General features: G+C 73.3%; 40 protein-coding genes and 1 pseudogene (1 of these 41 running past the window's edge). 21 read left to right on the top strand and 20 right to left on the bottom strand.

Going from position 1 to position 57,671, the window contains the following annotated elements; genetic code table 11:
- The 4 genes from LNK82_RS20275 to LNK82_RS20260 all read right to left on the bottom strand — a co-directional run.
- A protein-coding gene (locus LNK82_RS20275; protein WP_230568597.1) for a non-ribosomal peptide synthase/polyketide synthase crosses the window boundary here: on the bottom strand, positions 1–3,900 show its 5' portion. Its footprint begins 14,796 nt before the window's first position; the window shows 3,900 of its 18,696 coding nt (coding positions 1–3,900); the start codon lies at positions 3,898–3,900; its stop codon lies beyond the left edge, outside the window.
- Between the two features lie 6 nt (positions 3,901–3,906).
- Positions 3,907–11,589, bottom strand: coding sequence for a non-ribosomal peptide synthetase (locus LNK82_RS20270; protein WP_230568596.1), 7,683 nt, complete (start codon positions 11,587–11,589; stop codon positions 3,907–3,909).
- 93 nt (positions 11,590–11,682) lie between these two features.
- On the bottom strand, positions 11,683–12,954 hold the full coding sequence (locus LNK82_RS20265) for a serine hydrolase domain-containing protein (protein ID WP_230568595.1): 1,272 nt from the start codon (positions 12,952–12,954) through the stop codon (positions 11,683–11,685).
- 594 nt (positions 12,955–13,548) lie between these two features.
- A complete protein-coding gene (locus LNK82_RS20260; RefSeq protein ID WP_230568594.1) occupies positions 13,549–14,163 on the bottom strand; it encodes a GTP pyrophosphokinase in 615 nt (204 codons plus the stop codon).
- A gap of 204 nt (positions 14,164–14,367) precedes the next feature.
- On the opposite strand from LNK82_RS20260, the gene LNK82_RS20255 reads away from it, so the two are divergent.
- A complete protein-coding gene (locus tag LNK82_RS20255) occupies positions 14,368–15,213 on the top strand; it encodes an EamA family transporter (RefSeq protein WP_230568593.1) in 846 nt (281 codons plus the stop codon).
- A gap of 94 nt (positions 15,214–15,307) precedes the next feature.
- On the opposite strand, the gene LNK82_RS20250 is transcribed toward LNK82_RS20255, so the two are convergent.
- The 3 genes from LNK82_RS20250 to LNK82_RS20240 all read right to left on the bottom strand — a co-directional run bounded on the left by LNK82_RS20250 (position 15,308) and on the right by LNK82_RS20240 (position 17,392).
- Complete coding sequence (locus LNK82_RS20250; RefSeq protein WP_230568592.1) at positions 15,308–15,838, bottom strand: ricin-type beta-trefoil lectin domain protein; 531 nt, start codon at positions 15,836–15,838, stop codon at positions 15,308–15,310.
- Between the two features lie 110 nt (positions 15,839–15,948).
- Positions 15,949–16,449, bottom strand: coding sequence for an ATP-binding protein (locus tag LNK82_RS20245; protein ID WP_230568591.1), 501 nt, complete (start codon positions 16,447–16,449; stop codon positions 15,949–15,951).
- A 397-nt stretch (positions 16,450–16,846) separates the two neighbouring features.
- On the bottom strand, positions 16,847–17,392 hold the full coding sequence (locus LNK82_RS20240) for a YceI family protein (protein WP_230568590.1): 546 nt from the start codon (positions 17,390–17,392) through the stop codon (positions 16,847–16,849).
- A gap of 91 nt (positions 17,393–17,483) precedes the next feature.
- On the opposite strand from LNK82_RS20240, the gene LNK82_RS20235 reads away from it, so the two are divergent.
- The 6 genes from LNK82_RS20235 (at position 17,484) to LNK82_RS20210 (ending at position 25,082) form a co-directional block, all read left to right on the top strand.
- On the top strand, positions 17,484–17,978 hold the full coding sequence (locus LNK82_RS20235; protein WP_230568589.1) for a MarR family winged helix-turn-helix transcriptional regulator: 495 nt from the start codon (positions 17,484–17,486) through the stop codon (positions 17,976–17,978).
- A gap of 200 nt (positions 17,979–18,178) precedes the next feature.
- Positions 18,179–20,347: a fibronectin type III domain-containing protein gene (locus tag LNK82_RS20230; RefSeq protein WP_230568588.1), complete on the top strand. Its 2,169-nt coding sequence runs from the start codon at positions 18,179–18,181 to the stop codon at positions 20,345–20,347.
- A gap of 13 nt (positions 20,348–20,360) precedes the next feature.
- Entirely contained in the window at positions 20,361–21,347 is a 987-nt protein-coding gene (locus LNK82_RS20225) for an AAA family ATPase (protein ID WP_230568587.1), read from the top strand.
- Positions 21,344–22,492: a DUF58 domain-containing protein gene (locus LNK82_RS20220; protein ID WP_230568586.1), complete on the top strand. Its 1,149-nt coding sequence runs from the start codon at positions 21,344–21,346 to the stop codon at positions 22,490–22,492. Before LNK82_RS20225 ends, LNK82_RS20220 begins: the two co-directional genes overlap by 4 nt.
- A gap of 212 nt (positions 22,493–22,704) precedes the next feature.
- Positions 22,705–22,920, top strand: a complete 216-nt coding sequence (locus LNK82_RS20215) for a hypothetical protein (protein WP_230568585.1) — start codon at positions 22,705–22,707, stop codon at positions 22,918–22,920.
- Positions 22,917–25,082 carry a transglutaminase domain-containing protein gene (locus tag LNK82_RS20210; RefSeq protein ID WP_230568584.1) on the top strand — a complete coding sequence of 722 codons (2,166 nt, stop codon included), beginning with the start codon at positions 22,917–22,919 and terminating at the stop codon, positions 25,080–25,082. Before LNK82_RS20215 ends, LNK82_RS20210 begins: the two co-directional genes overlap by 4 nt.
- Here the strand turns inward: LNK82_RS20210 and LNK82_RS20205 are convergent.
- On the bottom strand, positions 25,079–26,689 hold the full coding sequence (locus LNK82_RS20205) for a serine/threonine-protein kinase (RefSeq protein WP_230568583.1): 1,611 nt from the start codon (positions 26,687–26,689) through the stop codon (positions 25,079–25,081). The two genes, LNK82_RS20210 and LNK82_RS20205, sit on opposite strands and share 4 nt — an antisense overlap.
- A 147-nt stretch (positions 26,690–26,836) precedes the next feature.
- Here LNK82_RS20205 and LNK82_RS20200 point away from each other — a divergent pair, with 147 nt between their 5' ends.
- Positions 26,837–27,694 carry a universal stress protein gene (locus tag LNK82_RS20200; RefSeq protein ID WP_230568582.1) on the top strand — a complete coding sequence of 286 codons (858 nt, stop codon included), beginning with the start codon at positions 26,837–26,839 and terminating at the stop codon, positions 27,692–27,694.
- Between the two features lie 94 nt (positions 27,695–27,788).
- Positions 27,789–29,021, top strand: coding sequence for an MFS transporter (locus LNK82_RS20195; RefSeq protein ID WP_230568581.1), 1,233 nt, complete (start codon positions 27,789–27,791; stop codon positions 29,019–29,021).
- Between the two features lie 1,084 nt (positions 29,022–30,105).
- Here the strand turns inward: LNK82_RS20195 and LNK82_RS48320 are convergent.
- Both LNK82_RS48320 and LNK82_RS20185 read right to left on the bottom strand, forming a co-directional pair.
- Positions 30,106–30,261, bottom strand: a pseudogene (locus LNK82_RS48320) (DapH/DapD/GlmU-related protein); the annotation flags it as partial.
- A gap of 419 nt (positions 30,262–30,680) precedes the next feature.
- Positions 30,681–31,709 (bottom strand): LacI family DNA-binding transcriptional regulator, encoded by a 1,029-nt coding sequence (locus LNK82_RS20185; RefSeq protein ID WP_230568579.1) that lies wholly within the window; start codon positions 31,707–31,709, stop codon positions 30,681–30,683.
- A 310-nt stretch (positions 31,710–32,019) separates the two neighbouring features.
- Between LNK82_RS20185 and LNK82_RS20180 the strand changes: the two genes are divergently transcribed.
- Positions 32,020–34,758, top strand: a complete 2,739-nt coding sequence (locus LNK82_RS20180) for an exo-rhamnogalacturonan lyase family protein (protein WP_230568578.1) — start codon at positions 32,020–32,022, stop codon at positions 34,756–34,758.
- A 75-nt stretch (positions 34,759–34,833) separates the two neighbouring features.
- Here the strand turns inward: LNK82_RS20180 and LNK82_RS20175 are convergent, their stop codons facing one another.
- From LNK82_RS20175 to LNK82_RS20165, 3 genes are read right to left on the bottom strand one after another with little or no spacing between them, the layout of a single operon-like run.
- A complete protein-coding gene (locus tag LNK82_RS20175; protein ID WP_230568577.1) occupies positions 34,834–36,477 on the bottom strand; it encodes an extracellular solute-binding protein in 1,644 nt (547 codons plus the stop codon).
- A gap of 55 nt (positions 36,478–36,532) precedes the next feature.
- Positions 36,533–37,420 carry a carbohydrate ABC transporter permease gene (locus LNK82_RS20170; protein ID WP_230568576.1) on the bottom strand — a complete coding sequence of 296 codons (888 nt, stop codon included), beginning with the start codon at positions 37,418–37,420 and terminating at the stop codon, positions 36,533–36,535.
- Complete coding sequence (locus LNK82_RS20165) at positions 37,417–38,457, bottom strand: ABC transporter permease (RefSeq protein WP_230568575.1); 1,041 nt, start codon at positions 38,455–38,457, stop codon at positions 37,417–37,419. Before LNK82_RS20165 ends, LNK82_RS20170 begins: the two co-directional genes overlap by 4 nt.
- 195 nt (positions 38,458–38,652) lie before the next feature.
- On the opposite strand from LNK82_RS20165, the gene LNK82_RS47790 reads away from it, so the two are divergent.
- Genes LNK82_RS47790 through LNK82_RS20150 form a run of 3 tightly spaced genes read left to right on the top strand, consistent with a single transcriptional unit; the run spans position 38,653 to position 42,361 of the window.
- Entirely contained in the window at positions 38,653–39,666 is a 1,014-nt protein-coding gene (locus tag LNK82_RS47790; protein ID WP_230568574.1) for a hydroxyacid dehydrogenase, read from the top strand.
- Between the two features lie 44 nt (positions 39,667–39,710).
- Entirely contained in the window at positions 39,711–41,570 is a 1,860-nt protein-coding gene (locus tag LNK82_RS20155; protein ID WP_230568573.1) for a DUF2264 domain-containing protein, read from the top strand.
- Positions 41,567–42,361, top strand: coding sequence for a sugar phosphate isomerase/epimerase family protein (locus LNK82_RS20150; RefSeq protein WP_230568572.1), 795 nt, complete (start codon positions 41,567–41,569; stop codon positions 42,359–42,361). Before LNK82_RS20155 ends, LNK82_RS20150 begins: the two co-directional genes overlap by 4 nt.
- Before the next feature lie 186 nt (positions 42,362–42,547).
- Here the strand turns inward: LNK82_RS20150 and LNK82_RS20145 are convergent, their stop codons facing one another.
- The gene (locus LNK82_RS20145; protein ID WP_230568571.1) at positions 42,548–43,702 is read right to left on the bottom strand and encodes a glycerate kinase; all 1,155 of its coding nucleotides are present in this window, start codon (positions 43,700–43,702) and stop codon (positions 42,548–42,550) included.
- A 113-nt stretch (positions 43,703–43,815) separates the two neighbouring features.
- Between LNK82_RS20145 and LNK82_RS20140 the strand changes: the two genes are divergently transcribed.
- From LNK82_RS20140 to LNK82_RS20125, 4 genes are read left to right on the top strand one after another with little or no spacing between them, the layout of a single operon-like run.
- Positions 43,816–43,977: a hypothetical protein gene (locus LNK82_RS20140; RefSeq protein ID WP_230568570.1), complete on the top strand. Its 162-nt coding sequence runs from the start codon at positions 43,816–43,818 to the stop codon at positions 43,975–43,977.
- Positions 43,974–44,885: a DUF6807 domain-containing protein gene (locus tag LNK82_RS20135; protein ID WP_230568569.1), complete on the top strand. Its 912-nt coding sequence runs from the start codon at positions 43,974–43,976 to the stop codon at positions 44,883–44,885. The genes LNK82_RS20140 and LNK82_RS20135 overlap by 4 nt, the downstream gene beginning before the upstream one ends.
- A complete protein-coding gene (locus tag LNK82_RS20130; RefSeq protein WP_230568568.1) occupies positions 44,882–45,601 on the top strand; it encodes a cupin domain-containing protein in 720 nt (239 codons plus the stop codon). Before LNK82_RS20135 ends, LNK82_RS20130 begins: the two co-directional genes overlap by 4 nt.
- Positions 45,602–45,623: 22 nt before the next feature.
- Positions 45,624–46,730: a Gfo/Idh/MocA family protein gene (locus LNK82_RS20125; RefSeq protein ID WP_230568567.1), complete on the top strand. Its 1,107-nt coding sequence runs from the start codon at positions 45,624–45,626 to the stop codon at positions 46,728–46,730.
- A 65-nt stretch (positions 46,731–46,795) separates the two neighbouring features.
- Here LNK82_RS20125 and LNK82_RS20120 read toward each other — a convergent pair whose 3' ends face one another.
- On the bottom strand, positions 46,796–48,853 hold the full coding sequence (locus tag LNK82_RS20120; protein ID WP_230568566.1) for a hypothetical protein: 2,058 nt from the start codon (positions 48,851–48,853) through the stop codon (positions 46,796–46,798).
- A gap of 76 nt (positions 48,854–48,929) precedes the next feature.
- On the bottom strand, positions 48,930–50,321 hold the full coding sequence (locus LNK82_RS20115) for a hypothetical protein (RefSeq protein WP_230568565.1): 1,392 nt from the start codon (positions 50,319–50,321) through the stop codon (positions 48,930–48,932).
- Between the two features lie 163 nt (positions 50,322–50,484).
- On the opposite strand from LNK82_RS20115, the gene LNK82_RS20110 reads away from it, so the two are divergent.
- Entirely contained in the window at positions 50,485–50,826 is a 342-nt protein-coding gene (locus LNK82_RS20110; protein ID WP_230568564.1) for a helix-turn-helix domain-containing protein, read from the top strand.
- Between the two features lie 10 nt (positions 50,827–50,836).
- Here LNK82_RS20110 and LNK82_RS20105 read toward each other — a convergent pair whose 3' ends face one another.
- Entirely contained in the window at positions 50,837–51,427 is a 591-nt protein-coding gene (locus tag LNK82_RS20105) for a ClpP family protease (protein WP_230568563.1), read from the bottom strand.
- Positions 51,424–52,047, bottom strand: coding sequence for a ClpP family protease (locus LNK82_RS20100; RefSeq protein WP_230568562.1), 624 nt, complete (start codon positions 52,045–52,047; stop codon positions 51,424–51,426). Before LNK82_RS20100 ends, LNK82_RS20105 begins: the two co-directional genes overlap by 4 nt.
- 145 nt (positions 52,048–52,192) lie before the next feature.
- Between LNK82_RS20100 and LNK82_RS20095 the strand changes: the two genes are divergently transcribed.
- The gene (locus tag LNK82_RS20095; RefSeq protein WP_230568561.1) at positions 52,193–55,324 is read left to right on the top strand and encodes a toll/interleukin-1 receptor domain-containing protein; all 3,132 of its coding nucleotides are present in this window, start codon (positions 52,193–52,195) and stop codon (positions 55,322–55,324) included.
- 133 nt (positions 55,325–55,457) lie between these two features.
- Positions 55,458–56,414, top strand: a complete 957-nt coding sequence (locus LNK82_RS20090) for a DUF1152 domain-containing protein (RefSeq protein ID WP_230568560.1) — start codon at positions 55,458–55,460, stop codon at positions 56,412–56,414.
- Between the two features lie 38 nt (positions 56,415–56,452).
- Here the strand turns inward: LNK82_RS20090 and LNK82_RS20085 are convergent, their stop codons facing one another.
- Positions 56,453–56,629, bottom strand: a complete 177-nt coding sequence (locus tag LNK82_RS20085) for a hypothetical protein (RefSeq protein WP_230568559.1) — start codon at positions 56,627–56,629, stop codon at positions 56,453–56,455.
- A gap of 13 nt (positions 56,630–56,642) precedes the next feature.
- Between LNK82_RS20085 and LNK82_RS20080 the strand changes: the two genes are divergently transcribed.
- On the top strand, positions 56,643–57,128 hold the full coding sequence (locus tag LNK82_RS20080) for a hypothetical protein (RefSeq protein WP_230568558.1): 486 nt from the start codon (positions 56,643–56,645) through the stop codon (positions 57,126–57,128).
- 50 nt (positions 57,129–57,178) lie between these two features.
- Here the strand turns inward: LNK82_RS20080 and LNK82_RS20075 are convergent.
- The coding region (locus LNK82_RS20075; protein ID WP_230568557.1) for a cellulose binding domain-containing protein at positions 57,179–57,671 on the bottom strand (493 nt) is incomplete at its 5' end.

The raw sequence follows: 57,671 nt of genomic DNA, 5'->3' as shown, positions 1-57,671 counted from the left end.
GACCGTGCGGGTGAGGTCCACGCCCGGCAGCAGCTCCTCGCGACCGTGGCCCTCCAGCATCACGCTGACCGCGTCCCGCCCGGTCCACTCGGCCAACGCCCGCCCGAGCGCGCTGAGCAGCACGTCGTTGACCTGCGTCCGGTACACCGGCGGCACGGCGGTCAGCACCGCGTCCGTGGTCGTCCGGTCCAGCCGCACGGACACCACGCGCGTCGAACCGGCCGTGTTCGCGCCCTCCCGGTCGACCGGCAGCGCCTCGGGCTCGGGCAGCGAGTCCCAGTGCTCCCGCGCGTCGTCCAGCGCCCCGGACCGCACGTGCCCGTCCAGCCGGTGCGCCCACTGCGTGAACGACGTCCCGACCGGTTCCAGCGGCACGCCCCGGTAGGCCTGCTCCAGGTCGCCGAGCAGGATCCGCCACGACACGCCGTCCATCGCCAGGTGGTGCACGGTCAGCAGCAGCTTCGGCCGTGCGCCCGGGAAGAACACCGCCCGCAACAGCGGTCCGGCGAGGAGGTCCAGGCCGCGTTGCGCCTCCCGCGCGGCGGCCTCCACGTCCGCGTCGACCTCGACCCGGAACACGTCGACCTCGGTGTCCGCGACCTCCTGCACCCACCGCCCGTCGACCTCGCGGAACCGCAGCCGCAGCGCGTCGTGGTGCCCGACGACGGTCCGCACGGCGGCGCGCAAAGAGTCCGCGTCCGCCCCGGGCTCCAGCTCGACCAGCAGCGACATGGTGAAGTGCGGCAGCGGTCCGTACTCGGTGAAGAACCACCGCTGGATCGGGGTGAGCGGCGCCGGTCCGGTGAACACGGGTTCCGCCGCGGTCTCGGCGGACTTCGACACGACCAGCGCCAACTCGGCCACGGTCTGGTGCCGGAACACGTCCCGCGAGGTCAGGTGAAGCCCGGCCTGCCGCGCCCGGGACACCAGCTGGATGGACAGGATCGAGTCGCCGCCCACCGCGAAGAAGTTGTCCTCGACGCCGATCCGCTCCGCGCCGAGCACCTCGGCCCAGAGCCGGGTCAGCTCGGCCTCGACCGGCGTGCGGGGCGCGACGAACTCGCCGCCCGCCACCGCCCGCGGCGCGGGCAGCGCGGCCTTGTCCAGCTTGCCGTTGGGCGTGAGCGGCAGCCGGTCCAGCTCCACGAACGCCGACGGCACCGCGTAGTCCGGCAACGACTCGCGCAGGTGCGCCCGCAGGTCGGCAGGCCCCGTCGTGACGACGTAGGCGACCAGCCGGGTGTGCCCGGTGTCGTCCCGGGCCACGACGGCGGCCTCGGTGACGTCCGGGTGGGTGGCCAGGGCGGCTTCCACCTCGCCGGGCTCGACCCGGAACCCGCGGATCTTGACCTGGTCGTCGGTCCGACCCAGGTATTCAAGGAGTGCCGGCTGTGCCTCATTGTCGGCTCCGCCGACGGCCAACCACCTCACCCGGTCGCCCGTGCGGTACATGCGCTCGCCCGGTCCGCCGAACGGGTCGGCCAGGAACCGCTGCGCGGTCAGGCCGGGCCGGTCCAGGTAACCGCGGGCCACCTGCGCGCCCGCGATGAACAGCTCACCCGGCACGCCCACCGGCACCGGCCGCAGGTCGTCGTCCAGCACGTGCGCGGTGACGTTGCCCAACGGCGTGCCGATGACCGGCCGGTCGCCCGTGATGCGGCACGACACCGCGTCCACGGTGGTCTCGGTGGGGCCGTAGTAGTTGTACGCCCGCAGGCCGGAAGCCACCAGGTCGCGCCACAGCGCCGTGCCCAGGGCCTCACCGCCGAGCACCAGCGCCTTCGGCCCGTCCTCGGCGGTCAGCGACCCGTCGGCGAGCAGTTGCCGCACGTAGGACGGCGGCAGGTCGAGCAGGTCGATCCGGTGCTCGCGGGCGTAGGAGAGCAGCGTGGCGGCGTCGAGCCGCACGTCGTCGGTGAGCACGTGCAGCTCGTGGCCGTCGGCCATGAGCAGCATGCCCTCCCACGAGGTGTCGAACGAGAACACGGCGCTGAGCGCGACCCGCATCCGGTCGCCGCCGAACGTCTCGTGGTGGTTGCGCAGCAGGTTCGCCAGGTGCCGGTGCTCGACCACCACGCCCTTGGGCAGGCCGGTCGAGCCGGACGTGTAGATCACGTACGCGGCCTGGTCGGGCCGCACGGCCACGTCCGGCGGGGTGTCGGGCAGGCCCGAGGTGTCGACCGGGGCGTCGATCACCCGCACCGCGCCGGAATCGGCCAGCAGGTGCTCCCGCCGCGCGTCGGGCAGCCCGGGGTCGACCGGCAGGTACACCGCGCCTGCCTTGAGGATGCCGAGCACCGCGACGACCCACTCGACGCCGCGCGGCAGCGACAGGGCGACGATCCGCTCCGGCTCGACGCCCTCGGCGAGCAGGTGGCGCGCGAGCCGGTTGGCGCGGGCGTCCACCTCGGCGAACGTGAGCGCGTCGCCGTCGCACACCAGCGCGGTGGCGTCGGGCGTGCGGCGGGCCTGCGCCTCGAACAGCGCCGGGAACGTCGCCGCCGGCACGTCCAGCGCGGGCCCGCGGCCGTCCGGCTCGTCGCCGAGCAGCATCGGCAGCTCGGCCATCGGCCGGTGCGGGTCGGCGGTGATCGCGGACAGCAGCGCGAGCAGGTGCCGGGCCATCCGGTCGACCGTGTCGGCGTCGAACAGGTCGGTGCTGTACTCCACCGACCCGTGCAGGCCGTCCGGGGTCGCGGTGAACTCGAAGGTCAGGTCGAAGTTCGACCACTCGCGGCTGAGCGGGTGCTCCTCGACGCGCAGGCCGGGCAGTTCCGGCAGGGTGCGGCCCACGTTCTGGAGCACCACCATCACGTCGAACAGCGGCGTGCGGCTCGGGTCGCGGGTCGCGCCGACGGCTTCGACCACCCGGTCGAACGGCACGTCGTCGTGCGCGAACGCGTCCAGCGCGGTCCGGTTCGCCTCGGCCAGGAACTCCGCGAACGACCGCGAGGTGTCCACAGTGGACCGCAGCACCACGGTGCCGACCAGGAAGCCGACCAGCCCGGCCAGCTCCGGCCGGTCGCGCCCGCTGGTGACCGTGCCGACCGCGATGTCGTCCTGACCGGTGTAGCGGGCCAGCAGCAGCTGGCCGGCGGCCATCAGCGTGGTGAACAGGGTGGTCTCGTTGACCCGGGCCAGCTCGGCCAGGTCGCCCGCCAGCCTCGCGGGCACGGTGAACCCGTGCGTCGCGCCCGCCGACGTGCGCTCCGCCGGTCGCGGCCGGTCGGTCGGCAGGTCCAGCGGTACGACACCGGCCAGCCGGTCGACCCAGAACCCGGTGTCCACCGGCCGTTCGCGCTGCCAGACGGCGTAGTCGGCGTACTGCAAGCGCGGCTCGGGCAGGGCTTCGCCCCGGTAGAGCGCGCCGAGCTCGTCGGCCAGCACGCCGAGCGACCAGCCGTCGACGACGATGTGGTGCGAGGCCAGCAGCAGCACGTGCGCGTCGGCCGACTCGGTCAGCAGGGCGGCCCGGAACAGCGGGCCGTGCCGCAGGTCGAACGGCTCGTCCAGCACCTCGCGCAGGTCGGCCACGGCGACCAGGTCGAGCTCGAGGTCGTCGTGCACGACCTGCACCGGGCGGCCGTCGACCTGGTCGAACGTGGTGCGCAGCGACTCGTGCCGGCGCACCAGCCCGCGCACCGCGTCGGTGAGCCGCGGCAGGTCCAGCGAGCCCGTGAGCCGCAGCGCGATCGCGCTGGTGTACTCGGTGCCGCCGGGCTGGAACCGGTCCAGGAACCACAGGCGCTGCTGGCCCGCCGACAGCGGCAGCGGCCGGTCCCGGGGCGCGGGCGGGATCACGTCGACCACGGGCGCGGCCCGGCCGGCGAGCCGCGCGCGGAGCTTCTCGCGGAGGTGCTCCGGCAAGGCGGAGATGCGGTCGTTCTTGGACGTGGTCATGACGGGTCACGCCTCCGTGTCGGCAGCGAGGGCTTCGAGGTCCGCGAGCACCAGTTCCTCGACCAGGTCGGCCAGGGCGGACACGGTGCGCGCGGTGAGGACGTCGCGTGGGGACAGGTCGACGCCGAACGCCGCCTTGGTCCGGGACGTGATGTGCAGGCTGCGGATCGAGTCGCCGCCCAGGGTGAAGAAGCTGTCCTCGACCCCGACGCGGCCGACGCCGAGCACGTCCGCCCAGATGGCGGCGATCGCGTCCTCGGTCTCGGTGCGGGGGGCCACGTAGGCGGAGGACGTGACCGCGTCGCGCTCGGGCGCGGGGAGCGCGACGCGGTCGAGCTTGCCGTTCACGGTCAACGGCAGGCTTTCCAGTGCGACGAACGCCGCGGGCACCATGTGGTCGGGCAGGACCTCGGCCGTGTGGTCGCGCAGCTCCGACGCCGTAGTCGGCTTGTCCGGCACGAAGTACGCCACCAAGCGTTGTTCGTTCGCCACTACAACGACCTGGGCGACGGCAGGATGCGCGGCGAGCGCCGATTCCACCTCGCCGAGCTCGATCCGGAACCCGCGGATCTTCACCTGCTGGTCCGCGCGGCCCAAGTAGTGCAGCGCGCCGTCCTCCCACCGGGCCAGGTCCCCGCTGCGGTACATGCGGGAACCGGGTGGGCCGAACGGGTCCGCGACGAACCGCGACGCGGTCAGGCCGGGCCGGTCGAGGTAGCCGCGCGCCAGGCCCGGCCCGGCCACGTACATCTCGCCCGGCACGTGAGGCGGCACGGGGTTGAGGTCGTCGTCGAGCACGTAGACCCGCAGGTCGGGGATGGGCACGCCGATCGAGCCGTCGGCGTGCGTCCAGGTGACGTGGACGGTGGTCTCGGTGATCCCGTACATGTTGATCAACGCGCCGGACCCGTGCCACCGGGAGAGTTTGCGCACGTCGAGGGCTTCACCGCCGAAGATCACGTACCGGACGGCGAGGTCGGGCGCGTGCTCCAGCAGCTCGTAGAACGCCGATGGCGTCTGGTTGAGCACAGTCACGCCCTCGTCGGCGATGAGCCGGGCGAAGTCGCGTGGTGATCGCGAGGTCTCGTAGGGCACGACGACGAGTCGGCCGCCGTGCAGGAGCGGGCCCCACAGTTCCCAGACGGAGAAGTCGAAGGCGTAGCTGTGGAAGAGGGTCCACACGTCGTCGGGTCCGAAGCCGAACCAGTGGTCGGTCCGGGAGAACAGCCGGACCACGTTCGAGTGCGGGACGACGACGCCCTTGGGCCGGCCGGTCGAGCCGGACGTGTAGATCACGTACGCGGCGTTGTCCGGCCGCACGGGCGCCTTCGGGTCCGTGGCGGGCTGGTCGGAGAGGTCCGGCAGCCGGTCCAACCTGAGCACGGGACGGGCGTCGGCGAGGATGTGCGAGATGCGGTCGGCCGGTGACGAGGAGTCCAGCGGCAGGTAGGCCGCGCCCGACTTCAGCACGCCCAGCACGGCGACGACGAGGTCGATCGAGCGCGGGAACGTCAACGCCACCACCGCCTCCGGTCCCGCGCCGCGCGCGACGAGGTGGTGGGCGAGGCGGTTCGCGCGCTCGTCCAGCTCGCGGTAGGTCAACCGCCCGCCCTCGCACGTCACCGCGACGGCGTCCGGCGTGCGGGCGGCCTGGGCGGCGAACAGCTCGGGGATCGTGGCCGTGGGCTCGCCGACCGCCGTGCCGTTCCAGTCCACGATCACCTGGCGGATCTCGTCCTCGGCCAGCCACGGCACGTCGGCGATCGGCCGGTCCGGGTCGGCGACCAGGCCGACCAGCAGCCTGCGCAGCCGGTCGCCGAGCCGGGCCACCGTGGCGCGGTCGAACATCGCGGGCTCGTAACCCAGCAGCACGCCGAGCCGTGCGGCCGGGTAGACGGTGGCGCTGAGCGGGAAGCTCGTGGTCTCGACCGCGGCCAGGTCCCGCAGGCCCATGCCCTCGGCCAGGTCGGCCGGGTAGTTCTCGAACACCACCGCGCTGTCGAACAGGCTGGTGCCGCGCTCGACCTCGCTCCACGCCTGGATGTCGGCCAGCGGCACGTGCTCGAACCGCCGCGACTCGACCTGGGCGTCCTGCAACGCGCGCAACCAGTCGGCCACGGGCGTCGCGCCGTCGACCCGGACCCGCACCGGCAGGGTGTTGATGAAGATGCCGGTGATCGCGTCCACGCCGGGCAGCTCCGCGGGCCGGCCGGACACCGTCGCGCCGAAGCAGACGTCACGCCGGCCGGCGGACCGGGCCAGCAGCAGCGCCCACGCGCCCTGCACGATCGCGCTCGGCGTGACGCGGTGCCGGCGGGCGAACTCGTACAGCGACGCGGACTCGTCGTCGGTCAGCTCGACCTCGAGCCGCTGCGACGACGTGCCGTGCTCGGCCGGGCGGTCGGCGGGCAGCGGCGTGGGCGAGTCGAACCCGGCCAGCACCCGCCGCCAGTGCGCCTGGGCGGCGGCCTCGTCCTGCTCGGCGGTCCAGGCCACGTAGTCGCGGAACGGCCGCCGCTCGGCCGGTTCGCCGAGCACGTCGGACAGCACGTGGAAGACGCTCCAGCCGTCCAGCAGCACGTGGTGGAACGTCCACAGCACCTGGACGCTGGTCGGGGACAGGCGGGCGATCGCGACCCGCATCAACGGCGGCGCGGTCAGGTCGATGCCCTCGGCCCGGTCCTCGGCCAGCAGGTCGCGCAGCCGCCCGGCGCGGGCCTCCTCGTCGAGCCTGCTCCAGTCCAGGAACGTGAACGGCACCCGGACGTGCTCGTGCACGACCTGCAACGGCTGCCGCACGCCCTCCCACAGCACGCTGCTGCGCAGCACGGGCGTCCGGTCGACCACCCGCTGCCAGGCGGCGGCGAACGCGGCCGAGTCGGTCACGCCGTCCACGACGAACGTGGTCTGCTGGAAGTACACGCCCTTGTCGCCCAGGCCGTGGAACACCATGCCCGCCTGCATCGGGGTGAGCGGGTAGGCGTCCTCGCCGGTGATCAGGTCCACCTCGGCCTGGGTGAGGCGCGCCAGCGGGAAGTCCGACGGCGTGCGGCCACCCGTGCCCGGCTCGGCGCAGTGCGCCACGATGCCGCGCAGCGCGGCGGCGAACCCGTCGGCGAGGTGGGCGACGGTGTCCCGGTCGTGGGCGTGCTCGCTGTAGTGGAAGGTGAACTCCAGCCGGTCGCCGCGCACCTGGCCGACCACGTCGAGCAGGTGCGGGCGCGGCGCGCGCGGGTCGGCGGACAGCTCCAGGTCGCGCTGGTCGGCGTCGAACCGGCCCAGGTAGTTGAACGAGACCCGGGGGTCGCAGGCGGGCGCGGTGCGGGCCAGGTGGCGCAGCGCGCCGTAGCCGAGGCCGCGTCCGGGCACGGCCCGCAGCTGCTCCTTCACGGACTTGAGCGCGTCACCCCAGTCGCCTGCGGGCAGGTCGAGCGCGACGGGGAAGACGGTGGTGAACCAGCCGACCGTGCGGGACAGGTCGACGTCGGCGAACAGCTCCTCGCGGCCGTGGCCCTCCAGGTCGACCAGCACGCGCGACCGGCCGGTCCAGTCGGCCAGCACCCGGCCCAGCGCGGTCAGCAGCACGTCGTTGACCTGCGTGCGGTACACGCCGGGCACGTCGCGCAGCAGGGCGTCGGTCTCGCTCGCGGTGAGCCGCACGGTGACCTCGCGCTGCGAGCCGACCGTGTTCGGGCCGGTCCGGTCCACCGGGATGCCGGTCGGGGTGGCGGCCACGGCCGTCCAGTGGGCGAGTTCGGCGTCGAAGCCGTGCGCGGCGTGGTCGGCGAGCCGGATCGCCCAGTCGCGGAACGACGTCGTCTTGCGGCCGACGCGGACGGTCTCGCCGGCGCGGGCCTGGCGGTAGGCGGTGGTCAGGTCCTCGACCAGCACGCGCCACGACACGCCGTCGACGACGAGGTGGTGCGCGGTCAGCCGGACCGACCCGCCGTCGAGGACCTCGGCCCGCAGCAGCGGCCCGCGGGTGAGGTCGAAGTGGTCCAGCGCCAACGGGTCGGCACCCGTGACGGGTCCGACCACCTGGCGGTCGCCCTCGAACCGGGTGCGCAGCGCGTCGTGGTGCTCGACCAGCGCGGTGAGGGCGGTGCGCAGCGCGGGCACGTCGAGGTCGGGGTCGAGGTCGACGACGACGGACTGGTCGAAGTGCTCCGGCCGCACGGCGTGGCCGTCGAGGAACCAGCGCTGGATCGGGGTGAGCGGCGCCTCGCCGGTCACCGCGCCCTGGTCGGCGGTGGGCGGCAGGTCGCGGGTGACGTGCGGCGCGATCGCGGCGATGGTCTGGTGCGCGAAGATGTCCCGCGAGGTCAGCACCAGGCCGGCGCGGCGGGCGCGGGTGACCACCTGGATGCCCAGGATCGAGTCGCCGCCGAGGGCGAAGAAGTTGTCCCGGACGCCGACCCGGGCCGCGCCGAGCACTTCGGCGAACACGTCCGCCAGCACGGCTTCGACGGGCGTGCGGGGTGCGACGTAGCGGGCTTCGGCGCGTTCGTCCGGGGGTGCGGGCAGCGAGTCCCGGTCGAGGTGGTCGAGGCCGACGAACGTGGCGGGCACGGCGTGCGCGGGCAGCACCTGGCCGAGGAACCCTTGCAGCGCCGAGGGGTTCACCGGGGGCGTGACGTAGGCGACGAGTCGTTTGTCGGCCACGACCACGGCCGCGTCGGTCACCTCGTGGTGCCGCCGGATCGCCTGCTCGACCTCGGCGAGGTCGACCCGGAAGCCCCGGATCCGCACGGTGTCGTCCGGCGGGAAGTCCAACTCGGTCAGGTCGTGCAGCGGGCGGTCCGGGTCGTCCACGACCAGGCGCAGCAACGCGTCCAGGTCGTCGGTCAGCGATTCGATCGTGGTGGCGTCGAACAGGTCGGTGTTGTACTCGACGGTCAGCGCGAGGTCGTCGCCGCGCGGCCAGAACTCCACCACCAGGTCGAACCGGGCCACCGGGCGCGGGAGGTCGTGCTCGGCCGCGGTCAGCTCGCCGAACGCGGTGCCGGGCAGCAGCGGCTGGTGCAGGGCCACGACGGCCTGCACCAGGGGCGTGCGGCCGGGGTCCGGGTCGGGCCGGACCTCCTCCACCACCCGGTCGAACGGCACGTCGTCGTGCGCGAAGGCCTCCAGCGCCGTGTCCCGCACCTGGTCCAGGAACGCGGTGAACGGCAGGTCCGGGTCGACCCACGAGCGCAGCACGAGCGTGCGGACGAAGAACCCGACCGCGCGTTCCAGGTCGGCGCGGTCGCGGCCGGAGCTGACCGTGCCCACGGCGATGTCGCGCTGCCGGCTGCGTGCGGACAGCACCACCTGCACGGCGGCGGTGAGCGTCATGAACAAGGTGGCGTCGTGCGCGCGGCCCACGGCCGCCAGCCGGCGGACCAGGTCGGCGGGCAGCGGACGCCGCAGGACCGAGCCGGACGTGGTGCGCAGCGGTGGCCGGGGCCGGTCGGTGGGCAGGTCGAGCGCCTCGATGCCGGCGAGCCGGTCTCGCCAGTAGGCCGGGTCGCCCTCGGGCCTCGACCGGTCCCAGGCGGTGAAGTCGGGGTACTGCACGGGAGGCTCGGCCGGCCGGTTGCCCGCGTAGAGCTCGGCCAGTTCGGTCAGCAGCACCTGCACCGACCAGCCGTCGGTGATGATGTGGTGCTGGACGAGGGTCAGCAGGTGCTCGTCCGGGCCGAGGGGGCTGAGCACGGCGCGGGTGAGCGGGCCGCGCCGCAGGTCGAACGGCTCGTCCAGGCCGAGGTCTGTCGGATCGAGCTCGGTCGCGGCCGGCTGGGTTGCGCCCGGTGCGGGCAGCACGCGCAGCGGGATCGTGCCGTGCGGCGCGACGACCTGCACCGGCTCGTCGCCGACCACGTCGAACGTCGTGCGCAGCGCGTCGTGCCGGCAGGCCAGCGCGTCGAGCGCCTCGGCGAGACGAGGCACGTCCAGCGGACCGGTGAGCCGGATGCCCACGGCGGTGTTCTGCTCGGCCGTGCCGTCCAGGGAGAACAGGCGGCGCTGGGCTGAGGAGAGGGGCAGCGGCTTGACCCGGGGCACGCGGGGGATCGGCGCGCCGTCCTGGTCGGGCAGGGCGTCGGCGAGCGCGGCGACCGTGCGGTGGTCGAACATCGCCCGCACCGGCAGCCCGCCGAGCCGCGACAGCGCCCGCACGGCCAGGATCGAGTCGCCGCCGAGGGCGAAGAAGTCGTCGTGCGCGCCGACCCGGGGCACGCCGAGCACGTCCGACCACACCGCGGCGACGCGGCGCTCGGCCGCGGTGCGCGGCTCGACGTGGTCCTCCGGGACGTCGCCGACGACCGGCTCGGGCAGCGCGTCCCGGTCCAGCTTCCCGTTGGGCGTCAGCGGGAACGCTTCCAGCTCGACGAACGCCGAAGGCACCAGGTAGTCGGGCAGTCTGTCGACCAGGTGCTCCCGCAGACCCGCGGTGTCGCCGACCACGTACGCCACCAGCCGTTTCGGCTCGCCGCGCGCGACGACGACCGCGTGCTCCACGCCGGGCCGCTGCCGCAGCAGCGCCTCGATCTCGCCGGGCTCGACCCGGAAGCCCCGGATCTTCACCTGGTGGTCGGCCCGGCCGACGAACTCCAGCTGGCCGTCGGCACGGGTGCGGACGACGTCACCGGTGCGGTACATGCGGGCGCCGGGCTCGCCGAACGGGTCGGGCAGGAACCGCTGCGCGGTCAGCCCCGGCCGGCGGAGGTAGCCCCGGGCCAGGCCGACGCCGGTGACGTACAGCTCGCCCTCGGGGGCGGGGCGAAGGTCGTCGTCCAGCACGCGGACCTCGGTGCCGGGGATGGGGTGGCCGATGGGCGGCGTGCCGCCCGGCTCGAGCGGCTCGCTCCACGACGTGACCACGGTGGACTCGGTCGGCCCGTAGGCGTTGATCATGCGGCGCCCGGGGGCCCACTTCGCCACCAGGTCGGGCGGGCAGGCGTCACCGCCGACGATCAGGGTGCGGAACGTCGGCAGCTCGACGTCGGGCACGGTGGCCAGCGCGACCGGTGGGATCAGCGCGTGGGTCACGCCGAACGTGCCGATCACCTCGGCGAGCTGGTCGCCGAGCAGCGGTCCGGGCGGCGGCACCACGAGCGCCGCGCCGGCGGGCAGGGCCATGCACAGCTCCAGCACCGAGGCGTCGAAGCTGGGTGAGGAGAATTGGAGGACCCGGTCGCCCGGGCGCACGTCGAAGTGGGCCACCTCGGCGGCGGAGAACGCCGGTAAACCCCGGTGCGGCACCACGACGCCCTTCGGGCGGCCGGTCGACCCGGACGTGTAGATCACGTACGCCGGGTCCTCCGGCCGGATCGCGACGTCGGGCGCGGTGACGGGTTGGTCGGCCGGCCGCGGCCGGCCGTCGTCGTGCCGGTCCGTGAGGTCCCGCAGGTCGGAGAGCACCAGCAGCGGCTCGGCGTCGGAGACCATGAACGCGATCCGGTCGGCCGGGTAGTCCGGGTCGATCGGCAGGTACGCGGCGCCGGTCTTCAGCACCGCGAGCCGCGCCACCACGTTGTCCACCGAGCGCGGCATGGCCACCGCCACCACGTGCTCCCGCCGCGCCCCCTCGGCGAGGAGCAGGTGCGCGAGTCGGTTCGCGCGTTCGTCGAGTTCCCGGTAGCAGACCACACCTTCGGCCGATATGACCGCGGGTGCGTCGGGAGTGCGCAGCGCCTGCGCGGCGATCAATTCCGGCAGTGTGCGGGCGTGCGTCATCGCGAGAGGTGCCTTTCTGGCTCAGGGGCGCGGCTTACCCATTCCGCTGGGGTTCAAACGTGAAATTCAACCCGTTTTCGCGACCTGCCTGCGGGCGAGTCGGCCGCCGATCTGGATCCAGCGGATACCGCCGTCGCCCGGGTCGCGCAGGAAACGCCCCGTCTGGTTGGTGTCGCCGGTGTCGGAATCGCGCATCGCGAACACGAGCCCGTCGAACAACGACAGGTCGGCGAACGGCTCGCCGTCCACCGTGAGGGCCAGGCGCTCCCGGTCCACGGCGCGCACGGCGTATTCGACGTCGCCGTTGCGGAAGCGCCCGGTGCAGTCCGGCGGAGGGGCGATGCGGCGGTGCAGCCCGCTCATTCCGTCGTAATCCGCCACGGGCAGGCCCGCGTCGGCCAATTCCGGCACGAGCTCGCGCCACAGGCCCCAGCCGCTGCTGCCGTTGGTCGTCAGGGCGACCGCGGTGCCGTCGGCCGGGTTGATCCGCAGGTGGCACGACGTGCCGTCGGCGGTGCCGTCGTGGCCGACCCAGCGGACGCCGTCGCGCTGGAACAGCGCCAGGCCGAGGCCCCAGCCGTCGGCCATGCCGAACGGCTCCGCGTGGCGCACGGGCTCGCGCATGAGGGCGAGGTCGTCCGGGCCCATCAGGTGCGGCGCGCCGCCGCCGAGCATCCGGCCGAACGTCACCAGCTCCGCGGCGCTGACGGCCAGGGCGCCGGCCGGCGCGTCGACCGGCGTCAGCGACTGCGCCACCGGCACCACGCGGCCCGTGGCGGTGTTGACGGCGTGGCCGCTGACGACGTCGGCGTCCGGGGTCGTGATGAACCTGGCGCGCACCCCGAGCGGGCGCAGCAGCACCGCCTCCACCGCCTCCGACCAGGTCATCCCGGTCGCCACCTCGATCAGGTGGCCGATCAGGGAGTACCCGATGTTGGAGTAGGAGAAGCCCGCGCCGGGCTCGTGCAGCGGGTGCAGCTCGCGCAGCGCCTGCCGGACGTGGTGGCGCAGTGACGTCGTGCGCACGTCCTCCGGGTCCGACGGCAGGCCGCCGGTGTGGCTGAGCAAGTGGCGCAGCGTGAGTTCGCCGGCCGCCACCCCGGGCAGGTGGTCGGACAGCGGCGCGTCCAGGTCCAGGTCCCCGTCCGAGACCAGGGCCATGGCGACGGTCGCGGTGAACGTCTTGGTGATCGAGCCGATGGGCACGGCCGCGTCGGCGGCCAAGCCCACCTCGTGCGTCCACGTGCGTCCCTGGTGGTGCACGGCGAGCTGCGCGCCGGGCACCAGGTGGGCGCGGGCGAGCGTCGCTAATCGAGTGGAGATCCGGTCGGTGTCCATGCGTGATCCTCTGAGAATGAGCCACAGTGTCAATGAGTAACCGGGGCGCGGCCCAACGGTGGCTGTCACCGGGAGATCGTCGCGACCGCCGAACGGAGCATTTGCGGAAAGGCTACTCCCCATTTTGAGGGGAGGGTGACTCCGTGGTGGAAGAAGCACTTCCGGGATTCACTCGAACGGCCGGGTTTGGACCGTGTGGTCTCGTAAATACCTGCAGTACGCGAGGGTTATTCGCAGTCGCGTGTCAACGGCTTGCGGGTGTCGGTAGCCTGTCCATCAGGGGGCGTATGAATTATCTACCTGCTCCGTTCAGATGGATTTTCGTTGAGATTCCGAGATGGCCGTAACCTTCTTTGTCTGGCGTCGTTTGACGTTACTCGGGCGTAGCGGCGCGGCACGTCGGTAGTGACGTGTGGCACATTCACGATTGACGGCCCGGACCGAGAGTCCAACGCTCGGACCGCGAGAGTCCTACGTTCAGCGCGCGTGAGTCCGCCGTCGGGCGCGCGTGAGTCCTACGTTCGGGACGTGTGAGTCCTACGTTGGGCGTGCGTGGGTGCGGCGGGAGGGTGGTTGGCGTGCGGGCACGCCCCCTCAGTCCCGCTGGACCTCGTGGTGCAGGACCTGCATCCGGGCGTCCAGCTCCGCGGCGATGGCGGCGGTGGCGGTCAGCTCCTCGACGAAACCCGCGGGCACCTGGTCGTCGTACTTGTAGTACAGCTTGTGCTCCAAAGTGGCCCAGAAGTCCATCGCGATGGTCCGCAGCTGGACCTCGACCTTCACGTGCTCCACCCGGTCGGACAGGAAGACCGGGATGCGCACGATCAGGTGCAGGCTGCGGTAGCCGTTGGGCTTCGGCGCGGCGATGTAGTCCTTGGTCCGCAGGATCTCCACGTCGCTCTGCCGGGCCAGCATGTCGCGCACGCGGTACACATCGGACACGAACGGGCACACCACCCGCACGCCCGCCACGTCGTCCAGGTGCTCGGCGGCCAGCGACAGGTCCGCCGGCAGCCCCTTGCGCCGGAGCTTGTCGAGGATCGCGTCGGGCCGCTTCACGCGGTGCGTCACGTGCTCGATGGGGTCGTGCCGGTGGACGAGGTCGAACTCCTCACTGAGGATCCGCAGTTTCGTCATGAGTTCGTCGACCGCGAACTTGTAGACCACGAGGGACCGCCGCAGCAGGTCATCCGCGACGCCGATGTCCATGATCCCCACGATACCGGCCGGCGGTCGTCTACGATGCCGGTCGTGAACACCCACTGGCACGTGGTCCTTCCGCCGCCGTGCGCCTGACCGGGCGCACTCGCTGACGCACGCCTTCTCGCCTGCCTGACCCGATCACGCCGTGATCCGGTCACGCGGTGCGCCCGTTCGCGTCCTCTTCCCTCTCGTCTCGCGAACGGAGACCTCGTGTCGACCTCTGCCGTGGAAACACGTGCTCGTTCCACCCGCGGACCGCTGCCGATCCTGGCCGCGTGCGTCCTGTGGGGCACCACCGGCACCGCAAGCTCGATGGCGCCCGCCTCCGCACCGGCCGTGGCCGTCGGCGCGGCGGGTCTGGTGGTGGGTGGCTGCTTGCTGTTCTTGACCGCTCGCGGCACGCGTGCCGTGCTGCGGACCGCCGACCGGAGGTTGCTGCTGCTCGGCGCGGTGACCGTGGCGGGCTACGCGCTCGCGTTCTACCCGGCGGTCGCGCGCACGGGTGTGGCGGTGGGCACGACCGTGGCGCTGGCCACCGCGCCGATCGTGCTGGGGCTGCGCTCGCGGCCACTGCTCACGTCGGCCGCGGTGGTCGGTTGCGCGGCGCTCGTGCTGGGTGGCGGCGACGCCCGCGTCGACCTGGTCGGAGTGGGGTTGGCGCTGGTCGCGGGCTTGTCGTACGCCGCGTACTCGGTGATCTGCGCGCACCTGATCGGGCTCGGGCACCCGTCCCGGGCAGTGGTGGGCGTGGTGTTCGGCGGCGCGTCGGCGCTGACGTTGCCGGTGGTGGCGGTCGTCGGTGTCGGGTGGGTGGCGAGCCCGTCGGGGCTGGCGGTGACCGCGCACCTGGCGGTGTTCACGACATTCGCCGCGTACCTGTTGTTCGCCCGCGGGCTTCGGCACACGGGCGCGGCGGCGGCGACCACGTTGACGCTCGCCGAGCCGGCGGTGGCGGCGGTGCTGGGCGTGGTCGTGCTGGACGAACGCCTGCCGCTCGTGTCGTGGTGCGGGATGGGTGTGCTCGCGGTCGCGTTGGTGGCGCTCGCTCGGCGGTGAGCGCTTGTGGCGGTGAGCGGTGATGTGGTGGTGCGGCGGTGATGTGACGGGGGCCGGTGTCCTGGGTGGACACCGGCCCTCGGGTCTGCACCCGCTACTCGTGCGGGGTCAGCACCCACTCCTGGCTCAGGTCGCCACGGGACGTCTGGACGTCGACTCGTGGCGGGTAGATCAGCATCGGTGACCGGTCCAGCGCGAACCCGGCCTCCCAGGCCCGGATGGTCACGCGGTCGGGCACCGAACCGGTGCGCACGACCCACGAGTACGGGTAGGGGCCGGCGACGACGGGCCGGTGGTCGGCTGCTTGCTGCCCGCCCAGAGTCAGGTAGAGGCCGCTGTTGATGTTCCTGATGATCTGGGTGAACTTGCTGTCCCTGACCAGCTCCCACTCCTGGTAGGCGGGATCGCCGGTCGGCGGCAGGAGGACGGTCGGCGCGCCCTTCTGGTCCGACAGCGGGGTGAGGACGGAGTCCTCGTCACCGCCGAAGGTGATGCTGTACACCCCGTCCGGGACCATCGCGCGTGGTGAGGCGGCCGCGGCTGAGGGCGCTGTGGTCAACGCCACTACCGCGCCGAGGGCGGCGGTCCACGTGACGATCGTTCTGGCGGCGCGTCGGAGAAGCATCAGCGGTCCCTTCCATGAGGTGCGCCCCGGGCGGGGCGTGACTCATGGCATACCGCCATTCGGTGGTGGCGGCAGTCCTGCGACCGGTGGTGTCGCCTGATCGGGGCGCGCTAATCGGGACGGTGCGCGCCGCCGCCCAGGCCGTAGAGGATGCGCTGGATGACCTCCGGGTCCACGTTCGGCTCGTCGCCCAGCTGCTCGGCGGCCGGGGAACGGCGGGGTTCGCGGCGCGGGAGCGGGACGGCGGAGGCGTTCATGCCCGAGGGCAGGGCCAGCTCGCACCACGCCAGGTGGCCGCCGGCGGTGAGGTCGACCAGGCCGGCGCGGGAGCCTGCCAGCTCCGGCGGCAGCGCGACGCGGTTGCCCTCGACCTCGACCACCAGGTAGGTGCCGGTCAGCCGCAGGCGGACGAGGAGGAAGCCGGGCGCGCGCCGGTCGGCCACGTCGACCGCGGCGCCGACCAGTCGGCGGACCGTCTGCGCGGCCTCGTCCTGCATCGCGCGCAGGCGCCACTCGCCCAGTGAGAAGCGCACGAACATGTCCGCCACGTTCACCGCGGTGGGCAGCGCGACGAGTCGAAGGTCGTCGACCTGTTCGGTCTGGGCGTTCACACCGATCCTCCTCGCCTGCGTCCGGCGCGTGCTGCGCCAGATGGTGCCATGAGTGCGTCCGATGTCACCCACGTGGTCTACGACCGTGAGCGGACTGTGTCCGCATCGAGTTCTACAGCTTCAGTGCCGACCGAAGCAAAACTCTGGTTTCACGACCTGCTACGACCTACTACGGGTGGAGACGGTGCGCGGTTCAGGCAGGTTGCGGTGGCACGCCAAAAACTACCGAAATGCTCGGTGAAATGGAATGACGCTCTGGTTCGCCCGGTCTAGCGACTTGCCCTGACGCAGGGTAGGGGAGGGGCGGGGAGCGCGGGGGAGGGGGTGGGGGTGGGAGGAGGGCGGGCAGCGCGAAAGGCCCGCCGGGTGTCGGCGGGCCTTCCGGGATGCTCTTGGTTCAGGCCTGCTTGACGGCCTCGATCTCCAGCAGGATGGTGATCTTGTCGCCGACGACCGCGCCCGCCGGGCCACCGGTCACGCCGAACTCGCGGCGGTTGATCTCGGTGGAGGCGGAGAAGCCGACGACCTTCGAGCCCTCGAAGCCGTCGCCGAAGCCGTTGATCTCCAGCTCCAGGGCCACGGGCTTGGTCACGCCGTGCAGCGACAGCTCGCCGTCGACGAGGAAGCCCTCGCCGTGGGCGCGCACGCCGGTGGACGTGAAGGTGAGCTCGGGGAACTTCTCGACGTCCAGGAAGTCCTCGTTCTTGACGTGGGCGTCGCGCTGGTCGTTGCGCGTGCTGACGGAGGCGGCGTCGATCTTCGCGGTGACCGTGGACTCCAGCGGGTTCTCGGCCGTCACGATCGTGCCCTCGAAGGTGCCGAAGTGGCCGCGGACCTTGGACACGCCCAGGTGGCGAACCACGAACGAGATGTCCGAGTGCACCGGGTCGATCGCCCACGTGCCCGCGAGGTAGCCGGGGATCTGCACAGTCTGCGAGGTCATTGATGGTCCTTCTGGGTTGGTCTGGTTGAACTCTCAACAGAACATAGCGCATCCTGGTTGAAGGTTCAACAACGGCCGTATGATGGGAGGCATGAGCGACGTGCGGTGGCTGAGCGCCGAAGAGCAGCAGGTGTGGCGTGCCTTCATGACCGCCGTGACCAAGTTCACCGAACACCTCGACCGGCAGTTGCAGCGTGATTCCGGGATGCCGATGGCGTACTACGAGATCCTGGTGGCGCTGTCCGAGGCCCCGGAGCGCTCGCTGCGGATGAGCGAGTTGGCGGCGGTGTGCCACTCGTCACGGTCGAGGCTCTCCCACGCGGTGGCCCGGTTGGAGAAGGAGGGCTGGGTCGAGCGGCAGGCCTGCCCCTCGGATCGGCGTGGCTCGATCGCGGTGCTCACGGACGTCGGGTTCGCGGTGTTGGAGCAGGCGGCGGCGGGGCACGTGACGGCGGTGCGGGAGCACTTGTTCGACGTGTTGACGCCGGAGCAGTTGCGGTCGTTGGCGGAGATCAGCCAGGCCGTGGACGCGGGGTTGACGACGGAGTGCGCGAAGGTGCGGCGGGAGGAGTTCGCCGACCTGTGAGGGCGGTGTTGAGGTGTGAGGGGCGGTGTTGAGGTGGGGAAGGCACGCGCGGCGTTGGTGGGCGTGGCGGGGTGGTCGTACCGCGCGCGGGGGAGGGTTGGTCCGATGTGGACGCATCCGGCCGAGTCGGGTTTGGGCCGAGCGGAGCAGGCTGGTGAGTTGTCTCAGAATTGTCATACAGGGCCGTTAGCATCCCGGCCGTGGGAGCGAAGCTGGGCAGGATCGCGCGTCGGGCCATCGGCGCGGGCCGGCGGGAGTCGGCCAGTGTCAGCGCCGCCGCGTTAGGGCTGTTGTTGCTGGTCGGCGCTGCTCTTGGCGACGGCATCTCGCGCACGGCTGTCGAGGTTTCCGATGGCCTCACTTGGCTGAACGACGACCAGCGCGGTGAGGTCGTGCAGGTCAACCCGAGTTCGGGGAAGCCGCAGACGCGGTTGCAGGTCAGTGGGGCGGACGCGCAGTTGGAGATCGCGCAGTCCGACGACAAGCTGATCGTGCTCGACCGCCGCACCGGCCAGATCACCGTGATCGACCTGGCGACGTTGTTGTCCTCCGGTCGCAGGCAGGCGCCTCCCGGACCGTCGGCGAAGGTGCTCATCGCGTGGGACCGGGTGTTCGTGGTCGATCGCGCGGCCGGTTCGGTGCACAACGCGGACCCCGTGACGTTGGCCGACATCGGGTCGCCGTGGCTGGCCGGCCAGCCGTTGGCCGACGTGGTCGCGGACGACAGCGGGGTTCTCTGGGCGGTCGACCACGGTGGCAACCTGTACTCGTTGGAGTGGTCGGACGAAGACCTGGAGTTCTTGGAGCGGACCAACAGGGCGGTGTCGGGGGCCGGGCCGCGCACGGCGTTGGTGCCGCACGAGCGTGGTGTGACGTTGCTCGGGTTGGAGGGCGGCGTGGTGGTGCGTGACGGCACCGGCCGCGACCTCACGGCGAGCACGGCGTCGTTCGCGGGCGAGGTGTTGGCGGCGCAGACGAGTCCGACGGGCCTGGTACCGGCGTCGGTCCCGGACGCGTCGGTCGTCGTGCTGGTCAGCGGTGACGAGGTGGTCCGGGTGGACATGGCGCAGTTCGACTGCCCCAAGCCCGGGCGGCCGGCGGTGTTCCGCGACCGGGTCTACGTGCCGTGCCTGGGGTCGGGCAAGGTCGTGGTGCTGGACCGGATGGGCAAGCGTGGCGCGGACGACGTGCGGACGGGTGGTTCGGGCGACCCGGCGCTGGTGTTCGACGACGGCAAGCTGTTCATCAACACGCCGGGTTCGGATTCGGGTGTGATCGTGGATTCCGACGGGCGCACGCGGGACGTGGTGATCCGCAGTCCCGAGCTGCCGGTGATGGACCCGGAGCGGTCGCCGATCCCGAGTGTGCCCAGTCCTCCGCCGCCGCGTCCGGAGCCGCCGACGCGGGACAACAGGGGCAACGGCCAGAACACGCAGGGCCGCGGTGGGGAGACGACTGTCGCGCCGACCACGACGACGCCGAGTGCCGGTGTGTCGGGTGCGGCGCCGGGTCGTCCGGCGGGCGTGACGGTGTCCCAGCGCAGCAACAACGGCACGTCGGTGGTCGTGACCGTGAGCTGGAGCGCGGTGCCGGACGGCGGTGAGCCGATCACCGGGTACCAGGTGACGGGGACCGGCGCGTTCTCCGGCGGCAGCCAGGAGACGCGGGTGGCGGGCACGTCGGCCGAGTTGGTGTTGCCGTGCGCGGGTTCCACGTTCTGCGCGAGCGGGAAGGTGGACGTCGCGGTGGCGGCGTACAACCGGTTCGGGGTGGGTGAGGCGGGCACGGCGTCGTGGACGATCCGGCCGGCGGCCGGGACGACGACCACTCAGCCCCCGGTGGTGACGACGACGACGCAGCCGCCGGTGGTCACCACGACGACGACCCCGCCGCCCGTGATCACCACGACGACGACCACGCCCCCGCCGCCTCCACCGTTGCCGACCGGGGGTGTCCAGGTGATCAGCACGGTCGGGCCCGGCGGTCACGAGTACGAGAGGAGGGTGACCACGGCGCCGCCGGCGGACTGGGCGAATCACAGCGGGACGTGCGAGGTCGTCAACCTGCTGTTGGAGGCCACCGCGCCGATCCCCTGCGCCGGTGGTTCGGTGACCATCGCGGTCGACTACGGCTTGAACTCGATCGTCGTGCGGGCGCACGGCCCGGCGGGGTCGGTGGAATCGGCGTCGTACCCGGTGCGCATGCGCGAGCCGCCCCAGAACTGCGGTGGCGGCCGGATCTGCCAGCCGCTGAGCGTGCCCGCGTCCGACGAGAGCAACCAGTTGGTCGGCGGCGGTATCGGGTTGTTGGCGACGGCGTGGTTGTTGACCTTCCGCAACCGCCGGATGCGGCGCGGCGAGTCGGAGTGACGAGGGGCGAGAAGTGACGAGTACGGCGGTGCCGGCGATCGGTGAGGACGAGATCGCGGCGTTCCGCGCCCTGCACTCGCGGCTCGGTGACGCGGTCGAGTCGGCGGTGCGGGGCAAGCGGGACGTCATCGACCTCGTGCTGGTCGCGATGTTCGCCGGCGGGCACGTGCTGCTGGAGGACGTCCCGGGCACGGGCAAGACGACGCTGGCACGGGCGGTCGCGGGCGCGTTGGGCGGTGTGTCGCGACGGGTGCAGTTCACGCCCGACCTGCTGCCCTCGGACGTCACCGGCACGTCCGTGTACGACCCGCAGACCGGTGAGGTGCGATTCCGGCCGGGGCCCGTGTTCGCGAACGTCGTGCTGGCGGACGAGATCAACCGCGCCGCGGCCAAGACGCAGTCGGCGCTGCTGGAGGTGATGGAGGAGCGGACGGTCACGGTGGACGGCGTGGCGCACGCGGTGCCCTCGCCGTTCCTGGTGGTGGCCACGCAGAACCCGATCGACCTGGACGGCACGTACCGGCTGCCCGAGGCGCAGCTGGACCGGTTCATGCTGCGCACGTCCATCGGCTACCCGTCGGTGGAGCACGAGATCGACGTGCTGCGGCCCGGGAGCGGCGCGGGGCACGTGGGCGCGGTGCCGACGGTGAGCAACCCGCACGTCGTCGCCGAGCAGGGACGTCGGCTGGCGACGCTGCACGTGGCGGACCCGTTGTTGCGCTACATCAGCGACATCGGTGTCGCGTCGCGCGCGGACAGCCGGTTGCGGCTGGGTGCGAGCACGCGTGGTCTGCGTTCGCTGGTGCGGTGCGTGCAGGTGCACGCGGCGGCGCAGGGCAGGCACTTCGTGGTGCCGGGTGACGTGCAGGCGTTGGCCGTGCCGGTGTTGGCGCACCGGTTGGTGCTGACCCGTGAGGCGCAGTTGGCCGGCACGACGACCGAGGAGGTCCTGGCCGACGTCCTGGCGGGCGTGGCGGTGCCGAGACCGGCCGCGCGATGACCAGGGTGCGGCTGACCGCGCGAGGGCTGGGCGCGGTGCTGTCGGGTGTGTCGTTGGTGGGCTTGGGGTTGTGGTGGCGTTATCCGGGTGTGGCCGGGTTGGGCATCGCGTTGCTGGTGCTCGTGGCGGCGGGTGTGGTGTCGGTGTTGTCGCGGGCCCAGGTCGCGCCGAAGCGGGTCGTGCGGCCGAGAACCGTGCAGCGGTTGGGCGCCTGCACGGGTGTGGTGGAGCTGACGGGCACGAGCCGGCGTTTCCCGGTGGTGTTCGACGCGACCGACGAGGTGGCGGGTGAGGTGGTGGCGGTGGACATCCCGCTGCTCGCGCCGGGGCAGAAGGTGAAGGTGGAGTACCCGATTCCCACGCACACGCGGGGGTTGGTGAAGGTCGGGCCGTTGACGTTGAGCCGTCGGGGGTTGGCGGGGTTGGCGCACGCCCGGACGGTGGTGGGTGACGTGGTGGAGGTCCGGGTGGTGCCGCGCGTGCTGCCGGTGCGTGGTCTGCCGGGTGGGGTGCGGCGTGGGCACGTGGGGGCCGATGAGCGGGTGGAGCGTGGTGGGACGGATCTGGTGGGGTTGCGGGAGTACGTGCCGGGTGACGACTTGCGGCGGTTGCACTGGGCGACGTCCGCGCGGACCGGGACGTTGATGATCCGGGAGGACGCCGATCCCGCTCGCCCGCACTTGGCGGTGGTGCTCGACGATCATGCGGACGGGTATGCGGAGGCCAAGGACCTCGAGGACGCGGTGGAGGTGGCGGCGTCGCTGGTGACGGTGGCGATCGCCGAGGGGCACCCGGTGCGGTTGGTGTCGTCGTCGGGTGCGGTGGACGTGGAGTTGCCTCCGGGTGCGGTGGACGCGGACGCGTCGGTGGTGCTGGCGGCGTTGGCGGATCTCAAGGCGGCTGATCGTGCTTCGGGGGTGCGTTCGCTGCCGATCCGGGACTTGGACGTGGTGGCGGTGGTGTGCGGGGCGAAGGCTGAGCTGTCGGCGTTGATGCTGGAGGCGGGGCGGGCGTCGGTGGGGGTGGTGCTGGTCGTGGATCCCGGTGTGGTGCGGCCGATCTCGGCGGTCGGGTCGGTGTTGTTGCTGCGCGATGCCAAGGCCGAAGGGCTGTTGGACGCTTGGAACACGGCGGTGTCGCGGTGAGCGCGCGGCTGAGTGCACGGCTGTGGCGGGCACCGGACCGGGTCCCCGCTCCACCTGCTTCGCCTGGCCGGCCCGCAGAAGATCACCCGATAGCGTCATGGGCGCCGGGGATGAATGGAAGCGCCGATTTTGTTGCCGGAAGTATGGAGGCGCGGCGCCCCGGCCTCGGGTGTGTCGGGGTGGTGCGTCGGTGAGTGCGCGCGGACCTTCGGATGGCGGTGCGGGTGGGTCCGCGGATGCGGGCGGGCAGGTGGATCACGGTGCTCGCCTGTCCGCGGATGGCGGTGCGCGTGGGTCCGCGGGCGATGGTGCGGGTGCCCGACACAGCGGTGCTCGTGCCCCACACAGCGGTGCTCGTGCCCGACGCGGCGGTGCGAGTGCCGGACGCGGAGGCGGGAGTGGCGGAGGTGCGAGTGCCCGAGGTGTGAGTGCCGCTCGGGTGGGCAGCGCGGCCCGGGTGGCTTGGGCGGCGTTGTTGGTCGTGGTGGCCGCGTTGCACCTCGGTTCGGGGTGGCAGGGGGCCACGGCTTCGCTGGTGTTCGCGGGCGCGGCTGTGGTGGCGTTCGCGTGCCTGCCGCTGTTGCGGTGGCGGCGGGTGCCGTCGGGGCTGGTGGCGTTCTCGCTGGTGGTGCTGGCGCTGGTCGGCGGGTACTGGGTGGCGGAGGGCTCGGCGATCGACTCCACCGACCCGCTGCCCGTGCTGCTGGACCTGGTGCCGCGCCTGCTGACCGCCGCACGGCCCGCGCCCGTCACACCCGAGCTGTTGGCGCCGGGCGCGTTGCTGGTGTTCGGGGTGTCGTTGGTCGTGGTGCTGGCGGTGGCGCGGCGGGGGCGGTCGTTGTTGGCGCCCGTGGTTGGTGCGGCGGTGCTCTACACGTGCACGGCGCTGTTGACGGCCGGGCGGGCGGATCGGTACGGGTTGGTGGCGGTGGGGTTGGTCGCGCTCGTGGCGATCGGGTGGTTGCTCGTGGACCGGTTGGAGGCCGGTGGCCGGGTGTTGCTCGGGCTGCCCGCGGTGCCGGTGGCGGCGGTCGCGGCGCTCGCGGTGGTTCTGCCGGCCGGTGAGGCGTTCGAGCCGCGGGAGCTGGTGGAGCCGCCGGTGGCTGATCTGGGGGTGGCGAGTCCGTTGCCGCAGTTGGCGTCGTGGGCGAATCTGGGCGACACGGAGCTGTTCCGGGTGCGCGGTCCGGAGCGGGCGGTGCGGTTGGTGGCGTTGTCGGACTACTCGGGTGCGGCGTGGCGGGCGGCGTCGTTGTACGGGCCCATCGGGGCCGTGGCGGAGCCGGACCTGCCGCCGGGCGCGCAGGTGGACGAGGCCGAGGTGGAGATCACCGTCGGCGAGTTGGGCGGCCGGTGGTTGCCGACGGTGGGGCGGCCCACGGCGGTGTCGTTGGACGGCGCGATGGTCGACCCCGACTCGGGGTCCTTGGTGCTGCGCACCGAGTTGACGCCCGGTCTGTCGTACCGGGTGCGGGGTGTGGTGGACGTGCCCGATGACGCGGACCTGCTGGACGCCACCGTGCCGACGAACGCGGGCCGGTACCTGGAGCTGCCGGGGTTGCCGTACTCGTTGGCGGAGTACGCGCGGCAGATCGTGCAGAGCGCTCGGTCGCCGTACGAGCGGGCCGTGGCGATCGAGCAGGTGGTGAAGCAGGGGCGCACGCCGGACGCGCAGGCGCCCGTCGGGTCGTCGTACGCGCGGTTGGAGCGGTTCCTGTTCGGCGGTCCCGGTGAGCCCGGTGCGAACGCCGGGACGGCGGAGCAGTTCGCGTCGGCGTTCGCGGTGCTGGCGCGCGCGGTGGGGTTGCCGACCCGGGTGGTCGTCGGCTTCCAGCCCGCCGACGGCGAGGAACGCGTGGTGCGCGGCAGCGACGCGACCGCGTGGCCCGAGGTGTACTTCGCCGGGTGGGGCTGGGTGCCGTTCGACCCGGTGTCGGGTGTGTCGTCGGGTGGGTCGAGCGCCGCGCAGAAGCGCGAGGTGCTCGACCGGTTGGCGTCGGTCACGGCCACCCCGACGAGCACGCCGCTGTCCGCGCCGCCGCCGCCGTTGGTGACGCCGTCGAGCACCGTCGCCGCGCAGGGCACGTCGGCCGGTTCGCAGCGGTGGATCGGGTACGCGGTGCTCGGCGGGGTGCCGGTGCTGATCCTGCTGGTGCTCGGGTTGGCGCGGCTGGTGCGGCGCAACCGGCTGCGTGCCGCGGGCGCGACCGGCGCTTGGGCCTACGTGCTGGACGGGTTGTTGCTGGCCGGCCGGACACCGACCGCGGATCGGACCGCACCGGACATCGCGGCGGGTCTGGGGTCGGCGCCGGCGGTGGAGTTGGCCCGGTTGGCGGACTACGCGGCCTTCGCACCGGAGGTCGGTCGTGCCGTCGGTCACGCCCCGGAACATGGCCGGCCCCGGGTCGGTCACCCGGTGGCGGCGGGACCAGGGACGGTGGCGGCGGGACCGGGCGCGGTGGCGGGGCGTGCGGCCGGGACGTCGCCGTGGTCGTTGGCGCGGCAGGTGCGCGGTGGGCTGCGGCGTGGGATGCCTTGGTACCGCAGGATGTTCTGGGCGGTCGACCCACGGCCCCTGTGGCGGCGCTAGCCGTTGCGCACGGCGCACGTGCGGGCTGACGCGCCGCGTTGCGTGGCCGGGTCGTCGAGACCGATCGCGAGCACCTGGAAGCAGTACTGCGGCGCCTTCGGCTCCAAGCCCTCCAGCACGTGCGACGTCGCACCGGCCGCCACGGTCACCAACGGCCGCGCCGCCGAGCCCGTCACGTCGACCACGACGAACTGCGCCTTGCCCTCGCTCGGATCCGTCCAGAACAGCTCGATCCGGTCACCGCCGTCCTCCAGCCGCTTGAGCACCGGCGTGAACCGCGGATCGCCGCCCTCGGGCAGGCTGGCGGTCGTGGTGGTGGTCGCGGCGGACGTGCTGGTGGTGGTCGTGGTCGCCGTGGACGGCGGTGACGCGACCTGCTCCGACCGGCCGGGCAGGTTCAACGCCACCCCGACCACGACACCGGCGAACACCGCGCTCACCCCGGCCAACTTCCACGACCGGCGTGGCCGGGACGGCGGCGGCTCCGGCAGTTCCACCAACGGCGGCGGGGGCGGCGGCACGGGCGGGCGGCGCTCGGTGTGGTGCCGGACGGTCAGGTCGGCCAGGTCCTCGGTCCACGTCCGCACCGGCTCGGGCGCGGCGGCGACCGGTTCCGCCGCCGCCTCGACCGCCGGCTTGGGACCGAAGTCCGGCAGTTCGGTCGGACCCTCCGGGTAGCGCTCCGGCACCTCCCGCCGCACCGCCGCCGTGTGCTCGGGGTCCACTGTGGACTGCGGCGTCCACGTCGGCACCGCCGCCAGCGCCGCGCGCAGCGCCGCCGCGTCCGGGAACCGCTCCTCCCGCTCCTTGCGCAGGCACCGCAGGATGATCGCCACCAGCTCGACGGGCACGTCCCGCCGCAGCAGCGACCTCGGCGGCGCCTCCCGCACCCGTCCGAGGTAGGCGAGCATGGTGTCCTCGCCGGGGTTGGCCGACGCGAACGGCGGCTCGCCGTCCAGCAGGGTGAACAGCGTCGAACCCAGCGACCACAGGTCGTCGGCCGCGGCGGGCGGTCGGCCGTCCACCATCTGCGGCGCCGCGTGCCGGTAGCTGACCAGCTGCAGCGACGCCGTGTGCGCCGCGTCCGCGCCGCGCGCGATGCCGAAGTCGGCCAGCACGTAGGAGGTGGGCAGCACCAGGATGTTCTGCGGCTTCACGTCCCGGTGCAGGATGCCCTGGCCGTGCGCGAACGACAGCGCGTCGGCCACCGCGATCCCGGCCGCGACGACCTCGGCCACGGGCAGCGGCCCGAGCTGCCGCAACCGGTCGTGCAGCGAACCGAGGTCGTGGTACTCCATCACGATGCACGGCCGGCCGCCGATCACCCCGGTGTCCAGCACGGTCACGATGTGCGGGTGCTGGCGGCCGAGCCGGACGGTGATCTCCAGCTCGCGGTGGAACCGGCTGACCGTGGCCGGGTCGGTCACGTCCAGCACCTTGACCGCGACGTCACGACCGAGCCCGTCCTGGGTGGCCCGGTACACGGTGCCCTCGCCGCCGTGCGCGACGAGCCGGAAGTCGCTGTAGCCGGGCAGCGCGACGGCCGGCGCCGCACCACCCGAACCGGGCGGGGGCGCCCAGGCCAGCAAGTCGTCGGCGGGATCCACGGCGCCGATCGTATCCGGCGGGCACGACAGCGGAAGGCGTTCGCCGAACGGGGCTGCGGCACCGCGGTCGACGTGCGGCGGGCCGCCCGCCGTCGGATGGTGTGGGTGTCGCTGACGTCGGCTGGAGGAAGCTGGAGGGACCCCGTGATGAGTGCCCCGATCGTGGTCGGAGTGGACGGCTCGGAGTCGGCGCTGAGGGCCGTGCGCTGGGCGGCGGAGGAAGCCGCGCGGCACCGCGTGCCGCTCCGGCTCCTGCACGCCTACCTGCTGCCCAAGCGCGGCTACCCCGAGCTCGTGTTGAGCGGCCACGACGTGCGGGAGGCGTTCGAGGAGCAGGGTAGGCAGTGGCTGCACACGGCCGCCGCGAGCGTGCGCGACCTCGTGCCGGAGGTCGGCACGTCGGTGGTGGCCGCCCAACCCGCCGCCGCCATGGTCGCCGCGTCCCGGGACGCCCGGCTCGTCGTACTCGGCTCCCAGGGGCTGGGCGGGTTCCTCGGGATGGTCGTCGGGTCGGTGGCGGTGTCGGTCGCCGCGCACGGCCGCAGCCCCGTGGTCGTCGTCCGCGGCCCCCACCCGGCCACCGGCCCGGTCGTGCTCGGCGTGGACGGCTCCCCGGCGGGTGAGGCGGCGATCGGGTTCGCGTTCGAGGAGGCGTCGGCGCGGGACGCCGCGCTCACCGCGCTGATCGCGTGGACACCGCTGCTCGCCGGCACCCCCTACGCCGACAAGGTGCGCGTGCACTGGGACGAGATGGAGGAGCAGCAGCGGCAGCTGCTGGCCCAGCGCCTGGCCGGGTGGCAGGAGAAGTTCCCGGACGTGGCGGTCGACCGGCGGGTGGTGCGCGAGCGTGCGGCGAAAGCCCTGCTCGACGCCGGTCGGGACGCGCAGCTGCTGGTCGTCGGCAGCCGCGGTCGCGGTGGCTTCGCGGGCCTGCTCCTCGGCTCCACCAGCCAGGCGATGGTCTACCACGCGCCGTGCCCGCTGGCCGTCGTCCGCGCGGACTGACCCACCGCGCCGCCGGCCGAGGTGATCTTCGGGCATGATCGGCACCTCGAGGTGATCGCCTCGATCCGTACCGGCGACGCGGCGGGGGAGCGGAATGGTCGCAGTGCTGCGGGACAACCGGGACCTGGCGGTGCTGGTGGGCGGGTCCGGCGTGGCCGGCCTCGGCGCGCAGCTCACGCTGGTCGGGTTCACCACCGAGCTGGCCCGGTCCGGCGCGTTCGCGGTGGCGGGGCTGTTCGTGGCCGTCGCGTTCGGCGTCGTGCTCGGCACGCCGCTCGCCGGGTGGGCGGTCGACCGGTTCCCCCACCGGCTGCTGCTCCTCGTCGCGGTGTTCGCCCAGGTGCTGCTGCTGGTCGGGCTGCTGCTCGGCTATGCGCGGCTGCCCGTCCTGTTCGGCCTGGTGGCGTTGCTCGGCGTGTGCGGGGTGGTGGTGCGGACGTGCGCGTCCGCGCTGATCCCGGTCGCGACCGGCGAGGACGGCGCGGCACGCGGCCAGTCGGCGTTGTCGTCGGCGCAGAACACCGGGTCCGTGGCGGGCATCGTGCTCGGCGGCGTGATCGCGGTCGGGCCGGGCGTCGAGTGGGCCGTGATGCTCGACGCGGTGTCGGCGTTCACGCACCTGGCGCTGGTCGTGGTGTGGCTGCGGGTGGACCGCGACCCGAGGCGGGACGACGGCGCGGCCACGCCGGGCGGCCAGTGGAGCGGCTGGGTGCTGCTGCGCAGCGACCGGCTGCTGCTGGGACGCGTCGTCGCGCAGGCCGTGGTCGGCGTGGCCGTGGCGATCGCGCTGGTCAACCAGGTGTTCCTGGTCTTCGGCCCGATCGGCGGCAACGAGTTCACCTACAGCGCCGTGCTCGCGTGCTGGACCGCGGGCCTGCTGCTCGGCGCGAACCTGACCCGCCGCGTCACCACCACGCGCGGGCTGGTCGCGGCCTTCGCCGCGGCGAACCTGGTGCTGGCGCCGGCGTTGGCCGCACCCGCGCAGCTGCCGCACCTCGTGGTCACCGCGGTGGCGTGGCTGGTCGCGGGCGCGTGCGGCTCGGTGCAGAACGTGACGCTGAACGGCCTGGTCGAGGCCAGGACCTCGGAGGCGGTCCGGGGACGCGTGGTGGCCACCGTCGGCGCGGTCACCACCTGCTCGGGCGTGGTCGGCATCCTGGTGGCGGGCGCGGTCGTCGGCACGGCGGGCCCGTCGGCGGCGCTGACCGCGGCGTCGGGCTTCGCCCTGCTGGCGGCCCTGATGGCGGTGCTGTCGGTGCTGCGCCGCGACCACCTGCGCGCCTCCGTCGCCGCGGACGTGGACCGCGCGTCGGTCAGGGCGGGCTGAACGCGGGTTCGGGTCGGTGCACGCCGCGCGGCCGGTAGGGCAGCGCGTCGGCGAGGCCGAGCAGGTCGGCGAGCAGCCACCCGACCGCCAGCCACATCTCGGTGCCCTGCAGGCCCGGCGCGGTGGCGGGGAGACCGGCGGTCGTGGGGTGCGGTGCCCGGAAGCCGAAGCCCGCGCCATCGGACCAGTGGCCCAGCGCGTCGGTGAGCAGTCGGCGGGCGACCTCCCGGACCTCGTCGGCGCGGTGCCCGGTGTGGCGGGTCAGCCAGAGCGGGTGGGCGACGTCGAGGACGTTGCAGGCGTCCTGCCGCTCCGGGCGGAAGAAGCGGGGGTCGCGGACGTGCCGCAGGACGGTGTCCACGACGCGTTCCGGGTGGGGCACGGGCACGCCGAACTGGGCGAACGTGCCGCGGGAGGCCCGGTAGTAGCCGTTGACGAGTTGGCGCAGGCCGTCGTCGGGCGACGGTCGGCCCCACATGCCGGTGTGGGGGTCCGCGGTGGTGACCAGCCAACCGAAGAGGGCTTCGGTCGTGCCCGGCGTGTTCGGGGCGCCGCGGCGCCGGTTCCAGTGCAGGGCGGTGCCCAGCGCGTCCACCCGGGCGCCCGCCGACCAGGCGTTGGTGGTCCACGGCTGCCGTTCGAGGTCGGTGATCAGCTCCTCGGCGGTCATCCGGGACACGGCGTGGATCGGCTCGGGGAAGCCGCTGCCCAGCAGGTCGAGCGCGTAGCCGACGGACAGCACGTGGTAGGCGGCGTCCGGGTCGGACAGGTCGGCCCGGGCCGGTGCCACGCCGTCCGTGAGTGGGCCGACCAGGCCGGTCTCCGGGTCCTGCCAACCCCGCAGCCGGTCGACCTGGGCCTGGGCGGGCAGTTGGTCGGGCGCGCGGCCGAGCAGCAGGTCGGCGATCTCGATCGCGTCGCACTGGGCGCGGACGGTCGGCGCCGTCCCCGGTCGGTCGGTGAACAGGCCCAGGTCGGGCTTCCAGCAGCGCTCCAGGACCTGCTCGGCCTGGGCGCGGGCGGTCTCGGCGAACGCGGTGAGCCGGCCGACCAGGTCGTCCCGCCGCGGTGCGGGGGCGGGCACGCGCCAACGGAGGACCTTGGCCGGGTTGCCGCCCACGATCGCGCCGGCCGGGACGTCCTTGGTGACCACGGCGCCGGCGGCGATCACCGACCGGTCGCCGACCGTCACCCCGTCGAGGACGACGACGTGCGAGCCGATCCAGACGTCGTCGCCGATGGTGATGCCGACCGAGCGCAGCGGCTGCCGGAACACCTCGGTGTCGGGGTCGTCGAAGGTGTGGTTGAACGCGAGGATCGAGGTGTGCGCGCCGATGCGCACGGCGTCGCCCAGGCGGATGTCGCCGCGCACCACCGCGTAGGGGTTGATCGTGCAGTCACGGCCGGCGCGCAGCGACCCGCTCAGGTAGGCGCCCGCGGCGACGTAGCTGCCGTGGCCGAGGCTGAGCTCCTCGTTCCGCACGGAGGCGAGCTCGGAGAGGAAGCAGCGCTCCCCGATCTCGTAGCCGCGGTGCTCGACGAGGTGCCGTCGGAGGTCGAGCTGGCGTCGTCTCGCCCGCTCATCGGCCTCGTCCCAGAACGACCAGGGGGAGTAGTCGAAGCGGGTGCGGTCGAACGGCCCGTCGGCGGGGACGCCGGTCACGGCCGGGCGCCGGAACGCACGACGGGGCGCACCGAGTCGCGGACGACGATGTGGGTGCCGAGCATGACCCGCTCGGGCGTGCCCGACTTGTCCCGGGCGCGTTGCAGCGCCATGCGCACCGCGGTGCGGCCCAGCTCCTCGTGCGGCACGTGGACGGTGGTGAGGCCGATGTCGGCCGCCGGCGGCAGGTCGTCGAAGCCCACCAGGGAGATGTCTTCGGGGATGCTCAGGCCGTGCTCGCGCAACGCCTGGCGGGCGCCCGCGGCGATGAGGTCGTTGCCGGCGAAGACGGCGGTGAAGTCGGGTGGTCCGGCGGCGAGCCGTTCGCTGATCATCCGGTAGCCCTCGTGCCGCTCCATGCTGCCCGCGACCTCCAGCCCTGGGTCGTGCTCCACGTGGTGGTCGGCGAGGGCCTTGCGGTAGCCCGCGATGCGGCTCTCCGGCGTGGTGTAGTTGTCGCGCCTGCCCAGGAACAGGATGCGGCGGTGGCCCGCGGACAGCAGGTGGCTGGTGATGGCGTACGCGCCGCCGGTGTTGTCGTACTCCACGACCAGGGCGGGCACGTCGGGCCCGAGCGGCGGCCGTCCGCACAGGACCAGCTGGGAACCGGCGAGCGCCAGCGCGCGGGCGTACTCGGCCATGCGGTCGCGGTAGGCCTCGTCCGCCACGACGTTGCCGACGAGGATCACGCACTCGGCGTGCTCCTCGCGCATGAGCTGGACCGTGGCGAGTTCCCGCTCCGGGTCGCTGCCGGTGGTGCCGACGATGCAGAGCTTGCCCTCGATCGCGGCCTGGGTCTGCACGCCCTGCGCGACGTGGGCGTAGTGCGGCGAGACGACGGAGTTGACGATGATGGCGACGCTGCGGCTGCTCGCGCCGGCCAGCCCTCGCGCGTTGGCGTTGGCCACGTAGTCCAGCTCGCGCACCGCCCGCAGCACCCTGGTGCGCGTGGCGGGCGCGCCGGGGTAGGAACCCGACAGGATCCGGGACACGGTCGCGACGGACACCCCGGCGTGCGCGGCCACGTCACGGATCGTCGTCGGCCGCGGTCCACCGTTGTCGGACGCCGCTCGCCGAACCATCCCGCCTCCGTCTGCCGTGGTGCACCCCGCTGGTAAAACGCTTGCACGCGATGTTTCCGGCGGACTGTCCCGGTGTCAAATCACCATTCCGGCGGATTCCTCCCCGTGCGGACACGTGCAGCGAGGCTCGCCTGTAACCGTATACCGCTTGTCGCGGGTGTATTGACAGGGCTTCAGGCTCATGCTGGCATTACGGTGCTGTAAACGTTTTCACAACCCTTGCCCGGAGTCGACCCGCCGGAGTGGAGCACCCATGGCGATGATCTCCCGACGTGATCTCATCCTCGGCGCGGCCGCGGTCGGCGCCGCCGCGCAGGTCGGCCGCGGCGCCACGCCGGCGCACGCGGCTCCCGCCGTCGGCCCGCGACCAGCGACGGCGAGCGGCGCACTGGCCGACGGCGTCCCGCTCGGGTGGCTGGAAGGCGGCACGCCGCGGCGACTGGCCGCCGGGTCCACCTGGGGCGTGCCGTGGCCGAAGGGCACGGTGCCCAAGGAGCAGGCGTTCGCGTTGCACACCTCCGCGGGGCAGCCGGTGCCCGTGCAGACGTGGGCCACCGCGTACTGGCCGGACGGTTCGCTGAAGTGGACCGCGCACGCCATCGGCGCGGAGGCGCCGCCGGCCGAGACCTACGTGCTGACCGGTGGCACGCCCGCCAAGCCCGCGGCGGCCGTGACGGTCAAGGACGGTCGCAACGAGGTCGAGGTGGGCACGGGCGTCCTGCGGTGCGTGATCCCCAAGAAGGGCGACCAGTTGGTCCGCGCCCTGTTCCGGGGCGACCGCGAGATCGCCCGCAACGGCCGCCTGGTGTGCCTGCGGCAGGACGGGCCGGTCGACGAGGAGGGCGGCGCGGCGAAGGTGGAGAAGTTCACCGGCCGCACGGAGCGGGTGACGGTCGAGCAGTCCGGCCCGGTCCGCGCCGTCGTCCGGATCGACGGCGGGCACCGGCACGGCAACCGGACGTGGCTGCCGTTCACCGTGCGGCTGTACTTCTACGCCGGCAGCGACGGCGTCCGCGCCGTGCACAGCTTCGTCTACGACGGCGACGAGAAGAAGGACTTCGTCCGCGGCCTGGGCATCCGGTTCGAGGTGCCGATGCGCGACGAGCCCCACAACCGGCACGTGCGCTTCGCCGGGCCCGGTGACGGCGTGCTGGCCGAGGCGGTGCGCGGCATCACGGGCCTGCGCCGCGACCCCGGCGCTGCGGTCCGCCGGGCGCAGGTCGCGGGCCAGGCCACCCCGCCGGTGGCCACGTGGGACACCAGGGTCGGCTCGCGGCTGCACCTGATCCCCACCTTCGGCGACTACTCGCTGCGCCAGCTCTCCGCCGACGGGTTCCAGCTCCGCAAGCGCACCAAGGCGGGCCACGGCTGGATCCCCGTGGACGCCGGCGGCCGGGCGGGCGGGCTCGGGTACGTCGGCGGCCCCGGCGGCGGCTTCGCGTTCGGCATGCGCAACTTCTGGCAGCTGCACCCCACCCAGCTCGACGTCCGGGGCGCGGCCGGTGAGACGGCCGAGGTCACCGCGTGGCTGTGGTCGCCCGAGGCCGAGCCGATGGACCTGCGCTTCTACCACGACGGCCTGGGCCAGGACACCCATCCCGAGCAGCTCGAAGGCCTGGAGATCACCTACGAGGACTACGAACCGGGCTTCGGCACGCCCTACGGGATCGCGCGCACGACGGAGCTGGTGTTCTGGGCGCTGGAGTCGACGCCGCCGGCCGAGCGGATCGCGGAGCTGGCCGACGCGGTGCGCACGCCGCCGCTGATCGTCGCGCCGCCCGCCCACCTGCACGCCGCCGGCGTGTTCGGCGACTGGTCGCCGGTCGACCGCTCGACCCCGGCGAAGGCCCGCATCGAGGACCGGCTGGACTTCCTGTCCACCTACTACCGGCAGCAGGTGGAGCAGCGGTCCTGGTACGGCTTCTGGGACTACGGCGACGTCATGCACAGCTACGACCCGGACCGGCACGTGTGGCGCTACGACGTCGGCGGCTACGCGTGGGCCAACTCCGAGCTCTCGCCCGACCTGTGGCTGTGGTACCAGTACCTGCGCTCCGGCACGGCCGAGGCGTTCCGCTTCGCCGAGGCGATGACGCGGCACACCGGCGAGGTCGACGTCTACCACCTCGGGAAGTGGCGCGACCTCGGCACGCGGCACGGTGTGCAGCACTGGGCCGACAGCGCCAAGCAACTGCGCATCAGCACCGCCGGCTACCGGCGCTTCCTCTACTTCCTCACCGCCGACGAGCGCACCGGCGACCTGATGCGCGACCTGGTCGACGCCGACCGCACGTTCCTCGCCCTGGACCCCCTCCGCAAGATCCGCACCGAGCCGTACGAGCCGGACCCGCACGCCCTCGCCGTCAGCACCGGCACCGACTGGAGCGGCCTCGCGCTCGCCTGGCTGACCGAGTGGGAGCGTGGCGGCGACCCGATCGCCCGCGAGAAGCTGCTCAACGGCATGCGCACCATCGCCGCGATGCCCAACGGGTTCGCGCAGGGCAGCGGCCTGTACGACCTCGACAACGGCAAGTTCGCGCCAGCCCGACCCGCGGTGAGCGTCGGTTCGCTCGGGTCGGTGTTCGGGCTGGTCGAGGTGTGCAGCGAGCTGATCGACCTGACCGGCGATGAGGCGTTCACCAGGGCGTGGCTGCAGTACTGCCGGCTCTACAACGGCACCGCCGCCGAGCAGCAGGCGGAGACGGGCCAGTCCTGGGGCAGCCTGAACCTGCGCCAGGCCCACTCCCGGCTCACCGCCTACGCCGCCGCCAAGCTCGGCGACACCCAGCTCGCCGACCGGGCGTGGAAGGAGTTCGACACCGGCCACGCGGGCTACCCGCGGACCTTGGAGTTCACGTCCACGCGGATCGAGGGCCCGGCGGTGCTCAAGCCGGTCGACGAAGCCGCCTTCGTCTCGACGAACGCCTCCGCGCAGTACGGTCTGGCCGCGATCCAGTGCCTGGCCCTGGTGGGCGACCGCCTGCCCGCGTGACCGGAGGACGCCGAAACCACAGCCCCGACCGGTTCCGCCGGTCGGGGCTGTGGTCCGGAGTGGAGCGGTCCGGCGTCACTGGTTCGCGGCGTGCTCCTTGGCCAGCTCTTCGGCGACCTGGTCGCCGCCCGCCTGCCGCCACTGCGCCACGACGTCCTTCCAGGCCGACGGCGGCTTGCGGCCGAACGTGATCGCCGCGATGCCGTCGCCGACGATCTGGCTGAGCTGGGCGCCCTTGCTCGCCTCGGTCGCCGAGCGGAGTCCGGTGGCGGGGTTGCGCACGCTCTTGGGCAGGGTCGCCTTCTGCCACTCGTGGACGGCCTTGGCGACGTCGGGGTGGCCGGGCAGGTACAGCACCGCCGGGCCCACGCCGATGAACTTGGTCGGCAGCAGCGAGTTGTTCTCCTGGCCGTACAGGTCGGTGGTCTTGATGCCGCCGGCGTCCTTGGTGAAGTGCTCGCCCTCCACGCCGTAGTTCGCCAGCTCGTACTCCTCGGTGCCGAACGGCGCGCTGAGGTAGTCGCAGATGCGCAGCAACATCCTGATCCGGGCGGGGTCGGCCTTCTTCATGGTGACGTAGCCGAAGACGCCGGCGCTCTGCCAGGGCGTGGCCCGCGGTCCGTACGGCCGGCCGAGGTCGAGGTCGAACCGGCCGTTGATCTTGGTCAGGGTCGGCAGGCTCACCGAGCCGAAGCCGTCGCTGATCGAGGCCACCGTGCCGTTGTGGAAGTAGCTCTGCATGTCGGTGGAGCTGGCGGTGAGGCTGTCGGGGTAGTGCGCGCCCGACTCGACCAGCTTGCGCATGACCTCCAGCGCCTGCTCGAACTGGGGCGTGGCGAGGGTCGTCGCGAACGCGCCGCCGTTCGTCGACCACGCGTTGGGCGCGCCGAGCGAACCGGCGTGGTAGGTGATGGCGCCCAGCCCGCCGAACAGCGTCTTGAACCAGCCGATACCCCACTTGCGGTCGCCGGTCAGCTCCTTCGCGGCGTCCAGGTACTGCTCGGTCGTCCAGTCCTTCGGGATGCCCGCCGCGTCCATGGCCGAGCGGTTGACGAACAGGCTGTTGCCCGGCATCGGCCGTTCCAGCGGGATGCCGTGGATCTTGCCGCCGATCCGGCCCATGCCCTGCCAGGCGTGGGTCGGGAGGTTGGCCAGGTTGGGGAACTCCTTGACCGCGTCGCCGCCGACGAACTCCGACAGGTCGGCGCACCGGGCCTGGACGAACTCGGCCGCGTGCGGCAGCGCCAGGTTGGTGAACATGATCATGTCGGGCAGGTCGTCACCGGAGGCCATCAGCGTGGCCATCTTCTGCCCGTACTCCGGATCGGGCACGACGACGACCTTCAGGTTGACGCCCAGCGCCTGGTTGACCGCCTGCCAGTACCGGTTCTCGCCGACCGGCTTCGGCGGCGCGCCGAACGACACGACCAGCACCGTGACGTCGGAGCCGTCGCCCACCGGGTTGTCCACCGACCGCACCAGCTTCTCGGGGTACTTCAGGTAGAGCGGCTGCACGCCGGAATCGTCGCCGGGGGCGTCCGGGGTGGGACCGGCGAACGGCACGCGCGTCGGCCACGGCGCCAGGTCCTTGCCCGCGTTGGAGACGCCGCCACCCGACGCGCCGTCGCCGCACGCCGTGAGGAAGGACGGGGCGGCGAGGCCGAGCGCGCCGACGCCCGCCAGCCGGAGCAGGGAACGGCGGTCGATGCGGTGGTCCATGACGAGGTTCCTCTCCCGGCGGGAAGCCGAAAGGAGTGGTTGCGGTGGAGGGGGTTCAGGCCTTCAAGGCACCGGTGACGACGCCCTTGACGAAGTAGCGCTGCAGGAACGGGTACACGCACACGATGGGCAGCGTCGCGAGCATCACGACGGCCATCTGCACCGATTGCGGCGACGTGGTCGCCATCTCGCCCGAGGTCTCGGCCAGGGACGCCCCGCCGGTGACGTACTGCCGCAGCACGGTGCCGATCGGCCACTTGGCCTGGTCGTTGAAGTAGATGATCGCCTCGAAGAAGCGGTTCCAGTACGCGACCGCGTAGAACAGGCCGACCACGGCGATGACCGCCTTGGACAGCGGCAGCACGACCTGGCGCAGGATGCCGAGCTCGCCCGCGCCGTCGATGCGCGCGGCGTCGATCAGCTCCGCCGGGATCGACTGGAAGAAGCCGCGCATCACGACCAGGTTGAACACGTTGACCAGGAACGGCAGGACCAGCGCGGCGTAGGAGTCGAACAGCCCGGCGCCCTGCACCACCAGGAACAGCGGCACCATCCCCGGCGGGAACAGGAACGTGAACAGCACGAGCAGCAGCAGCGGTTTGCCGCCGTAGACCTTCGGCCGGCTCAACGTGTAGGCCAGGCCGATCGTGCAGCACAGGCTCAGCGCCGTGCCGACGACCGTGACGCCCGCGCTGACCAGCAGCGCGCGGCTGATGATCCCGCCCTGGAGGATCTCGGCGTAGGAGTCGACCGTGAACTCGTCCGGCCACACCACCCAGCCGCCGTTCTCGATCACGTTCTGCGGGCTGGCGAGGCTGGTCGCCAGCACCGTCCACAACGGGAAGACCACCAGCGCGACGATCACGGTCAGCGCGACGGCCTTGGCGGCGCGCACCGCGGGGGTCGGCCGGCCCATCCAGGCCGGCGCGCTAGTCCTGCTCATGACCGGTAGACCCCCTGTTCGCCCAGCCGGTGGGCCACCTTGTTCGCCGTGTAGATGAGCGCCACGCCGATCACGCCCTTGAACAGCCCGACCGCGGCGGCGTAGCCGAAGTCGCCGTTCGCGAAGCCGGTGAAGTACACGAAGGTCTCCAGCACCTCGCCCGTCTCCGGGCCGACCGACTGGCGTTGCAGGAAGAACTGCTCGAACCCGATCGACAGGAACTCGCCCAGCCGCAGCACCAGCAGCAGCACGATCACCGGCCTGATCGCGGGCAGCGTCACGTGCCACAGCCGCCGCCACCAGCCCGCACCGTCCAGCGCCGCGGCCTCGTACTGCTGCTCGTCCACTTGCGACAGCGCGGCCAGGAAGATGATCGTGGCCCAGCCGCACTCCTTCCACACCAGCTGCGCGATCACCAGCGGCCCGTAGGCGTCCGGGTTGCCGATGATCGAGATGCCGCCCAGGCCCAGGGTCGACAGCCAGCCGTTGACCACGCCCGCGCCGCCGAGCATCTGCTGGAACAGCGCGACCACGATGACCCACGACAGGAAGTGCGGCAGGTACACCACGCTCTGCACGAACCGCCGCAGGGTGTCGCCGACGACGCTGTTGAGCAGCAGCGCCAGCGCCAGCGGCGCGGGGAAGAAGAACACCAGCTGCAGCGCGCCGATCAGCAGCGTGTTCTTCACCGCGTTCCAGAACAGGGGATCGGTGACCATGCGCTCGAAGTGCGCCAGGCCGACCCACTCGCTGCCCGAGACGCCCAGGAACGGCACGTAGTCCTGGAACGCCAGCACGTTCCCGAACAGCGCGCCGTAGTGGAACACCAGGAAGTACGCCAGCCCCGGCGCCGCGACGAGCAGCAGCACCCGGTCGGCCCTGATGCGGCGCAGGTGGCCGAGGCGCGGACGACCCTCCCGCGGTGGGGCGGGCGCCTTCGCCGCCGGAGGGCCGGCGCCACCGGTGCCGCCGCGGACCCGCGTCATGCTCACGTCGAACGCCTCTCTCGCGGTGCCGAGCCGAAACACGATGGTCACGAACATAAAACGGTTACACGCTTGCGTCAACGCCTTGCGTGTCCGGTGTTCCAGGGTGTATCCGCCTGTAGTGGCATTGCCTTTGGCTCGGCTCGCGGGCATTGTGAGCGGCAGTGCTTGTGCGTAGAGTGACGTGTGGATGCAAACGTTTACATTGATCGGCCGCTGCCCGGCCCACTGATAGGAGCCCACTCCGTGTCACGGCGACCTGTCGCGGTCTTCGCCCTCGCCCCCTGGGCGCTCGCCGACGTCTTCCCGCCCGACCTCGTCACCCGGTTGCGGCAGCTGGTCGACATCGACCCGGCGGCGACGTTCACCTCGTTCGACGGGCCGGTCGCCGCCGCGGCCCTCGCGGGAGCGGACCTCCTGGTCACGGGGTGGGGCGGCCCGCGCGTCGACGCCGGTGTGCTGGCCGTCGCGCCGGGGCTGCGCGCGATCGTGCACGCCGCCGGCTCGGTGAAGTCCTCCGTCGACCCCGTCGTGTTCGAACGCGGCGTGGTCGTCTCCTCCTCCGCCGACGTCAACGCCGTCCCCGTGGCCGACTACACGATGGCCATGCTGGTCCTGGGCGCGAAGCGGGCGTTCGGCCGGGCCAGGCGGTACGCGACCGCCGCCGAGGGCGCGCCGCGCGACTGGCTGCCCGGCGACGGCACCGGGTTGCACGACTGCACCGTCGGCGTCATCGGCGCGTCCCGGATCGGCCGGCTCGTGCTGCGGCGGCTGCGGGCGTTCGACGTCGAGGTCCTGCTCCACGACCCGCACGTGACCCGCGCGGAAGCCACCAGCCTCGGCGCGGAGTCGGTGGGGGTGGACGAGCTCTGCCGCCGCAGCGACGTCGTCACGGTGCACGCGCCGGCCCTGCCCGAGACCCGTCACCTCCTCGACGGCCGCCGGTTGGCCCTGCTGCCCGAGAACGCGCTCGTGATCAACACCGCCCGCGGCTCGCTGATCGACACCGAGGCGCTGACCGCGGCGTGCGCCACCGGCCGGATCTCGGCGATCCTGGACGTGACCGAGCCGGAGCCGCTGCCGGCGGGGCACCCGTTGTTCACCCTGCCCAACGTGCTGATCACCCCGCACCTGGCCGGTGCGCAGGGCCGGGAGCTGCGGCGCATCGGCGAGTTCGCGGTCGCCGAGGTGGGCCGGTTCGTCAAGGGCGTGCCGCTGCTCGGCCGGGTGGCTCCCGAACGCCTCCCGTACATCGCGTGACCGATCCTGATCGAGCACACCGCGAGCGGAGAGGAGCGGATCGCGTGAACCCCGTGGCCGACCTGGTGGAAGACCGACGGCTCAGCCCGCGTACCGGGTACACCCGCGCGCACTGGGAGACCGCCGCCGACGCCCTGCTGGACGCCGCGTGGCGGTGGGCGAGCCCCGGTGGCGCCCGGCTGGACCTGCCCGGCCCGGCGTCGGGCAGCGGTGTGCGCAGCGACGGCCTGGAGGGGTTCGCCCGGACGATGCTCGCCGCCGCGTACCGGGTCGCGGGCGCCGGCGGCGACGACCCGCACGGCCGGCTGGCCCGTTACGCCGACGGCCTCGACGCGGGCACCCGCACGCCCGGCGCGGACGACGCCGAGTCGTGGCCGGTGATCGGCGACCACCACGTGCGGGGTCAGCCGATGGTCGAGGCGGCGTCGGTCGCGTTCGCCCTGCGGGTGAGCAGGCCATGGCTGTGGGACCGGCTGGACGACGCCGTGCGCGACCGCGTCGAGGCCTGGCTGCGCGACGCCCTGCACGCCCTGCCCGCGCCGAACAACTGGTACCTGTTCCCGTACTCGGTGGCCGGGTTCCTGGAGTCGGTCGGCCGGGGCGACGCCGACACCGCCCGCGTCCGCGAGCGAGCCCTGGGCCTGCTGGAGGCGTGGTACCGGGGCCAGGGCTGGTACTCCGACGGCGACGGGCGGGCCTTCGACCACTACAACGGGTGGGCGCTGCACCTGTACCCGGTGCTCGACGCGCACCTGGCGGGCACGGCCACCCCGCACGGCGACCGGCTGCGCGAGCACCTCTCCGGGTTCTCGCTGCTGTTCGGCGGCGACGGCGCGCCCGTCCACCAGGGCAGGTCGTTGACCTACCGGTTCGCGGCCGGCGCGGCCGTCGCCCTCGGCGCGGTCACCGGCCACACGCCGCTCGCGCCGGGCGTGTCGCGCCGGCTGCTCAGCGGCTGCCTGCGCTACTTCCTCGACCGGGGCGCGGTGGACGACCGCGGCCTGCTGAGCCTCGGCTGGCACGGCCCGTACGCCCCGGTGGTGCAGCACTACTCGGGGCCGGCCTCGCCGTACTGGGCGTCGAAGGCGTTCGTGTGCCTGCTCGCCGGTCCCGACGACCCGCTGTGGACCGACGTCGAGCGGGACGCGCCGGTCGAGGAGCGCGACCACGTGCTCGGCCTGTCCGCGCCCGGTTTCCTCGTGCAGACCACGGCCACCGACGGGATCGCCCGGCTGCACAACCACGGCAGCGACCACGTGCGGCCGACCCACGCCGAGACCGCGGAGGGCGACGATCCGCACTACAGCCGGTTCGCCTACTCCACCCGCACCGGCCCCACCCCGGCGGGCAACCCGGCCGACAACCACTTCACCGTGGTGTTCCGCGGCCTGCGCGCCGCCCGCCGCCGCATCCACCCGCTCGGGGCCGGCCACGGCGAGGGCTGGGGCTGGGCCGCCTCGTGGCACCGGCCGGTGTTCCCCGGCGGCTCGCCGCTGCTGCCCGCGTTGCGCGTGCAGAGCGTGGTGGTCGCCCGCGGGCCGCACGAGCTGCGGGTGCACCGCGTGGTCGGCGCGCCGCCGGGTACCGGGGTGGAGCTGACCGGTTGGGCCGCCGGGCCGGACCTGTCCTCGGCGCTGCACCCGCTGCACGGTTGGGAGTCCGCGGACGAGGTCGTCGCGCCGGGCGGCACCGCGTTCACGCCGTCGGTGCGCGTGCCGAGGCTGTGCGGGGTCGGTGGGGGAACATCGGTCCACGTCGCGCTGGCCGTGCTCGCCGGTGAGCCCGGGGACCTCTCGGACGTGGTGTCGGTCGTGGCCGCCGGGCCGGACGCGGTCGAGGCGCGCTGGTCGGACGGGCCGGTGACCAGGGTGTCGTTCGCGCCGGTGGAGGTGGTGCACGGGTGAGCGGGTGGAAGTTCGCGGTGAGCACGCTCGGCGCGCCCGGCGTGCCGGTGTCGGACAGCGCGGTCGTGGCGGCCGAGCACGGCTGCCACGGCTTGGAGGTCCGCGTGCACCCCGACGAGGAGGTCCACCTCGGGATGTCGCCCGCGCGGGCGGCGCGGGCGCGCGACCGGATCGCCGACGCCGGCTTGGAGGTCGCCTGCCTCGCGGGGTACCCGAAGGTGTGCCGGCCGGGGCCGGACGGTCCGGTGGTCGACGAGCTGCGCGCCCTGGTGGAGTTGGCGGCGCTGCTCGGCGCGCCCTCGGTGCGGGTGTTCCCCGGCGGTGGGAGCGCCGGGGAGGACGGGCGGGCGTCGGAGCGGATCGCGGCCGTGCTGCCCGACCTGCGCTCCGCCGGCGTCCGGCTGCTGGTCGAGACGCACGACTCCCACCCGACCGGTGAGGCCGCGCGGCGGCTGGTCGCGCCGTTCGGCGACCCGGGACGGGTGGCGGTGCTGTGGGACGCGGTGCACCCGTGGCGCGCGGGCGAGCCGCCGGAGCGCACCCGTGCGGTGCTGGGGGAGTACCTGGGGTACTTCCAGGTCAAGGACGTGGCCGCCGACGACCCGACCCCGGTCCCGCCGGGTGCGGGCGACGTGCCGCTGGAGGCGTGCGGCCGGCTGTTGGCGGACTGGTCGGGCTGGGTGTCGCTGGAGTGGGAACGCGCCTGGTACCCCTCCATCGCGCCCCTGCCGGCGCCGCTGCGCGCGGCGGCCGACTGGTACGCCCGGTGGCGGCCGGGGGAGCGGCGGTGATCAGGGTGGTGGCCGGTCGCCGGGAACGCGGCGGCGATGCGCGGCGCAGGTGGGTCCAGGGGTGCGCGGGTGGCGATGTGCGGGCGGCGATGAGTGGTGCTGCGCGGGATGCGGGCGGGTGCCGGAGTGGGCCGGCGCAACCCGGCGGTGGTGCGGGTCTTCGGTCCCGCGAGCCGGGTGAGGGCGTCACCCGTGGTCGTGCGGGGACCGGTCGCCGGGGAACGCGGCGGCGATGCGCTCGCCCAGGCGTTCCAGCAGCGGTTCGGCGTGGGTCAGGCAGGTGGGCACGTCGGGCTCCAGGTCGGTGAGCGCGAACGCGTCGGCGAACCCGGCGGTGGCCAGTTCGGCGCGGTCGAGGTCGCAGCTCCCGGTGGCGGCGACGGCGGTCGCGCCCGCACGCCGCGCCGCCGTGGCGACACCGACCGGCGCCTTGCCGCGCAGCGTCTGGTGGTCCAGGCGGCCCTCACCGGCGATGACCAGCCGTGCGCCGGACAGCCGGTCGGCCAGGCCGGTGAGCTCCAGCACCAGGTCGATGCCCGGTCGCACCTCGGCCCCGAGCGCCAGCAGGGCGAAACCCGTCCCGCCCGCGGCTCCCGCGCCCGGCACCGCGGCGGCGCCAGGGTCAAGCAGGTCCGCCCAGCGGGCCAGGTCGGCGTCCAGGGAGGCCACGAGCGCGGCGTCCGCGCCCTTCTGCGGCCCGTACACCGCCGCCGCGCCGTGCGGACCGAGCAGCGGGTTGTCCACGTCGCTCGCCACGACCAGCCCCGCCTCGCCCAGCCGGGGGTGCAGCCCGGTCCGGTCGACCGCGCGGACGGCCCGCAGCGGCGAGGTCGTGGCGTCGAGCGCGACCCCGTCCGCGTCGAGCAGGCGTGCGCCGAGACCGGCCAGCAGACCCGTGCCCCCGTCGGTGGTGGCGCTGCCGCCCAGGCCGACCACGACCGCGGCGCACCCCGCGTCCAACGCCGCGGCGATCACCAGCCCGACACCGAACGTCGACGCCGCCGCCGCGCGGTCCGGGGTCGGCGGCACGTCCGCGACCAGGCCGAGGCCGGACGTCTCGGCCAGCTCCACGACCGCGACCCCGTCGCGGACCGCGTAGCGCGCCTCGACCGGACGGCCGAGGGCATCGGTCGACCTCACCGGCACCGCCGTGAAACCGGCCGCGAGCAGGGCGTCCAGCGTGCCCTCGCCGCCGTCGGCCACCGGGTGCTCGTGCACGACCGCGCCGCCGCGGCGCACTCCCCGGGCGACGGCGGCCGTGGCCCGGCGCGCGGACAGCGAGCCCTTGAACGAGTCCAGTGCCACGACGACGTGGCCCGCTTGCGGCGGAGGTGTGGTCACCGGCCAATGGAAAGCGCTTTCCAAGGAGGTGTCAAGCGCTCCACGGGCCCTTGACTGCGTGCGAGGCGTCCCTGAATACTCACCGGAAAGCGCTTTCCGACAAGGAGGTCCGGGTGGACGAGGTCGTCATCGCGCTCAACGGCGTGACCGGCAGGGCGGTGTGCCGCCGGCGTCGGGCCGGGTCCGTCCTCCCGATCCGGGACACCGTCGAGCCGCACGGCGGCCTGCTCGCGGGTCCGCGCCGCCGGGTGGGCGTGCCGGAGCTGACGTGGTGAGCGCCCTGGCCGTGCGGCATGACATCGGATCCGCGCTGACCGTGCGCGCCGGTGACGTCGACCTCGTCCGCTACACCTACGTGCCCGACACGCCGCGGTTGGAGTCGCCCAAGCCGTTCCTGCACCCGATCCGCACGCGGGCGGGGCGGGTGGTGAGCCTGTTCCGGCCCCACGACCATGTGTGGCACAAGGGGATCGCGTGGTCGTTGCCGAACGTCGGCGAGGAGAACTTCTGGGGCGGTCCCACCTACGTGCACGGGCGGTCCTACGTGCAGTTGGACAACAACGGTACCCAGTCGCACCGGCGCGTGGTCGACGTCGGCGCGGAGGGGGAGAGGGCCTGGTTCACCCACGAGTTGGACTGGATCACCCAGGCGGGCGACACGGTGATCACCGAGCGTCGGACGATCGCCGCGTCCCTGCTGTCCGCTCAGGCTTGGGCGCTGACGTTCGACACGACGATGACGAACACCTCGGGTCGGGAGATCGCGTTCGGCTCGCCGACCACGCGTGGCCGGGAGAACGCGGGGTACGGCGGCCTGTTCTGGCGCGGGCCGCGCTCGTTCACGGGCGGGACCGTCGTGACGCCCGACGGCTCCGGTGGTGACGAGGTGCGTGGCCGGCGTGCCGAGTGGATGGCCTTCGCGGGCAGGCACGACGGCGACGACGCGCAGTCCCTGGTCCTCATGGTCGACCACGGGGCCAACCCGCACCACCCGCCGCGGTGGTTCACCCGGTCCGAGCACTTCGCGTGCCTGAACCCGGCCCCGTTCTTCAGCGAGGAGCTCGTCGTCGCGGACGGGGCGACCGTGCGGTTCCGCTACGGCGCGGGGGTGGCCGACGGCGGCGAGGAGGAAGCCGAGGCCCTGGCGGATTCGGTGCGCGGTGTGTTGGGTGAGGCGGTGTGAGCACGTTCCCCGGCGGTACGTCGCTGTCGTTCCTGGACGTCTACGACGACGCGGCGCCTGATGGTGTGGTGGGCGGGAGCCCGCACGTGCACTTGGTGTCGACCGAGTGCTACGTGGTCGTGGGCGGTGAGGGCGAGCTGCACACCGTGACCCTCGACGGCTGCCGCGAGATCCCGCTCGTCGCCGGCTCGGTGGTGTGGTTCACCCCCGGGACGATCCACCGCGCGGTCAACCACGGCGGTCTGCGGGTGGTCGTGCTGATGGGCAACGCGGGGTTGCCCGAGGCGGGTGACGCGGTGATGACGTTCCCGCCCGAGGTCGTCGCCGATCGGGACCGGTACCGGGACGCGGCTACCCTGCCGGTCCGGGCGACCGAGGCCGACCGCGCCGCCGACGCCCGCCGACGTCGTGACCTGGCGGTGGAGGGCTTCGTCCGGATCCGGGACGCGGTCCGCGCCGGTGATCGGGCTCCGCTGCGGGAGTTCCACGCCTCGGCGGCGGCGTTGGTCCGGGATCGGGCCGGCGCGTGGGCGGGGATCGTGCGCGACGGGCCGCTCCGCCAGGCCGAGGCCACCCTCGCGATCACGCGGGACGTGTCCCTGGGCGTGGCCGCCCACCTGGAGCGGGCGGCGGTGTTCCGGACACCGGAACCGGAGCGGGTGTTCGGCATGTGCGGGCGGTTGAGCCCGGTCGACGTGGGTCTCCACTTGGACTAGCAGCGGACGAGGAGCACTTTTCGTGACGAGTCGTGGCTACACCTGTGCGATCGTCGGCACGGGCGCGATCGCCGGCGCGCACGCCGAGGCGATGAGGAACCTGGCCGGGCGGGCGCGGCTCGTCGGCGTGGTCGACCTCGAGCCCGACCGGGCCGCCGCGTTCGGCGCGACCTGGGACGTGCCCGCCTACCCGACCCTGACCGCGCTGATCGAGGCTCGGCGGCCCGATCTGGTCCACGTGTGCACGCCACCGGGGACGCACCTGCCGCTCGCGCTGGAGTGCCTGGCGGCGGGCGCGGTGCCGGTGGTCGAGAAGCCGCCGGTGCTGTCGTTGGCCGGTCTCGACCGGTTGCGCGCGGCCGAGGACGCGGCCGGTGTGCCGATGGCCACCGTGTTCCAGCACCGGTTCGGGTCCGGCGCGGTGCGGTTGCGGCGGCTGGTGGCCGAGGGCGCGTTGGGTCGGCCGTTGGTGGCGTCGGCGAACACGTTGTGGTTCCGGGACGACGACTACTTCGCGGTCCCGTGGCGGGGGAAGTGGGAGCTGGAGGGCGGCGGGCCGACCATGGGGCACGGCATCCACCAGTTCGACCTGCTGCTGTCGGTCCTGGGCCGGTGGAGCAGCGTGACCGCGATCGCCGCGCGCCAGGCCCGGCCGACCGACACCGAGGACGTGTCCGCCGCGCTCGTGCGGTTCGACTCGGGTGCGGTGGCCACCGTGGTCAACTCGGTGGTCTCGCCGCGTCAGACCAGCGAACTGCGCTTCGACTTCGAACGGGCCACCGTGGAGTTGGAGCACCTCTACGGTTACGACGACGGGAACTGGACGTTCACCGCCGCGCCCACGTCGCCCGACGTGGTGTCGGCGTGGGACAGCGGGCCGGCCGACACGCCCAGCGGCCACACCGCCCAACTCGCCGCCGTGCTCGACGCCCTCGACGCCGGCGGGACCCCGCCGGTGTCCACCGCCGACACCAGGGTGACCATGGAGTTCGTGGCCGCCATCTACGCCTCGGCGTTCACCGGCCGCACGATCGACCAGGGCGAGATCACCGACGGCCACCCGTTCTACGACAGCATGGCCGGCGTCGGCGCGCCCTGGTCGACCACGACGTCCGGACTGTCCGGGTGAGGGGCGCGCCGTCCGGGGACGGGGTCTGATCTTGCGGGCGCGGGGGTGCTCCCGCGCCCGCTGGCTCAGGAGACCTTCGGGTGGATCTGGGTCTCCCGGCCGGTGAGGGCGTCGATCGCGAAGACCCGTTCGACCCCGGGGTTGGCCTGGAGCGTCGGGAAGTCCGTCAGCTCCACCGGGTCGCCTTCGGCGCGGTTGGGGCCCACCAGGACGTAGACGTCGCCGTTGGCGCTGCGGGCGGGGCTGGCGGCGACGGTGTCCGACACCTCGCGTCCGGGGCGTTCGGTCGCGTCGGGCTCGGCGCGACCGTCCAGGTTGGTCATGAACTCGGCCAGGTCCATGAGGGAGTGGCGTTGGCCCTGGGCGTCGATGGTGTCGCCTGCCCAGAAGAAGGACCCCTCACCCTTGGTGGCGAGGATGTCGCGGATGGTCTCCTGCCAGCGCTCGCCTTCCTCCGCCGGGAGGTCGCGCAGGTCGAGGCAGGGCTTGCCGTCGACCGAGGTGATCGGGAAGCCGTGCTGGTCGCGCTCGGACGGGCCGTCCTGCTCGCCGCCACCACCACCCGCGCCGCCGCCGCCGTGCTCGCCGGCTTCGCGGTCCCGTCCTTCACGGTCGTCGCGGCTGTCTCGGTCACCGGCTTCGCGGTCGCGTCCTTCGCGGTCGCCCGCCTCGCGGTCCCGGCTGTCTCGGTCGCCGGCCTCGCGGTCGCGGCCGGGGCGTTCGTTGTCCGAGGCGTCACGGTCGCCGCGACCGCCCTGGTCCCCTGGCGACTGCTCGCCGGGACGGAGGCCGGCGAGGTCCGGGACGGACGGGGTCGTGGGCAGCGTGCCGCCCGGCAGGGACGAGCCAGGCGTGCCCGTGCCGCCGCCCGACGAGCCGCCCGAAGTGCCGCCCGAAGTGCCTGTGCCGCCGCCCGTGCCGAGGTCGGGAATCGTCGGCTGCTTGAACAGGTCCTTCGGCACCTCCGGGATGGGAGGCGTCGGCGGAGGTGTCATGCCACCGGACGGCCCGCCGCCCGAACCACCGGAACCACCGGCCGTACCGCCGGCCGAGCCACTGGCCGAACCGCTGCCGGTGCCGAGGTCCGGGATGGTGGGCTGCTTGAAGAGGTCCTTCGGCACCTCGGGGATGGGAGGCGTCGGCGGCGGTGTGGTCGCCGAGGGGGTGGTGCCGCCGGTCGTGGGGGTGTTTTTGAGGGCGTCCGCCAGGCTCGCGCCACCGCCGCCACCGGAACCGCTGGGGACGGGCGGTGGGTCGGGGATCTCGGGGAAGTCGGGCACCGGGGCGGCCTGGGGTGTCGCGGCCTGTGGGGGCGGGGTCGAGGTCCGGGCGGCAGCGGTCTTGGTCTCGTCCGGCGAGCCGCCGCTGTTGGCGGTGGGCACGGCTGCCGGGGCGGAGGGCTTCGTCGGGTTGTCGGCGGTGGGGGTTCCCGGAGCGCCCGGCATCGTGGGGGTCGGGGGCATCTGTCCGCTGGGGACGCCGGCGGTCTGACCGGTCGGTGCGCCACCACCTTGACCCGCGGGTGCACCGCCGCCCTGGCCGGTGGGGTCCGGGGTGGTGTAGTCGGAGGCCTGCGTGGTGCCGTCCGCGCCCGGGATGTCGCTCGCCGGCGGGACTTGCGGCCCGCCGGGTTGGGAGGCGGTGCCGGTGCCGCTCGCGCCGCCGCCGGGGATCGTCTCGGTCGGGGTGACCGGCGGACCCTGGGTGGTCGCAGTGCCGTCGGGGCCGCCCGCCGGTGCGCCCTGCGGGCCGTTGGCGATCGTGTCGGGTTCGACCGAGGCGAACTGCTCGCCGCTGGCGCGGTCGGCTTCCTGCTGCGTGTGCGCGGTGGCCTTCAGCCCTTCGCCGACGAGCCCCAACGTCGAGGCGGCCTTGCCCGTCAGTTCGACCGAGCGGTGGTTGGAGGCGTTGAACGCCTCGACGGCGAACGCTCCGGCGGTGCCGAACGCGTTGCCCGCCAGGGCTTGGCCGGACAGCTTCGAGGACACCTCTTCGTAGCCGGTGCGCAGGTCGTCGGCTTGCTGCTGGAGCGTGTCCATCGCGGACGCGTCCATCGTGAAGCCGGTGTCGCCGCCGGGAGGGGGTGGCGTGCTGATCGTGGTGGGGGTCAGGTCGGTGACCATGGCGTTGCCTCCGCGGAACGCAGGGAAGTGGAAGGACGGGGAGGTGCTCGGCGGGACGGTCGGGGACCGCCCGCGCCTACTCGGTCTCCTCGGCCCTGCGGACCGTCGCTTCGCGGGTGGCGGACATCGCGCGCAACTCCGCCTGCTCGGCGGCTCGGTAGTGGGTGACCGGCTCGGTGGCGCGGACGGCCTGCTCGCGGACGGCCTGCTCGTAGTGGACGGGGGCGTCCGCTCGGGTTGCCTGCACCATCGGTTCGGCCTGCACGTAGGTCGCGCGCATCATCGGTTCCGCCTGGACGGCGTGGCGGGCTTGGAGCGGCTCCTCCGCGCGGGAGGCCTGCATCAACGGCTCGGCCTGGACCGCGTGACGAGCCTGGAGTGGTTGCTCCGCGCGGGAGGCCTGCATCATCGGTTCGGCCTGGAGCGCCTGCCGCGCCTGGAGCGGTTCCTCCGCCACCCGTGCGGAGTAGGTGGGTTCGTCGGGCACGAGCCGACCGGTGAGCCGTTCGGCCGCCACGGCATTCATGGGTCGCAGCGCTTCCATTTCTTCGGCAGCCACGGCCCGCCTGGCTTCCACGGGTCGCAGCGCTTGCATCTCTTCGGCGGCGACCATCCGCCTGGCCTCCATCGGCCGCAGGGCCTCGGCGGGCTCGCCCTCGCGCAGCACGCGCCGCGCCGCGGTGCGGGCCGGTTGCGCCTCCGACCCCCCGCCCGCGGCGGCCCCGAACCGTTCCCAGCCGCGACCGACTTCGTCCGAGATCTCGTCGAGCTGCTTGACCCGGTCGACCTGCCGGGTCAGCGCCGCGTTCAGATCGTCCATCTTGGCCGAGATGCTCGTGCCGAGCTGGGACGCGCTGTCCACCACCGACGCCAGGAACATCGCGATGGACGCGCCGAACGTGATCGGGGCGAAGACGTACGCGGTGATCGCGCCCGGCACCAGCGAGTTCGAGTACTGGCCGACGGTGTGCAGCAGCGCCTCCCGCAGCGCCTGCACCATCGCACCGCTGTTCTCGACCACCACGCCCTTCACCGCGACCGCGCCGGCCAGCGAGTCCAGCTCCTCACCGAGGGTGTCCATGCTGGTCTGGTAGGCCTCCTGGGCCTTTCCGGTCCACCCCTGGGGCTTGGCCAGCGTGTCGCGCTGCTTCGCGGCCAGCTCGCGCATCCGCTCCGCGGTGGAGCGGATCGCGTCCGCGGTGGCCTGCACGCTCTGCCGGTCGCCCTGCAACTGGTCGATCGGCTCACGCAGGAAGGTCACGTAGTCGACCGCCCACCCCGCGACGCCCCGCAGGCTCGCGAACGGGTCGTCGGGGAACTGACCGCCGGTCGGCCTGCCCACGACGGAGTCCGGCTCGGCCTCCGCCTCCTTGCCGATCGCCTCGATCCGCTGCTGGACGTCGGCCCTGGCCGCGGTCTTCCTGAGCACGGTTCGCGCGGGGACCACCTCGGCGGTGCCTGGTGCCATGAGCCGGACCTTCCTCACAAGCGCTGGGGACGGGGACGCCTGACCCTGGCAGTCAAGTGATCGCCGCCAACGTCGCGCCAACGTTGTGCTAACGATCAACCGCCCTGTCCGCCGGGAGCGGAACCGCTGCCCCTGGACGCCCGGCCTGCGTCACGATGGCGGCATGGCGGACATCCTCCCCTTCCACCAGAAGCGCACGCCGGATCGCGAGCCGGACCCGCTGTGGCGCGACGTGCTCGGCCGGTCCCTGCGCGCGGCGAGGGAGGAGCGGGGCAGCCGCCTCGTCGACGTCGCCGAACGGGCGGGCATCTCACCGCAGTACCTCTCCGAGATCGAACGGGGCCGCAAGGAACCGTCCAGCGAGATGATCGCCGCCGTCACCGGCGCGCTCGGCGTCGACCTGCTCGACCTGCTCTCCGACATCGCGGGCGACGTCCGGCAGCGCCGCGGCACGGGCCCCGCGGTCGGACGTCGCCCGGCGGGACCCGTGCTCATGGCCGCTTGAGGCCGCGGTCTCAGTCCCGGTGTTCGAGGACGCGGTCCGCGAGCCCGTAGCGGACCGCGTCCACCGCGGAGAACACCCGGTCGCGGTCGGTGTCGTGCCGCAGTTCCGCGACGTCGCGACCGGTGTGCAGGGAGAGGATCGCCTCCAGCTGGGCACGGACGCGCACCACCTCGTCGGCCTGGAGGATGAGGTCCGGGATGGTGCCGCGACCCTGCGCCGCGGGCTGGTGCAGCACCACCCTGGTGTGGGGCAGCACGAAGCGGTGCCCGGCCGCGCCGGCGGCCAGCAGCACCGCGCCGGTCGCCACCGCCTGGCCGACGCACGTCGTCGACACCGGTGCCTTGATGTAGCGGATGGTGTCGTACAGCGCGAGCATCGCGGACGGGTCGCCGCCCTCGTTGTTGATGTAGAGGTTGATCTCGCGGTCCGGGTTGTCCGCCTCCAGGTACAGCAACTGGGCGATCAGCGCGTTGGCGACGCCGGAGTCGATCGCGGTGCCGAGGTAGACGATCCGCTCGGACAGCAGGTGCGAGTAGACGTCCATGATCCGCTCGCCGCCGAGGCCGCGGGTGATGACGTTGGGGATGGTGTAGGTGCTCATGCGCGGGCCCCCGTCCGGGTGCCGAGCCCCAGCTCGTGCGTGCGCACGGGCACGACCTGGTCGAGGCGCTCGACGACGTGGTCGATGAAGCCGTAGTCGAGCGCTTCCCCGGTGGTGAACCAGCGGTCGTGCAGGGAGTCGGTGAAGATCCGGTCGATCGGCTGGCCGGTGTCCTCCGCGATGAGCCCCAGCACCGTGTCGCGGGTGTGCCGCAGGTCGTCCGCCTGCACCTGAACCTCCACAGCCGATCCGCCGATGCCTGCCGAGCCCTGGTGCATCAGGACGCGCGCGTGGGGCAGGGCGTAGCGCTTGCCCGGTGTGCCCGCGGACAGCAGGAACTGCCCCGCGCTGCACGCCAGTCCCAACGCGAGCGTGGCCACGTCGCACGGCACGAGGCGCATCACGTCGCGGATCGCGAGCATCGCCGGCACCGAGCCGCCCGGCGAGTGGATCCACAGCGCGATGTCCTTGTCCGGGTCCTCGGCGGCCAGGGACAGCATCTGGGTGGCGAGCACGGTGCCGTTGTCGTCGTCGAGCGGGCCGTCGAGGACGAGCACCCGCCGGCTGAAGAACCGGTCTCGCAGTCGGTGGTCGAACAGCGGTTGCTTGGTGTCGGTCATGCTCCGACCATGCCGACCCGCCGGCACGTTTCGCGGGACGTGCTGCTGTGGGCAGATCAGCTCTGGGCAGTGGGCGAGGTAGCGCTCGGGTGCGTTCGGCCGACACAGTGGCAGTGGGGCGTCGCCGCGGGGTGGGGAGGAACGGGTGGAGTGGGACTTCTTCCTGGCGCACGCCGGCGCGGACAGTCCTGCCGCCGAACGGCTTCGGTCCCTGCTGGAACCGCACGCGACGGTCTACGAGGACTCGATGCTGCGCGCGGGCGAGGAGTGGGACCTCGTCCTCGACCGGCACCTGCGGGCCTCGCGGATCACCGTGGTGCTGGTGTCGCGACGCACGGAGAACGCCGTCTACCTGCGTGAGGAGATCGCCCGCGCGATCACGCTGGCCCGGGCGGACGGTCGGCGGCGCGTCGTGCCGCTGGTGCTGGAGCAGGTGGACGCCCTGCCGTACGGGCTGGAGCTGCGGACGCCGATCCGGCTGGGTGACGGTCTGGACCTGGCGGGTGCGGCGGGCAGGCTGCTGGAGTCGTTGCGCGACTCGCGCCTGCCGCGCGGCGAGGGACCGCACGTGGTCGCGGCGCAGCTCGGGCCGCTGCTGCGCCGGCTCGACCTGGACGCGCTGGGCGGCGTCGCCTCCGAGCTGCTGGCGGCGGCCGTGACCGAGGTCGGCGGTTCCGACGCGCTGTGGCTGCACCTGGCCCGGCGCGGGCTGGACCCGCGGGTGCTGCTGCCGTCGCTGCCCGGTCACGACGAGGCGGTGGCCCGCTGGCTGCACGGCGCCGAGGCCGTGCCGGGCGCGCGCGACCTGCCGGCGGCGGTGCGGCGGCAGCTGGTGCGCCGGCTGGCCGACGAACGCACCGACCTCGTGGCGGCCTCGGTCGAGCTGCGGCGCGAGGTGCTGTCCGGCCGGGCCGCCTCCCCGGACGCGCGACGCCTCGCCAACGCCCTGGTCGCCGCGCTGCCACCGGTCCGGTCGGCCTCCACCGAGGCGGTGCTGCTCCGGTTGGGCGAGGCCACCGGCCTGCCCGTCGCGCTCACGCCGTTGCACCGCACGGCGTTGGGCATGACGGCCCTGCCGCCGCGCGAGCCCGCGTTGGCCGGTCGGGGCGGGCTGGTGGCCGACCTGGTCGCCCGGGTCACCGCGCGGCTCGCCGAGCGGGGCCGTGCCACGGCGTTCCTCACCGGTCAGCTCGGGGCGGGTGTGTCGGCCGTGGCGATCGAGGCGGCCCACGTGCTGGCCGACCGGTTCCCCGGCGGCGTCCGGTACGTGGACCTGCTCGGCCTGGACGCGCGGCGGGCGCCGTCGGGCGTGGCGAAGCTGGTGTGCCACAGCGTCGGCGTGACGCCCGAGCCCGGCGCGGAGGCGGCCCACCTGCGTGCCGCGCTGGACGGTCGCGGGGTGCTCCTGGTGCTGGACAACGCGTTGGACGCCAAGCACGTCGCGCCGCTGGTGCCCGCGCCGCCGACGTGCGCGGTCGTCGTCACCTCCCGCAACCGCACGCAGGGCTACGCCGACGTGGTCCTGCACGTGCCGCCGCTGGAGCGCGCGGCGTCGGTCGAGCTGCTGGCCGGGGTGCGGGCCGGCGCACCGGCCGAGGCGTTGGACCGGATCGCGGCGGCGTGCGCCGACCTGCCGATGGCGTTGCGGCTGATCGCGTCCTGGATGACCAACCACCCGGAGACCGGCGCCGAGGGCGTGGCCAGGCTGGTGGGGCGCGAGCGGACCAGGCTCGCCTTCCTCGACGACGACGTGCTGCCGATGCGGCTGGCCATCGAGCTGAGCTACCGGCACCTGGACGACGACGGGCGCACGGCGTTCAAGTACCTCCCCGCCGCGCCGGGCTCGGCCGCGACCGCCGAGGACCTCGGCCGGGGGCTGGGCCGGGACCCGGACGTCACCCGGCTCACCCTCTACCGCCTGGTCGACCGCAGCGTGGCCGGGCACGAGGAGCTCGGCGACCCGCCCGAACCGGTGTTCCGGCTGTTCGAACTCGTGCGCCTGTACGCGCGGGAGCGGCTGGAGGCGGAGGAGTCGCCGGACGCCGTGGCCCGCTTCCGCCGGCTCCTGCTGACCAGGCTGCGCGACGACCTGCGGGCCGGCGCCGAACCCGACCTCGTCCTGCGGCTCGACCCGACCCCGCTGGTCGCCGCCCGCGACCTCGCCGAACGCGAGGAGTGGTTCGATCTGGCCGGCGACCTCACCGACGGGCTGCGCGCCGTGCACGAGGCGGAGTCCGACGACGAGTCCGTCCGCCGCGACCGCGAGCACGCGGCCCGGCTGCGCGACCGTGCCGGCAACGCGGAGGCGGCCGTGCGCGAGTACCTGGACCTGGCGCGCACCCTCGACGGGGAGGCCGCGGAGAACGCGTTCGCCTCCGCCGAGCGGGTCGCCGCCGACGCCGGGCTCGTCGAGCTGGTCGGGCGCGTCACGTTCGAGCTGGCCAGGCACCTCGCGGGCCGGTCCGACCTGGCCGGCGCCCTGGCGGCGGGACAGCGGTCGGTCGACGCGTTCCGGACCGTCGGCAAGAACGCCACCGCGCTGCCGGTGGCGATCAACAACACCAGGCTCGCCCTGCGCCTGTCCGACTTCGGCGCGGCCCGGCGCTGGGTGGCCGTGACCCGCACCCTGATGGACGCCCGGACACCGGTGCGGCTGCGTGCCGACGCGTTCTACGAAGAGGCCCGGGTGGCGACCGGCCCCCGCGCGCCCGCCTTGTGGCGCAAGGCCATGGACCTCTTCGAGGAGGTCCGGAACTTCGGCAACGCCGGGCTGGCCGCGTTCTTCGGCGCCCGCGCGGCGCGCCGCCAGGCGTCCCACGCCGAGGCCGCCGAGCTGTTCCTCGCCGCCGCCCACCTGCACCGCGCGGCGAAAGACGGCGCCCGAGCGTTGTGGGCGACGGTCGAGCTGGCCGCCACGCGCCCGGAGATCGGCGAACACGCGCGAGCCCGGGACCTCCTCGCGGATCTGGACGACCTCCGGAGCGCGGCGTGGCACCCCGGCGTGGTCGCGGAGATCGACCTCCGCGTCGCCGCGCTGTCCTACCTGGCCGACGGCTCCCACCCGGCGCCGGACCACCTGCCCGCCGTTCCCGGCGACCCCGACGAGCGGACCCGCCGGCTCGACCGGGTCGCGGCCACCCTGCGCCGGTCGAAGCCCGACAAGGCAGCCCTGCGCCGGTTCGCGGAGTCGCCGATGGTCTACGAACCGCCCGGCCACGAACCCTGGCTGCACGACCTGGGCGAGGAACCGGCGGACCGGCGGGCGCTGCGCGCGTGAACCGGATCGCCCTCACGAGGGTCGGTGCAGCCAGGGCTTCGACCTCGGTGAAGGCCGGCGGAGTCGGGAGTTCACGTGCCGTCACGCCGGCCGAGGCGCTCGGCCTGCGGGCCGCCCTCCCTATGATCACGGGGTGTTCACGTTGGCCGAGCCCCCGCTGTTCACCCGGTTGAAGTCCGCGTCGAGCGTGCTGATCGCCGGAGCGGGCGGTGGGTTCGACGTGTACGCGGGCCTGCCGCTGGCGTTCGCGTTGCGCGGGTCGGGCAAGCGGGTGCACCTGGCGAACCTCTCGTTCAGCCCGTTGGACCAGCTCGACCTCGACGACTGGGTGGCGCCCGACGTGGCGGCGGTCGGGCCGGACAGCGCGGGCAGCGACGACTACTTCCCCGAGCGCACGTTGGCCCGGTGGCTGTCCGCCCGCGACCTGCCGTCGACCGTGCACGCGTTCCCGCGCACGGGGGTGCGGCCCTTGACCGCGGCCTATCGGACGTTGGTCGAACGGCTGGGGGTGGACGCGGTCGTCCTGGTCGACGGCGGCACGGACATCCTGATGCGCGGCGACGAGTCCGGTATCGGCACGCCCGAGGAGGACATGACCAGTCTCGCCGCCGTCGCCGCGCTCGACGGTGTGGAGCGACTGGTGGTGTGCCTGGGTTTCGGCATCGACTCCTACCACGGTGTGTGCCACGCGCACGTGCTGGAGAACCTGGCCGCGCTGGACCGGGCCGGCGGCTACCTGGGCGCGCTGTCCATACCCTCGGCGTCCGACGAGGCACGGGCGTACCTGGACGCCGTCGCCCACGCCCAAGCCGCCACCCCGCTCCGGCCGAGCATCGTGAACGGGCAGGTCGCGGCGGCGTTGCGCGGCGAGTTCGGCGACGTGCCGCTCACCTCGCGCACCGCGGGCAGCGAGCTGTTCGTCAACCCGTTGATGGGCGTGTACTTCGCGGTCGACCTGCTCGCGCTCGCCGCGTCCGTCGGCTACCTGGACCGGATTCGGGACAGTGAGACCATGATCGACGTCGGGCTGGAGATCGAGGACCACCGCGAAGACCTCACGCGACGGGCACGGCGCACGTTCCCGCATTGAGGCGCCACCGTCTGAAACGTCGCTGGCCGCGAGGGCGATCACGTAGGTATGAGGTCCTTGGGGGGATTACTCGTCGGCGTGTGCTTGTTGTCCGCGTGCAGCACGCCGGTGTCGGGTTCGGCGGTCGCGGAGCGGACGAACGCCACCGCCGTCACCACGTCCAGCGCGCCGTCGTTGAACGACCGGTTGCCCACGATGGTGCAGCAGGGGGCCATTCCGAAGGACGGGATGGCGGATTACGGCTTCACCGGGCCGTCGGCCGAGGAGTACGCGTTCCAGTGGCAGCCGAAGCCGTGCGAGGTGGAGGTCGAGGCCGAACGCGGCTACATGCCCACGTTGTACCGCGAGTGGATCAACGACGAGATCGTGATGCGGCAGGTCGTGACCGGGTATGCCGAGGCCACCGGGGCCGAGGTCCTGCGGCAGGTCATCGAGGCCACCCGGCAGTGCGCGACCTGGTCGATCGAGCCGGACCCGCAGCAGTTCACGGTGCTCAAGGACGTCGTCGTGGACCCGCCCGAGGGGGTCGACCCGTTCCTCGGGTACTGCGCCACGACCGCGGACGACACCAAGACGTACTGGCTGTGCGCGGCGTTCTTCTCGCACGGGAACCTGCTGTCGTGCGTCTACACGGTTCGGGCGGACTACCCGCCGGAGACGTTGGACGACCTGTACGGCGTCCTGCCCAGGGCGGTGCGGCACCTGACGAGTTGACCGGTGCGCCCCTCGCCCGGTGCGAGGGGCGCACTCGACCAGTCACCGGGTCAGGGACTGGTGCAGCTCAGCGTCGTGGCCGTCGGGGAGCCGTTGGCGACGAACCCGAAGGTGGTCGAGGCGTTGGCGCCCAACGAGCCGTTCCACGCGGCGTTGCGGATCGCGGCCTGGCTGCCGGAGCCGACGGACACGCCGCCCCAGACCTGGGTGATGGTCTGACCGGCGGCCAACGTCCACCGCACGGTCCAGCCGGTGATCGGCGCGCCGGCGGTCACCGTGACGTCGGCCTGGAAACCGCCCTGCCACGAGTTGACCGTGCGGTAGGAGGCGGTGCACGCCCCGGTCGGAGGTGTCGTGGTCGTGGTCGTGGTGCTGGTCGTGGTGCTGGTCGGCGGGGTGTCCGAAGGTGCGACGGCGCGACCGGTCGCGGGCGAGATCATGCCCGCGCACAGGTTGCGGCTCGCCAGGTTCGCGGCGATCTGCGGGACGGCGTTGATGGTGGTCTGGTAGCCGTCGTGCATGAGGATGACGCCGCCGGGTTGC

It is taken from the genome of Saccharothrix luteola (assembly GCF_020859565.1).
GTDB classification, from domain to species: domain Bacteria; phylum Actinomycetota; class Actinomycetes; order Mycobacteriales; family Pseudonocardiaceae; genus Actinosynnema; species Actinosynnema luteola.
This window is presented reverse-complemented; position numbering and strand designations above follow the sequence as displayed.

Excerpts from the sequence above, each read along its gene's own strand:
- LNK82_RS20265 (WP_230568595.1), bottom strand. The coding sequence starts at position 12,954 with ATGGACACCGACCGGATCTCCACTCGATTAGCGACGCTCGCCCGCGCC.
- LNK82_RS20260 (WP_230568594.1), bottom strand. The coding sequence starts at position 14,163 with ATGGACATCGGCGTCGCGGATGACCTGCTGCGGCGGTCCCTCGTGGTC.
- LNK82_RS20250 (WP_230568592.1), bottom strand. The coding sequence starts at position 15,838 with ATGCTTCTCCGACGCGCCGCCAGAACGATCGTCACGTGGACCGCCGCC.
- LNK82_RS20240 (WP_230568590.1), bottom strand. The coding sequence starts at position 17,392 with ATGACCTCGCAGACTGTGCAGATCCCCGGCTACCTCGCGGGCACGTGG.
- LNK82_RS20235 (WP_230568589.1), top strand. The coding sequence starts at position 17,484 with ATGAGCGACGTGCGGTGGCTGAGCGCCGAAGAGCAGCAGGTGTGGCGT.
- LNK82_RS20220 (WP_230568586.1), top strand. The coding sequence starts at position 21,344 with ATGACCAGGGTGCGGCTGACCGCGCGAGGGCTGGGCGCGGTGCTGTCG.
- LNK82_RS20215 (WP_230568585.1), top strand. The coding sequence starts at position 22,705 with ATGGCGGTGCGGGTGGGTCCGCGGATGCGGGCGGGCAGGTGGATCACG.
- LNK82_RS20200 (WP_230568582.1), top strand. The coding sequence starts at position 26,837 with ATGAGTGCCCCGATCGTGGTCGGAGTGGACGGCTCGGAGTCGGCGCTG.
- LNK82_RS20195 (WP_230568581.1), top strand. The coding sequence starts at position 27,789 with ATGGTCGCAGTGCTGCGGGACAACCGGGACCTGGCGGTGCTGGTGGGC.
- LNK82_RS20180 (WP_230568578.1), top strand. The coding sequence starts at position 32,020 with ATGGCGATGATCTCCCGACGTGATCTCATCCTCGGCGCGGCCGCGGTC.
- LNK82_RS20175 (WP_230568577.1), bottom strand. The coding sequence starts at position 36,477 with ATGGACCACCGCATCGACCGCCGTTCCCTGCTCCGGCTGGCGGGCGTC.
- LNK82_RS20170 (WP_230568576.1), bottom strand. The coding sequence starts at position 37,420 with ATGAGCAGGACTAGCGCGCCGGCCTGGATGGGCCGGCCGACCCCCGCG.
- LNK82_RS20120 (WP_230568566.1), bottom strand. The coding sequence starts at position 48,853 with ATGGTCACCGACCTGACCCCCACCACGATCAGCACGCCACCCCCTCCC.
- LNK82_RS20115 (WP_230568565.1), bottom strand. The coding sequence starts at position 50,321 with ATGGCACCAGGCACCGCCGAGGTGGTCCCCGCGCGAACCGTGCTCAGG.
- LNK82_RS20110 (WP_230568564.1), top strand. The coding sequence starts at position 50,485 with ATGGCGGACATCCTCCCCTTCCACCAGAAGCGCACGCCGGATCGCGAG.
- LNK82_RS20105 (WP_230568563.1), bottom strand. The coding sequence starts at position 51,427 with ATGAGCACCTACACCATCCCCAACGTCATCACCCGCGGCCTCGGCGGC.
- LNK82_RS20100 (WP_230568562.1), bottom strand. The coding sequence starts at position 52,047 with ATGACCGACACCAAGCAACCGCTGTTCGACCACCGACTGCGAGACCGG.
- LNK82_RS20085 (WP_230568559.1), bottom strand. The coding sequence starts at position 56,629 with ATGGCCCCCTGCTGCACCATCGTGGGCAACCGGTCGTTCAACGACGGC.
- LNK82_RS20080 (WP_230568558.1), top strand. The coding sequence starts at position 56,643 with ATGGCGGATTACGGCTTCACCGGGCCGTCGGCCGAGGAGTACGCGTTC.